Origin of the sequence: Pseudomonas profundi, from assembly GCF_008638305.1 — a bacterium.
In the GTDB taxonomy this organism is placed as follows: Bacteria; Pseudomonadota; Gammaproteobacteria; order Pseudomonadales; family Pseudomonadaceae; genus Halopseudomonas; species Halopseudomonas profundi.
Window position 1 is genome coordinate 226,786 of sequence record NZ_VTPZ01000002.1, and the last position, 57,671, is coordinate 284,456.

At 57.6% G+C, this 57,671-nt stretch carries 45 protein-coding genes and 1 riboswitch (1 of these 46 running past the window's edge); of the genes, 32 read left to right on the forward strand and 13 right to left on the reverse strand.

Going from position 1 to position 57,671, the window contains the following annotated elements; genetic code table 11:
* On the forward strand, positions 1-88 hold the final stretch of the coding sequence (glyA, locus tag FZE95_RS04075) for a serine hydroxymethyltransferase (protein ID WP_150299550.1). Its footprint begins 1,169 nt before the window's first position; only the last 88 of its 1,257 coding nucleotides appear in the window; the start codon falls outside the window, past its left edge; it ends in the stop codon at positions 86-88.
* Positions 89-214: 126 nt separating this feature from the next.
* Complete coding sequence (locus tag FZE95_RS04080) at positions 215-985, forward strand: substrate-binding periplasmic protein (protein ID WP_150299551.1); 771 nt, start codon at positions 215-217, stop codon at positions 983-985.
* Between the two features lie 30 nt (positions 986-1,015).
* On the opposite strand, the gene FZE95_RS04085 is transcribed toward FZE95_RS04080, so the two are convergent.
* Positions 1,016-2,935 (reverse strand): acyltransferase family protein, encoded by a 1,920-nt coding sequence (locus tag FZE95_RS04085; RefSeq protein WP_223824956.1) that lies wholly within the window; start codon positions 2,933-2,935, stop codon positions 1,016-1,018.
* 136 nt (positions 2,936-3,071) lie between these two features.
* On the opposite strand from FZE95_RS04085, the gene FZE95_RS04090 reads away from it, so the two are divergent.
* Both FZE95_RS04090 and FZE95_RS04095 read left to right on the forward strand, forming a co-directional pair.
* Positions 3,072-4,433 carry a YjgN family protein gene (locus FZE95_RS04090; protein ID WP_150299553.1) on the forward strand — a complete coding sequence of 454 codons (1,362 nt, stop codon included), beginning with the start codon at positions 3,072-3,074 and terminating at the stop codon, positions 4,431-4,433.
* Positions 4,434-4,702: 269 nt separating this feature from the next.
* Positions 4,703-5,764 carry a M48 family metallopeptidase gene (locus tag FZE95_RS04095; RefSeq protein ID WP_163984130.1) on the forward strand — a complete coding sequence of 354 codons (1,062 nt, stop codon included), beginning with the start codon at positions 4,703-4,705 and terminating at the stop codon, positions 5,762-5,764.
* On the opposite strand, the gene mqo is transcribed toward FZE95_RS04095, so the two are convergent.
* Positions 5,740-7,242, reverse strand: coding sequence for a malate dehydrogenase (quinone) (gene mqo / locus FZE95_RS04100; RefSeq protein ID WP_150299555.1), 1,503 nt, complete (start codon positions 7,240-7,242; stop codon positions 5,740-5,742). The two genes, FZE95_RS04095 and mqo, sit on opposite strands and share 25 nt — an antisense overlap.
* Before the next feature lie 201 nt (positions 7,243-7,443).
* On the opposite strand from mqo, the gene thiO reads away from it, so the two are divergent.
* Entirely contained in the window at positions 7,444-8,547 is a 1,104-nt protein-coding gene (gene thiO / locus FZE95_RS04105; RefSeq protein WP_150299556.1) for a glycine oxidase ThiO, read from the forward strand.
* Positions 8,548-8,550: 3 nt separating this feature from the next.
* On the opposite strand, the gene FZE95_RS04110 is transcribed toward thiO, so the two are convergent.
* From FZE95_RS04110 to FZE95_RS04125, 4 genes are all read right to left on the reverse strand, one after another.
* On the reverse strand, positions 8,551-9,897 hold the full coding sequence (locus FZE95_RS04110; protein ID WP_150299557.1) for a sigma-54-dependent transcriptional regulator: 1,347 nt from the start codon (positions 9,895-9,897) through the stop codon (positions 8,551-8,553).
* 52 nt (positions 9,898-9,949) lie between these two features.
* On the reverse strand, positions 9,950-11,524 hold the full coding sequence (locus FZE95_RS04115) for a sensor histidine kinase (protein WP_150299558.1): 1,575 nt from the start codon (positions 11,522-11,524) through the stop codon (positions 9,950-9,952).
* A 48-nt stretch (positions 11,525-11,572) separates the two neighbouring features.
* Positions 11,573-11,809, reverse strand: a complete 237-nt coding sequence (locus FZE95_RS04120; protein WP_150299559.1) for a PP0621 family protein — start codon at positions 11,807-11,809, stop codon at positions 11,573-11,575.
* A gap of 219 nt (positions 11,810-12,028) precedes the next feature.
* On the reverse strand, positions 12,029-13,024 hold the full coding sequence (locus tag FZE95_RS04125; RefSeq protein WP_150299560.1) for an outer membrane protein assembly factor BamD: 996 nt from the start codon (positions 13,022-13,024) through the stop codon (positions 12,029-12,031).
* A 197-nt stretch (positions 13,025-13,221) separates the two neighbouring features.
* Between FZE95_RS04125 and rluD the strand changes: the two genes are divergently transcribed.
* The 4 genes from rluD (at position 13,222) to FZE95_RS04145 (ending at position 18,507) form a co-directional block, all read left to right on the forward strand.
* Complete coding sequence (gene rluD, locus FZE95_RS04130) at positions 13,222-14,181, forward strand: 23S rRNA pseudouridine(1911/1915/1917) synthase RluD (RefSeq protein ID WP_150299561.1); 960 nt, start codon at positions 13,222-13,224, stop codon at positions 14,179-14,181.
* The gene (pgeF, locus tag FZE95_RS04135) at positions 14,182-14,907 is read left to right on the forward strand and encodes a peptidoglycan editing factor PgeF (RefSeq protein ID WP_150299562.1); all 726 of its coding nucleotides are present in this window, start codon (positions 14,182-14,184) and stop codon (positions 14,905-14,907) included.
* 137 nt (positions 14,908-15,044) lie between these two features.
* Positions 15,045-17,612, forward strand: a complete 2,568-nt coding sequence (gene clpB, locus FZE95_RS04140) for an ATP-dependent chaperone ClpB (RefSeq protein WP_150299563.1) — start codon at positions 15,045-15,047, stop codon at positions 17,610-17,612.
* A gap of 262 nt (positions 17,613-17,874) precedes the next feature.
* Entirely contained in the window at positions 17,875-18,507 is a 633-nt protein-coding gene (locus FZE95_RS04145; protein ID WP_150299564.1) for an REP-associated tyrosine transposase, read from the forward strand.
* A 170-nt stretch (positions 18,508-18,677) separates the two neighbouring features.
* On the opposite strand, the gene aceF is transcribed toward FZE95_RS04145, so the two are convergent.
* Together aceF and aceE are read right to left on the reverse strand one after the other, a co-directional pair.
* Positions 18,678-20,384: a dihydrolipoyllysine-residue acetyltransferase gene (gene aceF / locus FZE95_RS04150; RefSeq protein ID WP_150299565.1), complete on the reverse strand. Its 1,707-nt coding sequence runs from the start codon at positions 20,382-20,384 to the stop codon at positions 18,678-18,680.
* A gap of 11 nt (positions 20,385-20,395) precedes the next feature.
* Positions 20,396-23,053, reverse strand: coding sequence for a pyruvate dehydrogenase (acetyl-transferring), homodimeric type (aceE, locus tag FZE95_RS04155; RefSeq protein WP_150299566.1), 2,658 nt, complete (start codon positions 23,051-23,053; stop codon positions 20,396-20,398).
* A 233-nt stretch (positions 23,054-23,286) separates the two neighbouring features.
* On the opposite strand from aceE, the gene glnE reads away from it, so the two are divergent.
* The 15 genes from glnE to FZE95_RS04230 all read left to right on the forward strand — a co-directional run bounded on the left by glnE (position 23,287) and on the right by FZE95_RS04230 (position 40,800).
* Complete coding sequence (glnE, locus tag FZE95_RS04160; RefSeq protein WP_150299567.1) at positions 23,287-26,229, forward strand: bifunctional [glutamate--ammonia ligase]-adenylyl-L-tyrosine phosphorylase/[glutamate--ammonia-ligase] adenylyltransferase; 2,943 nt, start codon at positions 23,287-23,289, stop codon at positions 26,227-26,229.
* 90 nt (positions 26,230-26,319) lie between these two features.
* Entirely contained in the window at positions 26,320-27,249 is a 930-nt protein-coding gene (locus FZE95_RS04165) for a branched-chain amino acid transaminase (protein WP_150299751.1), read from the forward strand.
* A 79-nt stretch (positions 27,250-27,328) separates the two neighbouring features.
* On the forward strand, positions 27,329-28,375 hold the full coding sequence (waaF, locus tag FZE95_RS04170; RefSeq protein WP_150299568.1) for a lipopolysaccharide heptosyltransferase II: 1,047 nt from the start codon (positions 27,329-27,331) through the stop codon (positions 28,373-28,375).
* A gap of 3 nt (positions 28,376-28,378) precedes the next feature.
* Positions 28,379-29,440, forward strand: a complete 1,062-nt coding sequence (waaC, locus tag FZE95_RS04175; RefSeq protein WP_150299569.1) for a lipopolysaccharide heptosyltransferase I — start codon at positions 28,379-28,381, stop codon at positions 29,438-29,440.
* The gene (locus tag FZE95_RS04180; protein ID WP_150299570.1) at positions 29,440-30,561 is read left to right on the forward strand and encodes a glycosyltransferase family 4 protein; all 1,122 of its coding nucleotides are present in this window, start codon (positions 29,440-29,442) and stop codon (positions 30,559-30,561) included. Before waaC ends, FZE95_RS04180 begins: the two co-directional genes overlap by 1 nt.
* A complete protein-coding gene (gene rfaP, locus FZE95_RS04185) occupies positions 30,558-31,373 on the forward strand; it encodes a lipopolysaccharide core heptose(I) kinase RfaP (protein ID WP_150299571.1) in 816 nt (271 codons plus the stop codon). The genes FZE95_RS04180 and rfaP overlap by 4 nt, the downstream gene beginning before the upstream one ends.
* Complete coding sequence (locus FZE95_RS04190; protein WP_150299572.1) at positions 31,370-32,116, forward strand: lipopolysaccharide kinase InaA family protein; 747 nt, start codon at positions 31,370-31,372, stop codon at positions 32,114-32,116. Before rfaP ends, FZE95_RS04190 begins: the two co-directional genes overlap by 4 nt.
* Positions 32,113-32,877 carry a lipopolysaccharide kinase InaA family protein gene (locus FZE95_RS04195; protein ID WP_150299573.1) on the forward strand — a complete coding sequence of 255 codons (765 nt, stop codon included), beginning with the start codon at positions 32,113-32,115 and terminating at the stop codon, positions 32,875-32,877. Before FZE95_RS04190 ends, FZE95_RS04195 begins: the two co-directional genes overlap by 4 nt.
* Before the next feature lie 7 nt (positions 32,878-32,884).
* Positions 32,885-34,324 carry a lipopolysaccharide kinase InaA family protein gene (locus FZE95_RS04200; RefSeq protein WP_150299574.1) on the forward strand — a complete coding sequence of 480 codons (1,440 nt, stop codon included), beginning with the start codon at positions 32,885-32,887 and terminating at the stop codon, positions 34,322-34,324.
* 133 nt (positions 34,325-34,457) lie between these two features.
* Entirely contained in the window at positions 34,458-35,585 is a 1,128-nt protein-coding gene (locus FZE95_RS04205) for a glycosyltransferase (RefSeq protein ID WP_150299575.1), read from the forward strand.
* 253 nt (positions 35,586-35,838) lie between these two features.
* A complete protein-coding gene (locus FZE95_RS04210) occupies positions 35,839-36,999 on the forward strand; it encodes a glycosyltransferase (protein WP_150299576.1) in 1,161 nt (386 codons plus the stop codon).
* Positions 36,996-37,907: a DUF6625 family protein gene (locus FZE95_RS04215; RefSeq protein WP_150299577.1), complete on the forward strand. Its 912-nt coding sequence runs from the start codon at positions 36,996-36,998 to the stop codon at positions 37,905-37,907. The genes FZE95_RS04210 and FZE95_RS04215 overlap by 4 nt, the downstream gene beginning before the upstream one ends.
* Positions 37,898-38,803, forward strand: coding sequence for a glycosyltransferase family 2 protein (locus FZE95_RS04220; RefSeq protein ID WP_150299578.1), 906 nt, complete (start codon positions 37,898-37,900; stop codon positions 38,801-38,803). The genes FZE95_RS04215 and FZE95_RS04220 overlap by 10 nt, the downstream gene beginning before the upstream one ends.
* On the forward strand, positions 38,800-40,032 hold the full coding sequence (locus FZE95_RS04225; RefSeq protein ID WP_150299579.1) for an O-antigen ligase family protein: 1,233 nt from the start codon (positions 38,800-38,802) through the stop codon (positions 40,030-40,032). The genes FZE95_RS04220 and FZE95_RS04225 overlap by 4 nt, the downstream gene beginning before the upstream one ends.
* Before the next feature lie 174 nt (positions 40,033-40,206).
* Positions 40,207-40,800, forward strand: coding sequence for a hypothetical protein (locus FZE95_RS04230; protein ID WP_150299580.1), 594 nt, complete (start codon positions 40,207-40,209; stop codon positions 40,798-40,800).
* Between the two features lie 359 nt (positions 40,801-41,159).
* Here FZE95_RS04230 and FZE95_RS04235 read toward each other — a convergent pair whose 3' ends face one another.
* Positions 41,160-41,756 carry a protein kinase family protein gene (locus FZE95_RS04235; protein ID WP_150299581.1) on the reverse strand — a complete coding sequence of 199 codons (597 nt, stop codon included), beginning with the start codon at positions 41,754-41,756 and terminating at the stop codon, positions 41,160-41,162.
* Positions 41,757-41,888: 132 nt separating this feature from the next.
* Between FZE95_RS04235 and msbA the strand changes: the two genes are divergently transcribed.
* Entirely contained in the window at positions 41,889-43,673 is a 1,785-nt protein-coding gene (gene msbA / locus FZE95_RS04240; RefSeq protein WP_150299582.1) for a lipid A export permease/ATP-binding protein MsbA, read from the forward strand.
* 33 nt (positions 43,674-43,706) lie between these two features.
* Positions 43,707-45,137, forward strand: a complete 1,431-nt coding sequence (gene hldE, locus FZE95_RS04245; RefSeq protein ID WP_150299583.1) for a bifunctional D-glycero-beta-D-manno-heptose-7-phosphate kinase/D-glycero-beta-D-manno-heptose 1-phosphate adenylyltransferase HldE — start codon at positions 43,707-43,709, stop codon at positions 45,135-45,137.
* Between the two features lie 11 nt (positions 45,138-45,148).
* Here hldE and FZE95_RS04250 read toward each other — a convergent pair whose 3' ends face one another.
* From FZE95_RS04250 to FZE95_RS04260, 3 genes are read right to left on the reverse strand one after another with little or no spacing between them, the layout of a single operon-like run.
* Positions 45,149-46,024, reverse strand: a complete 876-nt coding sequence (locus FZE95_RS04250; RefSeq protein ID WP_150299584.1) for a metal ABC transporter ATPase — start codon at positions 46,022-46,024, stop codon at positions 45,149-45,151.
* A 14-nt stretch (positions 46,025-46,038) separates the two neighbouring features.
* Positions 46,039-46,851, reverse strand: coding sequence for an aldo/keto reductase (locus tag FZE95_RS04255; RefSeq protein WP_150299585.1), 813 nt, complete (start codon positions 46,849-46,851; stop codon positions 46,039-46,041).
* Positions 46,848-48,023, reverse strand: coding sequence for an FAD-dependent oxidoreductase (locus tag FZE95_RS04260; RefSeq protein WP_150299586.1), 1,176 nt, complete (start codon positions 48,021-48,023; stop codon positions 46,848-46,850). Before FZE95_RS04260 ends, FZE95_RS04255 begins: the two co-directional genes overlap by 4 nt.
* Before the next feature lie 100 nt (positions 48,024-48,123).
* Between FZE95_RS04260 and waaA the strand changes: the two genes are divergently transcribed.
* Positions 48,124-49,389 (forward strand): lipid IV(A) 3-deoxy-D-manno-octulosonic acid transferase, encoded by a 1,266-nt coding sequence (gene waaA / locus FZE95_RS04265; RefSeq protein ID WP_150299587.1) that lies wholly within the window; start codon positions 48,124-48,126, stop codon positions 49,387-49,389.
* A 165-nt stretch (positions 49,390-49,554) separates the two neighbouring features.
* Here the strand turns inward: waaA and FZE95_RS04270 are convergent, their stop codons facing one another.
* On the reverse strand, positions 49,555-51,000 hold the full coding sequence (locus FZE95_RS04270) for a TolC family outer membrane protein (RefSeq protein WP_150299588.1): 1,446 nt from the start codon (positions 50,998-51,000) through the stop codon (positions 49,555-49,557).
* A 182-nt stretch (positions 51,001-51,182) separates the two neighbouring features.
* Positions 51,183-51,283: riboswitch (TPP riboswitch) on the forward strand.
* Between the two features lie 83 nt (positions 51,284-51,366).
* Between FZE95_RS04270 and thiC the strand changes: the two genes are divergently transcribed.
* From thiC to parE, 5 genes are all read left to right on the forward strand, one after another.
* Positions 51,367-53,250: a phosphomethylpyrimidine synthase ThiC gene (gene thiC / locus FZE95_RS04275; protein ID WP_150299589.1), complete on the forward strand. Its 1,884-nt coding sequence runs from the start codon at positions 51,367-51,369 to the stop codon at positions 53,248-53,250.
* Between the two features lie 84 nt (positions 53,251-53,334).
* Positions 53,335-53,952, forward strand: coding sequence for an NUDIX domain-containing protein (locus FZE95_RS04280; RefSeq protein ID WP_223824958.1), 618 nt, complete (start codon positions 53,335-53,337; stop codon positions 53,950-53,952).
* Positions 53,952-54,404: a DUF1249 domain-containing protein gene (locus FZE95_RS04285; RefSeq protein ID WP_150299591.1), complete on the forward strand. Its 453-nt coding sequence runs from the start codon at positions 53,952-53,954 to the stop codon at positions 54,402-54,404. Before FZE95_RS04280 ends, FZE95_RS04285 begins: the two co-directional genes overlap by 1 nt.
* Before the next feature lie 89 nt (positions 54,405-54,493).
* Positions 54,494-55,306 carry a 3',5'-cyclic-AMP phosphodiesterase gene (cpdA, locus tag FZE95_RS04290; RefSeq protein ID WP_150299592.1) on the forward strand — a complete coding sequence of 271 codons (813 nt, stop codon included), beginning with the start codon at positions 54,494-54,496 and terminating at the stop codon, positions 55,304-55,306.
* Positions 55,307-55,771: 465 nt separating this feature from the next.
* The gene (parE, locus tag FZE95_RS04300) at positions 55,772-57,667 is read left to right on the forward strand and encodes a DNA topoisomerase IV subunit B (protein WP_150299594.1); all 1,896 of its coding nucleotides are present in this window, start codon (positions 55,772-55,774) and stop codon (positions 57,665-57,667) included.
* The last annotated feature ends 4 nt before the right edge of the window (positions 57,668-57,671 follow it).

Here is a 57,671-nt window from a genome sequence, read left to right on the forward strand (position 1 = left end):
TGATGCAATGGGCGATGAGTCGGTGATTGATCGCGTTCGTGAACAGGTTAAGGACATTTGCAAGCGCCTGCCGGTGTATACCGACTGAGCCCAAGCGCTGCGGTATAAACCCCTGCCAGGCACTGCCTGACAGGGGTTTTTTATGCGTGACGGCTGAGGTATTCATTGTCATCATGACACTTGGCCATTAGTGAGACGAAGAGAGATAAAGCTGATGAAAGGGATGATCGGCGGCATGGCGGTGCTTATGGCGTGCTGGATAGGCAGCGCGGGCGCGGATGAAATGGTTTCAGACCCGCCTGAAGTGCAGCCCAGACCGATGGTGGAAGTCGCCTTGATGGATTTTCCGGGCTACGCGGAGCTCAATGCAGACGGTGAAATCGTAGGCAAAACGGTGCGGCTTACAGCACGACTGTTAGAGCAGGCGGGGTATCCGTATCACATGCGTATCCTACCGGCGGCGCGTATCTGGCGAGGTCTCAAGGATGGTAGCGTCGATATATGGCCCGGTACCCTCACGCGCTCCGGTGGGGAGTACTTCACGCTACAGACGGATCGCTCGTTGGGGCTGGTAGGCATCCACCTGTATTACCGGCCCGGCGAACCGGCCCCGGTCTGGCCGGAGGGGCTGCATGGTAAACGTCTCATTCTGATGATGAACCACCTCTACACTCGGGACCTGCTGGGTGTCATTGAAGATCCCGCTTTGGAAGTAGCTATACATCGCGCCAGTTCGCATGCCGGGTCGGTAAAAATGCTTCTACGTGGCCGCGGCGACTATCTGCTTCACTATCGATCCCAGGTGGGTCCGGTGGTGGCACAGATGGGTATTGATCCGCTGCCATCGCTGCGGATTGTTGAACTACCCATGCGATTCGTTCTGTCTCAACGCTCAGGCTTCGCCGAGCAGCTCAAGGCTGATCTGGACCGGGCCTATGACGAACTGGCGAAGCAGGGGGCCGAGCTCAACGTTACGCGACAATAAATCGGGCAAATACGCCTGGGTTTGGGCAGGCTAGGGCTTCTCCAGCAGGGGGTTGCCGAACAGCTCAATATAGCGTTCGCCAAGTCGGGTCGACCCGACGTGATTCAGATGGTGCTCGTCCCGGTACAAAGGAATGCCACCCAGCACGGTTTCGCAACGTTGATCGTTGCAGATGGCTTTCTTCGGATCGATCCAGGTCACGTCTGGAAACTGGTCCTGCACGGCTTGCTTGAAGCTTTCGAAACGGGCCTGCCTCTGGCGGACCTGCGTCGCATCTATCGAGCAATCGTCCATGTTCTTCAACAGACATTCGGCATACGCACTGGATGGCAGCTCCGGGACGTCTTCAAGCATGATCACACGGTGCCCCTGAGCGTGCAGCCAGGCCACGGTATCCAGAAAATATCGCTGGTACGATCCGTTCTGCAGGTAGGAATTCCACCAGGCATTGACGAATACTGTCATGGGTCGCCGTTGCAGGTAGTCCGCCAGTGCGCTGTTGCGCTGGATCTTTTCCGGGTCGGCGAAGGCATCGATGGAATGTTCCGGAATCACAAAGGGCGTTGATGCACCCGTTACCACCAGCAGCGCGTGCCGGTCTTCGACAATCTGCTCGACAAAACCCAGCAAGGCGAGGGCGTGGGAATCGCCGATCAGTATGGCGTCGGGCTCGTCGTTTGCGGCTTCACGGCCGACTATGCAGGCCTCGCTTGTATCGAAATCAGCGGGATCGCCCTTGAAGCAGGGCTTATACAGGTCTCCAGCGTTATTCTGGGCGATGATGTTATACAGCTCGCGCCGCTCTTCCGGGATGCGGAAACTCAGGTCGTCGGCGAGGCGGATAGTCGTCTGGATAGCCCAGACCACCAGCACCGGCACAAAGACGAAGAGGACAAAGGATTTTCTGAAGCTCCATGGACGGTGGCGGTAGCGATTCTCTACATAGCGGAAGCTCAGCCACGACAGCACCAGCACGGTAGCCATCAGCAGCAAGCGATTACTCCAGGTCAGCTCGATCAGCTGATAATGCATCAGCGCCACCGGCGGCCAATGCCACAGGTACAGCGAATAGGATATCCCGCCCAGGAACACCATGATGGGCAGGCTCAGCAGCCGCGCAGTCAGGGTGCCGCTCTGATGCAGCCCTGCGTATATCACCAGGGCGGTGCCCAGGGTCGGCCACAATGCGTTATACCCCGGGAAGTGATCCTGCGAGGTAAGCAACAGGGCCGTGGCACAGATCATGGCGACGCCGAGCGCGGCGAGTATTTCGGCGCTGCGCTGTTTCAAAGTCGGCAGCTGGTGGCCGAACAGGGCTACACCGGTGCCGAGCATGAACTCGAAGAGACGGGCAGGTAGCAGATAGAACGCCGCAGACGGGTAGGCGTTGGCGAGATACACCGACAGTCCAAGTGCGGCGATCAGCGTCATACAGAATGGCCAGAGACCGTTGCGATCCTTGCCGAAACGGTAGGTCAGATACAGGACGGGTGGCCAGATCAGGTAGAACTGTTCCTCCACTGCCAGAGACCACGTATGCAGCAGCGACAACGAACGGGTTTCCGGAGCGAAGTACTGGGTCAGCTCGTGAAAATAGTAGACGTTGCTTAGCCCTGCCAGCGACGACAGCCAGCTTTTTGCAAAGATGTAATAGGCATCACCGATGTAATAAGGCGAGATCATTACAAAGGTGACGCTGGATACCAGCAGGAACAGCGGCAGCAGCCGGCGAATACGTCGGGCGTAGAAATCGCTGAACCGGAACGAGCCTTTCTTCAGGGCGCGTTGCAACAACTGGGTGATGACAAAACCGGATATGACGAAGAACACGTCCACGCCGATAAAGCCGCCTGCGATCCCCGGAACCTGATAGTGGTAAAGAATGACCAGAATCACGGCCAGCGCACGCAGCCCTTCGATGTCAGTGCGGTAAGTGGGGGTGGTCTTCAAGAAGAACTTCCTGAGATAATCGCAAAGCGCGAAATTATAGGCGCTGCAAGGGTAATCAGAAAGATTGATTGTGTAGCGCCGCTTTGCGGTCACAACAGGACTGAAATGGATTTTCATCAAGCCAACGGATGGTTATATGTCTACAGAACGCTTCAAGGTATGTTCTAACGGTCGCCTGGTAGAGGGGCAGGGCGAGGATCAACTGCGGTCGAATCTGCACAAGGCCGGTTTTCGGCCCGAGCAGATCGAAACACTGCTGGCCGGCAAACCGGCCACCATCAAAAAGGGGCTCGATAGGGAACAAGCGCAGCTTTATCAACGCCGGTTAGAAGCCGCCGGCCTGCTGGTGGACATCCTCCCCGAAGCGACGCCTGCTGGCGAGCCAGCACAGGCTGAGCCGACTGCGCAGTCGGGGCTATCACTGGTATCAATCGAAGAGCCGGTCAGCGAGCGTCCCGAAACCGATGGACCGACCCACCGCGAGCCCCCGGTTCCCGAGCTCAAGCCTGCTACCCCGCGGCGCAGCGAGCCGGTGGTATTTACTGGCCAGGGTAGCGAATTCTTCGGTATCTGGATCGTCAATCTGTTCCTGATGGTACTGACCCTGGGTTTCTACGCCCCCTGGGCCAAGGTACGCGCACTTCAGTATTTCTACGGCCACACTCAAATCGATGGCAGCAGCTTTCAGTACCTTGCCGATCCATGGGTGATTTTTCGCGGACGATTGATTGCGCTGGTTGCGGTAATCGTCTGGGTTGTAATTTCCGAGTTGTCGCTGATCGGCTCCTTGATCTTGCCATTGTTGTTTCTTCCGGCGCTGCCTTGGGTGGTGATGCGTTCGTTGCAGTTTCATGCGGTGAACAGCGCGTACCGCAATATTCGTTTTGACTTCAAGGGCAGCTACGGTGGCGCCTGCATGGCCTTGCTGGTGTGGCCGATCTTTGCCCTGTTGACGCTGATGATCGCCGCACCCTATAGCCTGTTCAAATCCCACAGCTATGTCGTCAACAACAGCCTGTTTGGCACCATGCCGTTCCGCTTGAAATTGCAAGGCACCGACTATTACGTGTTCTTCCTGCGCATTATCGCCGTCGGGGTGGGCTGCGCGCTGTTGGCAACAGTGCTCGGCAAGCTGGCGCACCCAATGCTAGCCATCCCCATCGGAGTGATCGGCTATCTGGCACTGTTCGGTTACCTCATGGCGGGCCTGACCAATATGGTAATGAATGCCACCGTACTCGGTATGCACGGTTTCGAATCACAGCTGGGTAAGCGTCGGATGGTCTGGATATTCGTCACCAACAGTCTGTTGATCATGCTCACCCTCGGATTCTTCACGCCCTGGGCCAAAGTGCGCATGGCCGCGTACCGCGCCAGTTGCACGGCGGTTGAGATCCATGGCGACCTGGATGGATTCATCGCTGGGGAGGAGCGACGCGCGAGTGCGATAGGTCAGGAAGTTGGGGAGGCTTTCGATGTCGGCATCTCCATCATCTGAACGGGGAAAGGGTCTGTTGACGTTTCATCGCGGTCGCGACGGAGGCCCGTTTGGTGCAGAACAAGGCGCGAGGAGTGAAATTTGGTTGTTCCAAATGAGCGACGAGTAACGCAGTGCTGCGCTAAACGGGTCCCGTCCCTTCGGGTTGCGCGGCAAATGACGCCATGCGGCGTTGCGGGACTTGGCAAGGGAACAACCATTACCTGCGTCCCGCGCCTTGCGGATCGCCGCCCGGCCTTGCGCCATTTGACACAGCAACGCGGCTCGCGATGAAACGTCAACAGACCCTAACCGGCACCTACCTTGACGGGCGGACGAGCAAGAGCCGCCCCGCAAGCGTGAGGCTGGAGAACAACCAGCTGCACCTGCGCTTCAAGGATGGCGATTATCTCTTTGACAGCAATGATCTCCGGCTCGGTATGCGGGTCGGCAGTGCGGGTTACTACCTGTATTTGCCGCGCGGCGCGGTATTCGAAACCGCCGACCAGAATGCGCTGGCGGAGCTGGCCAATGCGGCGGGCATCAAAGGCTCGCAGGGTTGGTTGCAACGTCTGGAAGCCAGCTACCGGCTGATCGCAGTCAGCGCTTTGGTCGTCATCCTCTGCGTTGCCGGCAGTCTCGTTTACGGCGTGCCCTGGTTGTCCCGGCAGATCGCGGAGCGAGTGCCGGTCGCGCTGGAAAACCGCCTGGGTACTGAGTCGCTGGCTGCGCTGGATGGCATGTGGTTGGCGCCTAGCGAACTGGCGCCCGCGAGGCAGCAGCAGGTACATGACGCGTTTGCGCCCTACCTGGCGCGGCTGACTGAAAGTCACCCGCAGCACAGCCTGCAGTTGCTATTACGCTCCAGCGATGACCTGGGCGCGAATGCGCTGGCACTGCCTGGCGGCACCATCGTGTTCACTGACGAGCTGATCCGCTTGGCTGAAGACGACTGCGAGCTGATAGCAATCATGGCGCACGAGGCGGGCCATATTCTTCATCGCGATACCATGCGTGGCATTGTGCAGAGTTCGCTGGCGCTGTGGCTGGTCATGTCGATTACCGGGGACCTGTCTGCTGCGTCGGACCTGGCCACCAGTGTGCCGGCCGTTCTGGCGAATCTGGGTTATTCGCGGAACATGGAAAGCGAGGCGGATGATTTTGCGCTGGAGTTCATGCTGGCCAATCAGCTGTCGCCGACCTGTTTTGCCAGCATCATGCAGCGACTCGACAGCAACTCTTCGGAGGGGGGCGGTCAGTCAGACGGGTTGTCAGGATTCCTTTCAACCCATCCGCCAACGCCGGAACGTATAAAGCGCTTTCTGGATCAGACCGCCGCTGTGGAAGGCTGACGCAGTTGCAGTACGTTCAGGGTCCGGTCGCGAACGCGCTTGAGCAACTCGGCGTCTTCGACCAGTGATTGCCCGTAGGAGGGAACCAGTTCCTTCATGCGGGCTTGCCATTCCGGGCTTTCCAGACGGTCGCTGAAACAGCGGCGCAACACGTCGATCATGGCCTGAACGGCAGTCGATGCCCCCGGCGACGCGCCAAGCAGAGCGGCCAGAGTACCATCCTTCGCAGCGACGATTTCTGTACCGAATTCCAGCTTGCCGTGGCCCTTTGCATCCTTCTTGATGATCTGCACGCGCATGCCGGCATTCTGCAACCGCCAGTCTTGCTCGCGCGCGAGCGGGAAGAAATTGCGTAGCGATTCTACCCGGTCCTTGTGGGACTGGAATGATTCTGCAATCAGGTAGCGGGTCAGATCCATATTGTCGCGGCCCACAGCCATCATCGGTGCGACGTTATAGGTCTTGACCGAGGAGAACAGGTCGAACACCGAACCTTTCTTCAGGAACTTGGTGGTGAACCCGGCGAAAGGCCCGAACAGCAACGCAGGCTGGCCGTTGATGATACGCGTGTCCAGGTGCGGGACGGACATCGGTGGCGCGCCGACCGGAGCCTTGCCATAGACCTTGGAGTGATGACGCTGCACGATTTCCGGCTTGGTACAGACCAGCCATTGACCGCTGACCGGGAAACCGCCGTAACCCTGGCTCTCGTCGATATGGGATTTCTGCAGCAGGGGCAGTGAGCCGCCACCGGCACCCAGGAAAACGAACTTGGCGTTGATCGAGAGTTCCTCTCCGGTTTTCTCGTCTTCCACGTCGACGCGCCAGTGCCCGCGCTTGCTTTTGCGCAGTGCATTGACCGAATGGTTCAGTCGCAGCTCGAATCCTGCTTGCTCGCGAAGGTGAGCGATCATGCTGCGGGTCAGTGAGCCAAAATCGACGTCCGCGCCATATTCGACCCGCGTACCAGCGACTTTCTCCCCAGCTTTGCGCTGTTCCATCACCAGCGGCATCCAGCTTGCCAGTTGCTCTGGGGACTCGCTGAACTGCATGTCCGCAAACAGATGATGGGCGCTCAGCAGTTGCTGGCGCTTGCGAAGGAAGGCTACGTCTTTCTCGCCCCAGACGAAGCTCTGGTGTGCGGTCGGATTGATGAACTTGCGCGGCGCCGGGAGAATGCCCTGTTCGACCAGATGCGACCAGAACTGCAGGGTCACTTCGAAGGACGCGTTGATATTCAGCGCCCGGTCTATGGTTATGTTGCCGTCCGGTCCTTCGGGCGTGTAGTTCAGCTCACAGTAACCGGCGTGACCGGTTCCAGCGTTATTCCAGCCATCCGTGCTTTCGTGAGCAACGTGGTCCAGGCGTTCGACCAGGGTAATGGTCATATCCGGGTCCAGCTGTTTGAGCAACATTCCTAGCGTAGCGCTCATGACACCACCACCGACCAGCAATACATCTACGTTTTTTGCTGTCATTAACATGTCGCCTCTTACCTTGAAAATCCGGGCCAATGATACCGGTTTATCACAGGCGGTGACATACGAAATGCCTTGACACAAGACCAAGGTAGGGCGGATGTCACTTGACCGTGATCATGGTCCGCCCGCCATCGGTAGTTTATGCTGCGCTCCTTTATGGCGGGAGTCAGCCTGCCGATTTCATGACGGGGAAAGGCAATGCAGGACGTGGTAATCATCGGCGGTGGTGTGATGGGATGCTTGTCAGCTCTGAATCTGATCAATGCCGGACTGTCAGTAACATTGATCGAGCGCGGCAGTACCGGCCGTGAAGCTTCCTGGGCCGGCGGTGGCATCGTGTCGCCGCTTTATCCGTGGCGCTATAGCGAAGCTATCAGCGCACTGGCGCAGTGGTCGCAACATTACTACCCCGAGCTTGGCACGAAGCTGGCTACCGAGACCGGAATTGATCCTGAAGTGACGACCTGTGGCCTGATGTGGCTCGACCACGAAGAGCAGGAACAGGCGCTGGCTTGGGCCGCCCAGCAGCACAGCCCGCTGCAGCTGATGGAGTCGGCTTTCGTTTATGAGCAGGTTCCGCAACTTGCTTCAGGCTTTCAAGGTGCCTTGTGGCATGGGGGGCTGGCCAACGTTCGTAACCCGCGACTGATGACTGGGCTGAAGGCCTGGTTGACGCAACAGCCTGCGTTCACTTTGTTGGAAAATACCGAAGTGACTGGCTTGATCGAGGTTAACGGGCGGGTAACCGGCGTACGCCACGTGGCGGGAGAACACAAGGCCGGTGCGGTCGTGCTTGCCGCAGGTGCCTGGACTGGTGACTGGCTGGGGGGCGTCGGTCTGGATCTGCCGGTGACTCCGGTCAAGGGTGAGATGCTGCTATACAAGCGCGAGCCGGGTTGGCTGTCCACCATGGTGTTGTATCAGGGGCGCTATGCGATACCCCGGCGCGACGGGCATATCCTGGTTGGCAGTACGCTCGAACACGCCGGTTATGACAAGCAGGCAACTTATCAGGCCTTTTCATCGCTGCGCGAATCAGCGATCCGCATGCTTCCCGAGCTGGCTGATGAACAGCCGGTTGGCCATTGGGCAGGGCTGCGTCCGGGCTCACCTGAAGGTGTGCCCTATATTGGTGAAGTGTCGGAGCGTCCGGGTTTATGGATAAATGCCGGGCATTATCGCAACGGTCTGGTGCTGGCCCCGGCCTCCTGCCGGTTGCTCGCGGACCTGATGACCGGCACCCGCCCCGCAATCGATCCGTCACCTTATTCGCTGGAAGACCGACTCAGCGCAGCGAGCTGAGGGTCAATCCTCAAGGCCAAGCTTTTTCAGGCGGTAGCGCAGTGAACGGAAGGTCAGTCCAAGGCGTTTTGCCGCAGCGGTCTTGTTCCAGCGTGTTTCCTCGAGCGCCTGCATGATGGCCTGGCGCTCGATGTCATCGAGGAAGTCTTCAAGCGAATCGATCTGGTTCAGTGCCGGCTGTTGGTCTGATGGGGTATTCGGGATCCCGGACAAATGAATATCGCCCACATCGATGATGTCGTCCTCACATAACGTGAAGGCGCGCTCGAGAATGTTCTCCAGCTCGCGGACGTTCCCGGGGAAGCGATAATTGCAGAGCATTTCCTTGCACTCTGCAGTCAGTCTCGGGATTGGCATATCGGCTCGTTTCGCCAGCCCGACGAGGACGTGTTCGGCAAGCTGGGGAATGTCGTCACGTCGTTCGCGTAGCGGGGGCACGCTGAGCTCGATTACATTGATGCGATAAAACAGATCCTGGCGGAATCGCCCCTCGGCCACCTCCGCTGCCAGATCCTTGTGCGTTGCGCAGAGCAGGCGCACGTCTACCGGCTCTTCCTGCTGGGTCCCCACCGGCCGTACGGCTTTTTCCTGAATCGCACGCAGCAGTTTGACTTGCATGGCGATTGGCAGGTCGGCGACTTCGTCAAGAAACAGCGTGCCGCCTTTGGCCGCCTGGAAAAGGCCTGGCTTGTCGGCGACGGCGCCACTGAAGCTGCCTTTGCGATGGCCGAAGAATTCGCTCTCCATCAACTCGGATGGGATGGCGCCGCAGTTCACAGGAATAAAGGGTTGTGCAGCGCGTGGCCCCAGCGCATGAATGCGACGTGCGACCAATTCCTTGCCGCTGCCTGACTCACCGCTGATATACAGCGGCGCCTGACTGCGTGCCAGTTTGGCGATCTGCTTGCGCAGCTTCAGAATGGGTGGCGATGAACCGAGTATAGGATCGGCGGGTGCGTTATTTGCTGCGCTTGTCACGGGTTCGCGCAGGCGCAGGGCGCTGGTAACCAGATCCCGTAGGCGCTTGAGGTCAACCGGTTTGGTCAGGAAATCGAAGGCACCGGCTTTCAGTGCTGTGATAGCAGTGTCCAGGCTGCCGTAGGCAGTGATCATGGCGACGGGCGTATCGGGCGCGTGCTGCTGAATGTAACGCACCACAGACATGCCATCGCCATCCGGCAGACGCATATCCGTCAAACAGAGATCGAAGCTGTGCTCGGCCAGCAGGTCAAGCGCCTGGGTGAGGGTGGTCGCGCTCCGGGTACGCACCTCCATCCGCTTGAGCGTCATGTCGAGCAGTTCGAGGATATCCGGCTCATCGTCAATGATCAGTACCAACGGATTGTTCATGCGATCCATGCACTCCATGCGTTGTTGTTAAAAACCATCTGACGTCCAGTCATCATATCAGCCGTTTTGGATGTGCGAAGGTGATGCGCATACAACTTCCCCGTGGCTCGAGTCGTTCATATTCCAGTCTGGCCTGGTTGCTCTCACAGAGTTCACGCGAGATATACAGCCCCAGACCGGTGCCCGATGCTTCCGTAGTGTAGAAAGGTTCGAATACGTGCTGTACATGCTCGTCATCGATTCCTGGTCCGTGATCCAGAACCTCAAGCACCGGCAGCTCGGTGTCGCGGTTTTGATACAGCTTGAGCCAGATGGTGCGCTGGCTCCCTGCGGTGCCGCTGTAGCGCAGGGCGTTCTGGCAGAGGTTGTTCAACACCTGGTTGAGCTGGTTGGGATCGATACGGGTCAGTAGCTCTTGCTCCTCTGCTTCGAACTCCACCGTATCAGTCGCCAGCGTGACGTGCTTGAAATCCTCAATGAATTGCTCGGTCCAGAGTCGCAGGTCCACCAGCTGGGGTTCGCTGGGGCGACGGCGGGATAACTCGAGCACCGTTTCGATGACTTTGTTCATGCGCTTGGAATGCTGCTGAATGATGTCGCTCAGCCGCTGGTCCTGCTCGTTGACCTGGCTTGACTCGCGCAGCAACTGCGCGGCGTGGCTGATCGCGCCCAGCGGGTTGCGTATTTCATGGGCGATGCTGGCGGTAAGGCGTCCCAGGGAGGCCAGTTTGAGCTGCTGGGCTTGTTGGGCGACCTGAGTGTTGTCATCCAGGAAAACCAGCACGGTTTCGTCACTTTCCTGAGCCAGCGGTTTGAAGTTGGCCATGATTTCCACACCGCCGCGATGGTTGCGAAAAGGCAGGGTGCGAATCGAAGGGTAATTGCGCCATTGCTGAAGCCGCTGCGCCAGGTCAGGCGCCAGCTGTTCCAGCTCCATTTCGCGGATGATGGGTTTGCCAAGCATCTGCGCCGACGCTTCGTTGGCCTGGAGAACCTTCTGCTGCGGACCGACCACGATGATGCCGGTGCGCATGCGCTGAATGATCAACTGATTGAGTTTTTCCAGCGAGGCGAGACTGACGGCCTGTTGCTGGGCCAACGATTCCGATTGCTGCAGCTGGCGGCTGAGCCGCTGCACAAACAGCGCCACGGCAAAAAAGATGCAGCCCAGAACCCCGACCTGCAGATAACTCTGACTGGCAGCCGGATGCGACAGGCTGAGGAAAAACGTAAGGTAGATCACCACCAGGCTGGCGAGGGAGGCGAGCAACAAGCCGATTCGGCCGTGCAGGAGAATATTGCCGGTGGCCACCGGGATGATCAGCAGGTTGCCAAAACCGCTACTTACCCCGCCTGCTGCGTAGAACAGAATGCCGAGCATGAAGATGTCGAGGACCGCCAGTACGAAAAGATACCTCTCGCGGCGGCCTTCGTGCAGCATCAAGGCAATCAGCACGTTGACGAACAGATAGACCCAGCTGGCAGTTTCGTAGAGGCTCGGGTTGTCCAGATCGAGCAGGCCGTCACGAAGCGCGGCGTTGGTGAGAATCGCCAGGCAGAAGCCCAGGATCACGCGGTAGATGTTATAGATCCGCAGGATCCAGGGCCGTTGCGACTCAGGCATCATAGTGTCTGTTCCGATACCTTCAAGTCGAGCTGGCGTGCTTGGCCAGACCTAGCCATTGTGGTCGGCTTCCAGGTGATTCTTGCAGCAGTACCAGCGGTCTCCCTCGTGCAACGCCTGTGTCTCGGGCAGGTACACCTTGCAGCGTGAGCAGCGCACCATCAGGGTTGGGGTGTCAGGTGTGGCGGCAGAACGCGCCTTGTTCGCCTGCTGTGCTTTCAAGCGCCGCCAGAAGGTCAGCGCAACGTACGCGAGCACCAGCAGAATTACTAATTTGATCAGCCCCATTCCCGGTCCTGTCAGTGGAAATAACAAGCGGCCAGTGTATCGCAAGCGGTCATCAGACCATAGGTTCCTGAAATTGACCGCAGAGAGAGAAGTGCGTCAGGCGATTGCACTGGACGCGTCGAACATCAGTCTGGGCTACGTGCAGCTGCGAGAGGGCAGGGCGGGGCGGGGAGCAATCAAGCAGAAACGGCGCGCCTTGTGCGGACGCGCCGATTTATGTCAGTCAAACAGACCGAAGGTGATGCGGCTCCAGAATGAGCGCTTCTCGTCCTGTTCTTCTACCGGGGCGCGGATATCGCGGGGCAGCGAGGCCAGGGCTTCCTGATACTGTTGCTGCATTTCACGCTCGGCCTGCGTGGTTCCGGACTGAGACGGCGGCGTCAGCAGCTTGTCGAGAACGCCGACAGTAGCCGATTCAATCCAGCCGGAATCAGGCTGCGCGGGCTCGACGTGGTGCACAAATTCGCCGTCTTCCAGACTTGGATGTTCCGGGTAATTGGTCCGCAGCGTGAGCAGCGCCCTGTCTGCGAGCTCGGTCAGCGCCAGGCGGCGATAGGCTTCTACCATGATTGCCAGTCCGTCAGCGACTGATGGGGTCTGCTGAAAGTTTTCGACAACATAGCGGCCACGGTTGGCAGCGGCAACAAAGGCCTCGCGCTTGAGATAGTAGTGACCGACGTGGATGTCGTAGGCCGCCAGCAGGTTGCGCAGATAGACCATGCGACGGCGAGCGTCCTCAGCATAGCGGCTGTTGGGATAACGGCTGACCAGCTGGGCGAATTCATTGAATGAATCGCGCGCGGCGCCTGGATCACGACGGGTCATGTCCAGTGGCAGGAAGCGCTCGAACATGCCCCGGTCGCGGTCGAAGGACGCCATGCCACGCATGTAGTAGGCATAGTCGACATCAGGGTGCTGCGGATGCAGACGGATGAAACGGTCGGCGGCAGTCTTGGTCGCGTCCGGCTCCAGATTCTTGTAGTACGCGTAAATCAGCTCGAGCTGCGCTTGCTGTGCGTAACGGCCAAACGGGTAGCGTGATTCCAGGGCCCGGAGCTTCTCGATCGCTGGCCCGTAGTTGTTGGCATCCAGATCCTGCTGGACCATGGCGTAGAGTTCCGACTCGCTGAGAGCCTCGTCAAGCGTTTTGTTGTTTGACGAACAGGCGGCTATCAAAGCGAACAAGCCGACCAGCACGAGGTGTTTCATTGACATATTTGAGATCCGGATGGACGAGCGCAAGCTGTTGCCTGAACAGGCGTCCTGTTATAGTTGGTCATTGTTTGCCAGCACCCCGGACAGCCGGTGCGTGCCAGGAAAAGAAGCCGTATTTAACCACAGCGCTGAGCCGAAAACCAAAGGGGATTACATCTCCGCCTTTCGGCACTCCAGCGCGTTCCAGTGAGTCCTTAATGTCCGATCGTATTCGCTTGTCCGCTCAGGTTGCTGCTGAAAATGGCGGGCAACGCCTCGACCAGGTGGCCGCACAGTTGTTTTCAGATTATTCCAGGTCTCGTCTGCAAGGCTGGATCAAGGACGGCAGCCTGACCGTCGATGGTCGTACACTGCGCCCGCGCGACACCCTGTATGGCGGTGAGAAGCTGGAACTCGAAGCCGAGCTTGAGGATCAGGGTGACTGGAAAGCCGAAGCCATCGATCTTGAAATCGTCTATGAAGACCATGCCATCCTGGTCATCAACAAGCCCGCCGGCCTGGTTGTGCATCCTGCGGCAGGTCACCAGGACGGCACTCTGCTCAACGCCTTGTTGCATCATGCTCCTGAGTTGGCCAAGGTGCCGCGCGCCGGCATTGTGCACCGCCTGGACAAGGACACTACCGGTTTGATGGTGGTGGCCAAAACGCTCGAAGCCCAGACCGATCTGGTCCTGCAGCTCCAGGCCCGTAGCGTCACCCGTGAATATGAATGCGTGGTGGTCGGGGTCATGACCGCCGGCGGCAAGGTCGATGAGCCCATCGCCCGGCACGGTACCAATCGCCAGAAGATGGCAGTAATGGCAGGCGGCAAACAGGCAGTCAGCCATTACCGGGTAATCAGCCGGTTCCGTGCGCACACCCATGTGAAGGTCAAGCTCGAGACCGGTAGGACGCACCAGATACGCGTGCACATGAGTCACTTGCGTTTTCCACTCATCGGCGACCAGACGTACGGCGGTCGCTTGCGTATCCCGCCGGGAGCCTCGCCTGAACTGATCAGCATGCTGCGCGAATTCCCACGCCAGGCATTGCATGCCCGGCGCCTTGAGCTGGTGCATCCGGATGATGGCCGCACGATGAGATGGGAGGCGCCTTTGCCTGCCGACATGGTTGAGCTGCTCAGCTTGCTCCGTGAAGACGGCGAGATGGAGGACTGAATGCAGTCCTGGTTGCAGGCCGAATGGCCCGCACCGAAACGGGTGCGCACCTGCATCACCACCCGTGAGGGCGGCGTCAGTCTGCCGCCCTGGGACAGTTTCAATCTTGGCGATCACGTCGGCGATGACCCCGAACATGTCGCGGCAAACCGTGCGCGGCTGGCTGCCGAGCTGGATTGCGAGCCGGTGTGGCTGGAGCAGACGCACAGCCGGCTGACCATTAAAGCCCAGCCCGGCACCGTTCAGAATGCCGATGCCAGCTGGACCGACCAGCCGGGCATCGCCTGCACCATCATGACAGCCGATTGTCTGCCCGTATTGTTCTGTGACCGGGCCGGTTCGCGCGTGGCTGCAGCCCACGCTGGCTGGCGCGGACTGGTAGGCGGTGTACTGGAGTCAACGATTCAGGCCCTGCAAACACCGCCTGATCAGTTACTGGTTTGGCTTGGCCCTGCGATAGGGCCGGCTTCATTCGAGGTGGGAGCGGAAGTGAGGGATGTATTTGTTTCAGATATTTCCGCTGCCGCCGCCGCGTTCGCCCCTTCCCGCAACGCTGGACGTTTCATGGCGGACATCTATCACCTCGCGCGGTTACGTCTGCAAGCGGCGGGCGTGACAGCGATCTATGGCGGTGGTCTCTGTACCCTGAATGACCCGCTGCGTTTCTATTCCTATCGTCGCGACGGCCAGACTGGCCGCTTTGCATCGCTGATCTGGCTGGGCTGATCGGGCAGGACAATGCGACAAAATTTTGACCCTGATCAATGCCTGCAGCCTTGAAAGGCTGACAATCGTCCCTATCTATACTCCAATCAAATTGGTTTAACCGGCAAACGCTCGGTTCAATAGACAGGACATACAAGATGCGTATTGATCGCTTTACCAGCAAACTGCAGATGGCCCTGGCTGACGCGCAATCGTTGGCTGTAGGGCGTGATCACAATCAGATTGACCCATTGCACCTGTTACTCGCCATGCTTGAGCAACAGCAGGGCTCTATTGCGCCACTGTTGCGCCAGGTCGGCTTTGACGTGAACAAGCTGCGCAGCGACCTGGGCGCCGCGTTGGATAAGCTGCCTACTATCAGCAATCCCACCGGTGACATCAATCTGTCCCAGGAACTTGCGCGCCTGTTCAACCAGGCCGACCGCCTGGCGCAGAAGAAGGGCGACCAGTTCATTTCCAGTGAACTGGTGCTGCTTGCTGCGATGGAACCCAACACCGCGCTGGGCAAGATCCTCACCAGCCAGGGCGTGTCCAAACAGGCTCTGGAGAATGCCATTGAGCATCTGCGCGGTGGCGACTCAGTGAATGACCCCAATGCTGAAGAATCGCGCCAGGCGCTGGATAAATACACCGTGGATATGACCAAGCGCGCCGAGGAAGGCAAGCTCGATCCGGTGATCGGCCGCGATGATGAAATCCGCCGTACCGTGCAGGTTCTCCAACGTCGAACCAAGAACAACCCGGTACTGATCGGTGAGCCCGGTGTCGGCAAGACCGCTATTGTCGAGGGGCTGGCGCAGCGCATCATCAATGGCGAAGTGCCTGATGGCCTGAAGGACAAGCGCCTATTGTCGCTGGATATGGGCTCACTGATTGCTGGCGCGAAATTCCGCGGTGAGTTCGAGGAACGCCTCAAGGCCGTGCTCAGCGAACTGGGCAAGCAGGAAGGGCGGGTCATCCTGTTCATCGATGAGCTGCATACCATGGTCGGCGCTGGCAAGGCTGAAGGTTCGATGGATGCGGGCAATATGCTCAAACCTGCGTTGGCGCGAGGCGAGCTGCACTGTGTCGGTGCCACCACGCTGGACGAGTATCGTAAGTACATCGAGAAGGATGCTGCGCTTGAGCGTCGCTTCCAGAAGGTGTTGGTGGATGAACCCAGCGAGGAAGACACCATCGCCATCCTGCGCGGCCTGAAAGAGCGCTACGAAGTGCATCACAAGGTTGCGATTACCGATGGGGCAATCATCGCCGCAGCCAAGTTGAGCCACCGCTACATCACCGATCGGCAATTGCCGGACAAGGCCATCGACCTGATCGACGAGGCTGCCAGCCGCATCCGCATGGAGATCGACTCCAAGCCCGAGGCGCTCGATCGCCTCGAACGTCGCCTGATTCAGCTCAAGGTGGAACGCGAGGCGCTGAAGAAAGAGGACGACGAAGCGGCGCTGAAGCGATTGGAGAAGCTCAAGGAAGAAATCGTCAAGGTCGAACGGGAATATTCCGACCTGGAAGAGATCTGGAAGGCGGAAAAAGCGGACGTGCAGGGCACCGCGCAGATCCAGGAGAAGATCGAGCAGGCCAAGCAGGAGCTGGAAAATGCCCGGCGTAGAGGCGATCTGAACAAGATGGCCGAGCTGCAGTACGGCATCATTCCGGATCTTGAACGCAGCCAGCAGATGGCTGACCAGCATGGCAAGACCGAGAACCAGCTGCTGCGCAACAAGGTCACCGACGAGGAGATTGCCGAGGTCGTATCCAAGTGGACCGGTATTCCGGTGAGCAAGATGCTCGAAGGCGAGCGCGACAAGCTGCTGCGTATGGAAGATGCGTTGCACAAACGGGTGATCGGTCAGCATGAAGCGGTGGTCGCGGTCTCCAACGCCGTGCGCCGCTCTCGCGCAGGCCTGGCAGACCCGAACCGGCCGAGCGGCTCCTTCATGTTCCTCGGGCCGACTGGTGTGGGTAAAACCGAGCTATGCAAGGCGCTGGCGGAGTTTCTGTTCGATACCGAAGACGCCATGGTGCGCATCGACATGTCCGAGTTCATGGAGAAGCACTCCGTAGCTCGTCTGATCGGTGCACCTCCGGGCTATGTCGGTTATGAAGAAGGCGGTTATCTGACCGAAGCCGTGCGGCGCAAGCCTTACTCGGTCATCCTGCTGGATGAGGTGGAAAAGGCGCACCCGGATGTGTTCAACGTGTTGCTGCAGGTACTGGAAGATGGTCGCCTGACCGATAGCCAGGGCCGCACCGTCGACTTCCGCAACACTGTGATCGTCATGACCTCGAACCTGGGCTCAGCGCAGATCCAGGAGCTGGTCGGTGACCACGAGGCGCAACAGGCGGCAGTGATGGATGCTATCGGGCAGCACTTCCGTCCGGAGTTCATCAACCGGATCGATGAAGTGGTGGTGTTCGAGCCGCTCGGAAGGGACCAGATCGCCGGCATCGCCACCATCCAGATGAGCCGTCTGAGCCAACGGCTGGCCGAGCGCGAGCTGCAGCTGGAGCTGACCGATGAAGCATTGGAAAAACTCATCGCTGTCGGCTACGACCCGGTCTACGGCGCCCGGCCGCTCAAGCGCGCAATCCAGCGCTGGATCGAAAATCCGCTGGCGCAACGCATCCTGGCTGGGGATTTCGAGCCGGGTACGGTGATCAAGGCGAAGGTTGAGAACGAGGAGTTTGTGTTCACGGGGTGATGCGCAATGCTGCCTCCAGCGGCCGGGTTCCATCCCGGCCGCTGGAGTTGCCGCAAGTCGCGTTGTCGAGATGGAACTCGACATTCCTTAATTCCTGCGCTGGTTGTCGAAAGAGTTCCACTCCGGCCGATGGATTTCGCGGGACAGATTGAATCGAGGGGCTCGGTACTTTGTTCTGAACTCTAGTTTTGCGAGCTGCTTCCTTCTCCGAATTTACGTGATTGTTACTATCGGTCTCCGTGCTAAGCAAGGATTGCCGCATATGACCGCCCGCAGCGACGACCATCGGGGTTGGTATACGTCTCGCAAGCTTCCTCACTTCGATTCACCCGATGTTATTCAGTTTATAACTTTCAGACTCGCCGACAGTCTCCCTGCAGCTGTGCTCAAATCATTGAAGAGCGAGTTAAAACGGCTTCCCGAAGTTGAACATTCTTATGCGGCTCGGGCGCAGATAGAATTGCATCTGGACCGTGGCCATGGATGTTGCGTACTGACTCACCCATCGATGGCAGCAACGCTGCGACAGGCTTTGCAGTTCTATGCCGGCAAGCGTTATCAGCTCATTGCGTGGTGCATCATGCCTAATCATGTTCACGTTCTGATCAAGCCAACGTATTCGCTGCCTCGGATCGTTCAAGGCTGGAAGACATATACAGCCCGCTGGGCTCTCCAGAATGCCACAACATTGCACTTGCAACTCCCAGATCGCGGTTTCTGGATGCGTGGATACTGGGATCGTTACGTCCGCACCCAGGCGCATCTCGAAGCCTCGGTGCACTATATTCATCACAATCCGGTGAAAGCGAAACTATGTGATTACGCTGAGGAGTGGGCGTGGTCGAGCGCAGGTGCGGCAAGAAATGATGCTGCGACAAGTCTCGGTGTGTGGTGATCAGGCGATCTATGGAGGGCCGGGTTCCATCCCGGCCGCGGGGTTGCCGCCGCGCGTACGTTGTCGAGATGGAACTCGATTCCATCGTCCCGTGTTTGATCGAGGGCGGGTTCATCCCGCCAAGATTGTCGGATGACATCTTGGCAGGATGCAGTTCTACATCCTGCCTATTACAACAACATTGACCGTATATCTCCCAGCAGTTCACCCAACCGCTTGGTGAACTGCGCGGCGGCTGCGCCGTTGATGGCGCGGTGGTCGTAGGATAGTGATAGAGGCAGCATCAGCCGGGGCTGGAAGGTGCTGCCGTCCCAGACCGGTTGGGTGGCTGCACGGCTCACACCGAGGATGGCGACTTCTGGCGCGTTCACGATTGGGGTGAAGTAGGTGCCGCCGATATGGCCAAGGCTGGAGATGGTGAAGCACGCGCCCTGCATGCCATCGGCACCGAGCTTCTTGGTCCGCGCCTTTTCAGCCAGCTCCGCCGCTTCGGCGGCCAGTTGCAGCAGGCTCTTCTTGTCCACATCACGGATGACCGGAACCATCAGGCCGTCCGGTGTATCCACCGCGAAACCGATGTGCACGTACTGCTTGTGCGCCAGCTGTTTGCCGCCGGGCATCAACGATACGTTGAAGTTCGGCTGTTCGCGAAGCAGATGCGCACAGGCTTTGAGCAGGAACGGCAGGATTGTCAGCTTGACGCCGGCCTTTTCCGCTGCGGTCTTTTGATCCTTGCGGAAGGTTTCGAGCTCGCTGATATCCGCCTGATCGAACTGCGTAACGTGGGGCACGTTGAGCCAGCTGCGGTGGATATTGGTCGCGCCAATCTGCTGCAGGCGTGTCATATCCTTGATTTCAACCTCGCCGAAACGGCTGAAGTCGATGTCCGGTACCGGCGGGATGCCCGCTCCGCCAACCGAGCCCTGGCTAGCACCCCCTTGCTTGCCCTGTTTCAAGATGCCTTGCACGTGGGTCTGGACATCTTCCTTGAGGATACGGTCGTGGGGGCCGCTGCCACTGACGTCTGTCAGATCGACACCAAACTCACGCGCCAGCTTGCGCACGGCCGGGCCGGCGTGGACCTTGGTGCCCTCGCGGCTAGGCCGTCCGACTGGAGGCGGAACGGCTTTGTCCTTCTCTGCGTTGGCTGCCGGCGCTTTCGGCTCGGCCTGGCTCTTCTGGTCTTTCCCCTGCGCATCGGCTTTTGGCGAGGCTTGCTTGCTATCGGCAGATGCGGCCGTACCAGGCGCGCTGTCAGATTCGCCTTTCACCCGCATATGCAGGATCAGGTCGCCGGTCTGCACGTCCTGATCCAGCTTGGCTTCGATGGATTCAATCACGCCGGCGAAGGGCGCCGGGATTTCCATGCTGGCCTTGTCTGATTCCAGGACCAGCAAGGATTGTTCGGCCTCCACGGAGTCGCCCGGGCTGACCATGATCTCGATGATCTTGGCCTTGCCATCGCCAATATCGGGCACCTGTACTTCCTTGACTGATTCGCTGGGCGGGGCGGCGGATTTGTCTACGACTTCCTGCCCGGTTTCCTTCTCAGGCGCAGCCGCTTCTTCCGCTTCGTCGACCGGCTGACCGTCACTGGTATCTTGCGAATCGTCGGGCTGGGTCTCTGCCTGGTCTGATTCAGCCTCGGCTGACTCCAGCTCAATCAGGTCGTCACCTTCCTTCAGCTGGTCGCCCAGTTTCACCTTTATGGACTTCACCACGCCGCCCTTTGGCGACGGGACTTCCATGCTGGCCTTGTCGGACTCCAGAGTGATCAGGCTCTGCTCCGGTTCAATCGTGTCGCCTTCCTTGACCAGAATTTCGATGACTTCACCTTCGGCATCGCCGATGCCTGGTACTTTGATGACTTCACTCATGGCATCGCTCCTCAGCAGTCCAGTGGGTTGGTCTTGTCGGAATCGATACCCAGGGACTTGAGCGCCTCGCCCAGTACCTTGCGTTCCAGTGCGCCGGACTCCACCAGCGCGGTGAGCGCGCTGTAGGCGACCCAGTTGCGGTCCACCTCGAAGAAATAGCGCAGCTTGCGCCGGGTGTCGCTGCGACCAAAGCCGTCCGTGCCGAGCACCTTGAATGGACCCGGCACCCATTGGCGGATCTGCTCTGCGTAGAGCTTCATGTAATCGGTGGCCGCAATGATCGGTCCCTTGCGGCCGGCCAGATTCTGTTCGACAAAGCTGGTACGCGGTTCCTGGTCAGGGTGGAGGCGGTTCCAGCGCTCCACGTCCAGGCCGTCACGGCGCAGCTCGTTGAAGCTGGTGGCGCTCCAGATATCGGCGCTGACGCCGTATTGCTCCTGCAGAATCTTCGCTGCTTCGCGTACTTCACGCAGAATAGTGCCGCTGCCCATCAGCTGGACGTGTAGCTCGCCCGGTTGCTTGGCTTCCTCCAGCAGGTACATGCCACGCATGATCCCTTCCTGGATGTGCTCGCCTTCGGGCAGCGCTGGCTGCGTATAGGCCTCGTTCATGACCGTGAGGTAGTAGTAGACGTTCTCCTGCTCCTCCATCATTCGCCGTGCACCCTCGCGAATGATCACCGCCAGCTCGTAGCCATAGCTCGGATCGTAGCTGCGGCAGTTGGGTACGGTTGAAGCCAGGATGTGGCTGTGGCCATCTTCGTGCTGCAGGCCCTCGCCGTTGAGCGTGGTACGCCCGGCGGTGCCCCCAATGAGGAAGCCCTTGGTGCGGCTGTCGCCCGCAGCCCAGGCCAGATCACCGATGCGCTGGAAGCCGAACATCGAGTAAAAGATGTAGAACGGCAGCATCGGCTGGTTATAGGTGCTATAGGCGGTACCTGCCGCAATCCAGCTCGACATCGCGCCGGCTTCGGTGATGCCTTCCTCAAGGATCTGACCCTGCTTGTCCTCGCGGTAGAACATCACCTGATTCTTGTCGACAGGCTCGTACAGCTGACCGACCGAGGAGTAGATCCCCAGCTGGCGGAACATGCCCTCCATACCGAAGGTGCGTGCTTCATCCGGCACGATGGGGACGATACGTTGCCCCAGCTCCTTGTCTTTCACCAGTTGCGACAGCACGCGGACGAAGGCCATGGTGGTGGAGATCTCGCGGTCACCGCTGCCGTCAAGTATTGACTTGAGCGTTTCCAGAGGCGGCACCGGCACCTTGAAGCTTTCCGCCCGGCGCGTGGGCATGTAGCCGCCGAGCGCTTCGCGGCGCGAATGCAGGTATTTGTACTCGGCGCTGCCTTCTTCCGGCTTGTAAAAGGGCAGTTTCTCGAGATCTTCGTCGTTGACCGGAATATCGAAGCGATCGCGGAAGGTCTTGAGACTTTCAACATCGACTTTTTTGGTGTTGTGCGCGGTATTCTGCCCCTGGCCAGCGCCGGTACCGTAGCCCTTGATGGTCTTGGCTAGAATGACGCTCGGTTGGCCAGTGTGGTTGACCGCAGCGTGATACGCGGCATACACCTTGTAGGGATCATGACCGCCACGGTTGAGTTTCCACACCTGGTCATCCGAAAGGTCCTTGACCATTTCCTCCAGCTCCGGACGCGCGCCGAAGAAGTGCTCGCGGACATAGGCCCCGTCGTTGGCCTTGTAGTTCTGATAATCGCCATCGACTGCTTCATCCATACGCTGTTGCAGCAGGCCGTCTTCATCCTTGGCAAACAGCGGATCCCACAAACGCCCCCAGATAACCTTGATCACGTTCCAGTCGGCGCCGCGGAAGTTGCCCTCCAGCTCCTGGATGATCTTGCCGTTGCCACGCACCGGGCCGTCCAGACGCTGCAAGTTGCAGTTGACCACGAAGATCAGGTTGTCGAGCTTTTCACGGCCAGCCAGGGAGATCGCGCCCAGGGATTCGGGCTCGTCGGTCTCGCCGTCACCGAGGAAACACCAGACCTTCTGCTTGCCCGGCTCGATGAATCCGCGGTGCTCCAAGTACTTCATGAAGCGCGCCTGATAGATCGCCTGAATCGGCCCGAGACCCATGGATACCGTGGGGAATTGCCAGAAATCGGGCATCAACCAGGGGTGCGGATAGGAAGACAATCCATTGCCGTCTACTTCCTGACGGAAATTGTCAAGCTGGTCCTCGCTGATGCGGCCCTCGAGATAGGCGCGTGCGTAGACGCCTGGCGACGCGTGGCCTTGGAAAAACACCAGGTCGCCGCCGTGTTCATCGGTCGGGGCCTTGAAGAAATAGTTGAAACCAATGTCGTAGAGCGTGGCGCTGGAGGCGAAAGTGGAAATATGGCCGCCGAGATCGGGATCCTGCTGGTTGGTCCGCATGACCATTGCAAGCGCGTTCCAGCGCACCATCGAACGGATGCGCCGTTCCATGAACAGGTCGCCGGGCATACGCGCTTCGTGGGTAACCGGGATGGTGTTGCGGTAGGGCGTAGTGATCGAATAGGGCAGCAGCGTGCCGCTGCGGGTAGCCAATTCTTCCATGCGCGTAATCAGGTAGTGCGCGCGGTCTTCGCCTTCGGCATCCAGAACGGATTCCAGCGAGTCAAGCCATTCCTGGGTTTCGAGGGGATCGATGTCTTGCGGCTTCATATTGTCTCCAGACCTTGTGGGCCCAATCAGCCGTATGAGCGGTTGGCCCCTTGCCGGCTGATGCGGTGTTGGTGTTGTGTTTGTAGTTTTACTACAAAAACGGGAGCCATTCCAGCTCGCAGAGAATATTTTTGTAGTGAAACTACAGGCGGTGCGGCTCCAATTCAATGGGGACTTTTCCCTCTGGGCTGCACGTGTCAAGCTGCCTGAATAGTCTTCGTACAGGATAGACCATGCCTTCTTTCTTACCGCGTCCGCTACCTGCGTCGTTGCAGCCAATGGTCGATCATCATCTGCAACAATGGCGCACGGCGCTGCAACACGAAGCGCTCGAAGAGCGCCTCGGTGAGCTGGGCGAGGACTTTGAATCCGCCTTGCCGACGGTGTTGGCCGGCAGTGACTTTGTGGCTGAGCAGCTGCGACGTGACCCGCAGATAGCCTGGCGCCTGACAGAGGCGGGGTTGCTGAGCCGCGATTTGCGAGCCGGTGAAATGTCCGAGCTATTGATAGAAGCGCTGGCCTCGGTGGGGAGCGAAGACGAACTGGGCCAGGCGCTGCGCAAATTCCGCCAGCAGCATCAGGTGCGTATCATCTGGCGCGACCTGACGCGGCAGGCGGCGACCATGCGCACGACGCGTGAACTGTCCGATATGGCAGATGCCTGCATCGAGCAAGCCTATCAATGGTTGTATAAACAGGCCTGCGAAACCCTCGGCACGCCTACTGCCCCGACGGGAGAACCGCAACATATGGTTGTGCTGGGGATGGGCAAGCTGGGCGCACAGGAGCTCAATCTATCCTCCGATATTGATCTGATATTTGCCTACCCCGACGCAGGAGAGACCCGCGGTGGCCGCCGTAGCTTATCCAACCAAGAATTTTTCATTCGCGTCGGTCAGCGGCTGATCCGTGCGCTGGATACTATTACCGTTGATGGATTTGTGTTCCGCGTAGACATGCGCCTGCGCCCCTATGGCGATAGCGGCGCGCTGGTGTTCAGTTTTGATGCCCTGGAGCAGTACTACCAGAGCCAGGGCCGCGACTGGGAACGCTACGCAATGATCAAGGCACGCGTCGTGGCGGGTGATCAACAGGCGGGCGCCGAACTCCTGTCAATGCTCAAGCCATTTGTGTTCCGGCGCTATCTTGATTTTGCTGCGATCGAGGCGTTGCGTAACTTGAAGCTAATGATCCAGCGGGAGGTCAAGCGCAAAGGGCTGCAGGATAACGTCAAGCTCGGCTCGGGAGGCATCAGGGAGGTCGAGTTTATTGGTCAGGCATACCAGTTGATCCATGGCGGTCGTGATCGCGCCCTGCAACAAAAGCCCATCCTGGCGGTGCTCGAGGTGCTGGCGGAAAACGATTACATGCCAGACCCGGCTATTGATGAGCTCAAGCGTGCCTATCTGTTCTTGCGCGATGCTGAACATGCGTTGCAGGCGCTGGACGACCGGCAGACCCAAATGCTGCCCACTGATCAGGAATCGCGAACGCGCGTGGCTTTTGTAATGGGCTTCGAAGACTGGGACAGTTTCCGTGCCACGCTGGATACGCACCGGCAACGAGTGGAAACGCATTTCGCCTATGTCATTGCCGATCCGGATGATGAAACCGACGATGAAGCCCCGTTGCACGCCGAGTGGCTGCCGTTGTGGGAGGGCGCTCTTGAGTCAGAGCAGGCACTCGAACAGCTGGGCGAAGGTGGCTTTCGCCAGCCCGATCAGGCCTGGCGACTACTGCAGGGCCTGTTGAATTCTGGCCGTGTCAGAGGAATGCAGCGTGTCGGTCGTGACCGTCTGGATGTGTTCATGCCGCGCCTGTTAGGTATGGCGGCTGAGCAGGACAATCCCGATCTCGCGCTGGAACGGGTGATGCCCCTGGTCGAAGCGGTAGCACGACGCTCGGCCTATCTGCTGTTGCTGACCGAAAACCCCGGCGCGCTGCACGAGTTATTGGTGTTATGCAGCGCCAGCCCCTGGATCGCTGAACAGATAACCCGTTACCCGGTTGTGCTGGACGAGCTGCTGAACGCGGGTCGCCTGTATCGCCCGCCGGAAACCGAAGAGTTGGTTGACGAACTGCGTCAACAGCTGACCCGCATTCCCGAGGACGATCTTGAGCAGCAGATGGAAGTGCTACGGTATTTCAAGCGCGCGCATGTCCTGCGAGTGGCCGCATCCGAGTTGGCAGGTACCTTGCCCTTGATGAAGGTCAGCGATTATCTGACCTGGATTGCCGAGGCGATTTTGCAACAGGTGTTGCGTCTTGCCTGGCGCGAACTCACCCAGCGCCATGGCGCACCGAAGCGTCGCGACGGCTCAGACTGCGAGCTGGATTTCGTGATAGTCGGCTACGGCAAGGTGGGCGGGATCGAGCTGGGACACGGTTCGGATCTGGATCTGGTATTCATCCATGACGGCGACACCGAGGCGGAAACTGACGGAGCCAAGCCGATCGAAGGCAGCCGCTTTTTTACCCGTCTGGGCCAGCGCATCATTCATATCCTCAACGCGCAAACCACCTCCGGCGCGCTTTACGATGTCGATATGCGTTTGCGACCTTCGGGCGAATCCGGATTATTGGTCAGCTCCCTCGAGTCCTTCTCCCGCTACCAGCGCGAGGGTGCCTGGACCTGGGAGCATCAGGCGCTGGTGCGGGCCAGAGTGTTGGCAGGATGCAAGCGTCTGAATCACCGGTTCCAGAATCTGCGTGCAGAGGTGCTCGGTCGGGAGCGCGATGAAGCCAGCCTGCGAAAAGAGGTGCTGGCGATGCGTGCCAGGATGCGCGACAACCTGGCCACCCGCACCACCAACGCGGGATTCGCTCCGGCTGCGTTTACCACCGAGGCTCAGTTTGATCTCAAGCAGGACGCCGGAGGTATCGTCGATATCGAATTTATGGTGCAATATGCGGTTCTGGCTTGGTCGTGCCGATACCCCGAGTTACTGCGCTATACCGATAACATCAGAATTCTAGACGGGCTGCGCGACGCCGGGTTGATAGCCGGTGACGACGTTCTACGTTTGCAGGAGGCTTACAAAGCCTACCGCGCAGCAGCCCATCGCCTGGCCCTGCAGAAACAGCCGGGCAAAGTGAGTGGCGACCAGTTTCATGATTTCCGACGCGGAGTCATCGCACTCTGGCAGCAATGGCTGCCGGACGACCGAGACGAATGACGGCTTGCAGCCGTGTACACGCGGGCACACCTGGCCAGACCAAGAACCGAATGAATATTAGACAAAGATCAATGAATGGAGCTGGCTGCTATGTCGATGGCCGATCGTGATGGTGTTATCTGGTTTGATGGTGAAATGCTGCCCTGGCGTGACGCTAACGTCCATGTGCTGACGCACTCGCTGCACTACGGTATGGCTGTATTCGAAGGTGTGCGCGCCTACAATACGCCGGACGGAACCGCAATTTTCCGTCTGGATGCGCATACCGACCGCCTGTTCGATTCCGCCCACATCATGGGCATGAAAATTCCCTACACCAAAGAGCAGATCAACGATGCGATCTGTGCCACGGTGCGTGACAACAAGCTTGAAACGGCCTATATCCGCCCGCTGGTATTCTACGGCTCCGAAGGCATGGGTATTCGCGCTGATAACCTGAAGGTGCACGTGACCATTGCAGCCTGGCATTGGGGCGCCTACATGGGTGAGGCGGCGTTGGAGCAGGGTATCAAGATCCGCACTAGCTCCTTTACCCGTCATCACGTCAATATCACCATGACTCGCGCCAAATCCAGCGGTGCCTACATGAACTCCATGCTGGCGCTGCAGGAAGCTGTTTCCGGCGGTGCTGAAGAAGCCCTGTTGCTGGATCCGGAAGGCTATGTCGCAGAGGGTTCCGGCGAGAACATCTTCATCGTCAAGGGCGGCGTTATCTATACACCGGAAGTCACGGCCTGCCTGAACGGCATCACCCGTAGCACGGTGTTGACACTGGCCGGGGAAATGAACATCCCGGTTGTAGAAAAGCGCATCACCCGTGATGAAGTCTATATCGCCGATGAAGCATTCTTTACCGGTACGGCGGCTGAGGTCACCCCGATCCGCGAGCTGGATAACCGTCAGATCGGCGAAGGCCGTCGCGGTCCCATCACCGGCAAGCTGCAGAAGGCTTACTTCGACCTGGTCAACGGTCAGAGCGGCGCCCACGCCGAATGGCGTACGTTGGTGCACAAGCTTTGAGCCGGAAGCTGGAAGAAAGAAGGAGCCGCATTGCTCGGATTGTTCTGGCTTCCAGCTCCAAGCTTCAGGCTTCAAGCTTATGAGAATATTGGTTATCGGTCCCAGCTGGGTCGGCGACATGGTGATGGCGCAGACGCTGTTTGCCTGCCTCAAGCTGCGCCACGGCCCCGATTGCGAGATAGATGTGCTGGCTCCCGAGTGGAGCCGGCCGATTCTCGAGCGCATGCCGGAAGTACGCAATGCGCTGAGCTTTCCGCTGGGGCATGGGGTGCTGGACCTCAAGACCCGTCGCACGATCGGCAAGGGCCTGGCCGGTCAGTATGACCAGGCGATCCTGCTGCCCAATTCCCTGAAATCTGCCCTGGTGTCTTTTTTTGCCGGCATTCCCAAGCGCACCGGATGGCGCGGCGAAATGCGCTACGGCTTGCTCAACGATATCCGCAAGCTGGACAAGGATCGTTATCCGCTGATGATCGAGCGGTTCATGGCGCTGGCCTTTGAGCGGGATCATGAGCTCAGCAAGCCCTATCCGCGTCCGACCCTGCAAATCGATCCTGCCACGCGCGATGCCGCGCTGGCGCGTTTCGGGCTGGAGCTCGACCGTCCCGTGCTGGTGTTGTGCCCGGGCGCCGAGTTCGGCGAGTCCAAGCGCTGGCCCGTTGAGCATTACGCCAGTGTTGCTGATCAGAAGGTTCGCCAGGGTTGGCAGGTGTGGTTATTTGGTTCGAAGAACGATCACCCCGTAGCGGAGGATATCCGCTTGCGATTGATTCCGGGACTGCGCGAGGAAGCGACCAATCTGGCTGGCGAAACCAGCCTGGCTGACGCGATAGACCTGATGTCCTGTGCGTCTGCGGTTGTCAGCAATGATTCGGGACTTATGCATGTCGCGGCGGCGCTGGATCGGCCGCTGGTCGCTGTCTATGGCTCCACCTCGCCGGGCTTTACCCCGCCGCTTGCTTCGCATGTCGAGTCGGTGCGCCTGGGGTTGGATTGCAGTCCGTGTTTTGATCGCGCTTGTCGGTTCGGGCACTACAACTGCCTGCGTGATCTGAAGCCGGCGCTGGTGGTCGATGCTTTGGACCGCCTGGTCGGTGATCCGCTGGCCGACCCGCTGGATGTGTAATTAATGCGTGTACTGCTGATCAAGACGTCGTCCATGGGCGATGTCATCCATACGCTGCCGGCCTTGACTGACGCGCAGCGGGCCATCCCGGGTGTTACTTTTGACTGGGTTGTCGAAGAAGGCTTCGCAGAAATCCCCGCCTGGCATCCGGCGGTCGCTGAAATCATTCCGGTGGCCATCAGGCGCTGGCGCAAAAGTCCGTTGCAAACATTGCGCAGCGGTGAATGGTCACGCTTCAAGGCACGACTGCGTACCACTCCGTATGATCTGGTAATCGATGCCCAGGGCTTGCTGAAAAGCGCCTTGCTAACGCGTTACGTCAAGGCACCGGTCGTCGGCCTGAACAAGGCTTCCGCACGGGAACCGCTGGCCAGCCGTTTTTATACTGACGCTATGGATGTGCCCTGGGGGCAGCATGCAGTGGAGCGGGTGCGCCAGCTGTTCGCAGCGGCGCTGGGCTACAGCGTGCCTGAGCAGACCGGAGATTACGGCCTCGATCGTCGGAGTCTGGCCGGAAACAAGTCTGACCTGCGCTATGTGATGTTTCTGCATGGCACTACCTGGGACAGCAAGCACTGGCCGGAGAGCTACTGGCGCCAGTTGGCTGAGTGGGCGGTGTCGATGGGTATCCAGGTCCGTTTGCCCTGGGGCAACGATGTGGAGAAAGCACGTGCGGAGTTCATAGCCTCTGATTTGTCAGGCGTCGACGTACTGCCTCGCATGTCGCTGGCGGGCATGGCGAGCATGCTCGCCGGCACTTCTGCCTGCGTCGCGGTCGATACAGGACTGGGTCATCTGGCAGCAGCGCTCGATGTGCCTACGCTTTCGCTCTTCGGTCCGACTAACCCCGGTTTTACCGGCGCTTACGGCGCGTCACAGCGTCACCTGGCCGCTGATTACCCGGCCTGTGTGCCCTGTATGCAGAAGCAATGCACCTACAAGCCCACCGCTGAAGAAGCCCGCCAGTTTGATCTGCAGCGCGAACAGCCCTTCTGCTTTACCCGGCTGAATCCGCAGCGCATTCAGGCCGAACTGCTAACACTGCTGAAACAGGGCGCGAACTGATGCAGTTGGCTTTTGTTCTTTATAAGTACTTCCCCTACGGCGGACTGCAACGTGACTTCATGCGTATCGCGCAGGTTTGTCAGGCCCGTGGGCATGCGGTGCGGGTATATGTTCTGTCGTGGGATGGCGAGGTGCCTGAAGGTTTTGATGTGCAGCTGGTGCCGGTCAAGGCATGGACCAACCATCGTCGCAACGAGCGTTTTGCTGCCTGGGTGCGGGCAGATCTGGCCCGGCGGCCAGTGGATCGGGTGATCGGGTTCAACAAGATGCCCGGGCTGGATGTGTACTATGCCGCTGATCCCTGCTATGAGCACAAGGCGAGGACGCAACGCGGCCCGTTGTACCGGCTGGGTGCACGATACAAGCATTACTCGGCATTCGAAAAAGCGGTATTTTCTCCTGCCACGCGTGCCGAGATATTGATGATCTCCGAGGTGCAGCAGCCGCTGTTCATGCAGCACTATCGCACCCCGGCGGAGCGGTTTCATCTGCTGCCACCGGGTATCGCACCGGATCGCCGGGCGCCTGCCAATGCAGCGCAGATCCGTAGCGCGTTTCGTCGCGAGTTCGAACTTGGCGATACTGAATTGCTGATCGTGCAGATCGGCTCGGGCTTCAAGACCAAAGGCCTGGACCGCTCGATACGCGCGTTGGCGTCGCTACCTGCTGCCCTGCGAGCGCGGACGCGCCTGATGGTGGTCGGGCAGGACGACGCACGCCGCTTTCGTGCGCAGGCCAAGGCGGACGGAGTGGCCAATCGCGTAGAATTCCTTCAGGGTCGTGATGATGTCCCGCGTTTTTTGCTGGGGGCTGATTTGCTGATTCATCCGGCCTATAACGAGAACACCGGCACTGTCTTGCTTGAAGCGTTGGTCGCCGGTCTGCCAGTGCTGACAACCGACGTGTGCGGCTATGCGCATTACATCGAAGAGGCCGACTGTGGCCTGGTGGTGCCGAGCCCGTTCAGCCAGGATCGATTGAACAGTATGCTGGCGCGCATGTTGGAAGATGACGAGGCACGAGGTCGCTGGCATAACCAGGCTCTGGAGTTTGCCGATCAGGCAGATTTGTATAGCCTGCCGGAGAAAGCCGCCGATGTGATTCTGGGAGACATGGATTGAAGCTGATACTGGCCGAACCCTTCAAAACGCTCTGGAGCGGGCGCGATGCCTTCGTTGAAGTTGAAAAGCTTCAGGGTGAAGTGTTCCGCGAGCTGGAGGCCCGGCGTACCTTGCGCACCGTGGTCGATGGCCGAGGCTATTTCGTCAAGATTCATCGGGGTGTCGGTTGGCGGGAGATCTTCAAGAACTGGCTAACCCTGAAAGCACCGGTATTGGGCGCAGGTCAAGAATGGCATGCGATTCAGGCACTGACGGCTGCGGGCGTTCCAACCATGACTGCCGTGGCCTTTGGTGAACGTGGGGCCAACCCGGCGGACCAGCATTCCTTCATTATCACCGAAGAGCTGGCACCGACCATCAGCCTCGAGGATTTTGCTCACAGCTGGCGCAGCAATCCGCCTGACCCGGCCCTCAAGCACGCCTTGATCAACGAAGTGGCAGCGATGACGCGACGGATGCACGAAGCGGGAGTCAACCATCGTGACTGTTACATCTGCCATTTCCTGTTGCACACCGATACTGAGCCGACGGCAAACAATCTGCGGTTGTCATTGATTGATCTGCACCGGGCGCAGATTCGTCCAAGGGTTCCGCGGCGCTGGCGGGACAAGGATCTGGCCGGCCTGTATTTTTCTGCGTTGAATATCGGGCTGACGGAGCGCGACAAGTTGCGCTTTCTGCGAGTGTATTTTGACCGGCCGCTGCGTCAGATTCTTACGGAAGAAGCTGTACTGCTGAGCATGCTGGAGCGCAAGGCGGCGCGGCTGCAGACGCGATTCGAGCGCAAATACGCCCCGGGCAGTGATGCATGACCGGCTGGACGCTCAATCCTGAATACGCAACCGGCGTCAGTGGCCGACTGTTCGCTGATCTGGACACGGTTTTCGCCCTGGAAGGGGAGTTGATAACGACAGACCCTATCAGTACGGTTCATCGGGTCTGGGTCGGTAACCGATACTATTACGTAAAGCGTTATACGGGCGCGGGCAAGAATCTGCGGCGCTACATCGGACGACCGCGGATCCAGGCGGAGTGGGAAAACCTTCTGCATTTTCATGCCTGGGGCATTCCCTCAGCTACTGTGGTTGGCTTCGGACTGGAACGGCGGGAGGGCGCTTTTCATCGGGGCGCGCTCATAACCCAGGATCTGCAGGGCACATCGGACATGGCGAATATTGCCAAGAACGGTGATCCTCGTTTTTTATGCAAGCGATGGGTTGCTCACGTGTCCAGGCAAATCGCCCATGCGACGCGCATGATGCATGACCAAAACTTTGCGCATAACGATCTGAAATGGCGCAATATTCTGGTCGATGAGAAGCCCTTTCCAGACGTGTACATGATCGATTGCCCCGGTGGGAATTTCTGGGTGGGGCCCATGTTGAAATATCGAATCATCAAGGATCTGGCCTGTCTCGACAAACTGGGTAAGCGCGTGCTGAGCAGAACGCAGCGGCTGCGTTTTTACCTGGACTATATCGAGAAGCCGAGACTGTCTCCGGCGGACAAGAAGCAGGCTCGGGCAGTATTGAATTTCTTCAAGGGGCGAGAATGAGCGAGTCGCCATTCATTGCAGTCAATGCTCGCGAGGTGCTGGCGCGGCATGGCCTTGATAATTTCGAAGGGCTATGGAGTAGCAGATGCAACGCCAGCAGTAAGAGGGTAATGCGCCGCGGCGGCTGGAATACCGTGGTGCGGCTTGAGCTGGAAGACATCAACGGCCATCTGCAGACCTTTTATCTCAAGCGCCAGGAAAACCAGCTGGTTCGCAGCCGATTGCACCCCCTGGGTGAGCCAATCTATGCCCGCGAATTCCGTTTCATCCAGCGCTTCGCCCATCTCGGCATCCCGTCACTTGAAACCGCATTTTTCGCCCAGCGTCGCGTGGAGGGTAAACACCAGGCCATTCTGCTGACCCGTGCATTGGATGAGTACCGCTCACTGGATATCTGGTTCGAACGCTGGCCTGAGCTGGAATGGCAGGGCAGACAAGACCTGATCATGGCGGCTGCGGCGCTGGTGCGCGCGTTACACAACGCCGGCAAAATGCATAACAGCCTGTATCCCAAGCAGATCTTTCTCAAGCTGGACGGGGATGGCGCTGGCGCACGGCTGATCGATCTGGAAGAGACCCGTAGAGCCTGGTTCGGCGAGCGGGACCGTGTGAGAGACTTGAGCAGCCTTCATCGGCGTACCCAGGTTGCCAGCAACAGCCAGCAACTGCGTTTCTTTCTGGCATACATGGGCCGGTCGCGTCTGGATGTTGAAGCGCGCCAGCTGTTGATACGCATACTCAGTCGTCGCTCGCCGGAATAATCAAACGATGAATATCACCGAGCAGTTACGTCGCGCCAAACGCAACCCGCCAGCACCGTTCAGCGTGCCACTTGCGGACGGAGGCGAACTGACCCTCCAGCGCTGGCTGCGGATTTTGCCGGGCAAGCGGCTGGTGGCGCAGGGCGAGTTGGCAGGCAGGACAGTCCTGGCGAAGCTATTTGTCGCACCGGCTGCACAGCGGCATTGCGTTCGGGAGCTGGAAGGCATCAAGGCGGTACTTGGCGCGGGAATCGCCACTCCAGCCATCATCAGCCAGGGTCCACTTCCGGGTGGTGGTCACTATTTACTCACCGATTTCCTCGAAGAGGCAGAAAGCCTGGAAGCGCAGTGGGAAGCGCTGAGCCATGAGCCCGCAGGCAGTGAATCTGCAATGCGTTTGCTGCGCCTGGCTTTGACAGGCATCGCGACAATGCACGCCAAAGGCCTGGTTCAGCGCGATCTGCATCTGGGTAATTTTCTCCTGCACAAGGGTGTGCTGCAGGTCATCGACGGCGATGCGGTGGAGGTTCTCGACCAGTGCCAGCCGATAACCGCCCAGCAGGCTGAAGAAAACCTGGCGGTATTCTTCGCGCAGCTGAAACCCGACTGGGACGAGTGGGTGGAGCAGTTGCTGCTCGCCTATCTCAAAGCCAACCCCCACCACGCTATTCACCCCGACAACCTGGCAAAGCTGATAAGCGCCAAGCGCCAACTGCGCCTGGAGCACTACCTCGATAAGTCACTGCGTGATTGCACAGAGTTTGCGGTGAAGCGAGGGTGGGGGCGGTTTGCGGTCGTCCAGCGCAACCATGCTGCCGAGCTGGGAGGTCTGCTTGAATCGCCAGACGAATGCTTCCGCCGTCATCCATTGCTCAAGGATGGCGGCAGCAGCACAGTCGTCCTGGCTTCAACCGTTGTCCGAAAGGTTGTAGTTAAACGCTACAACATCAAAGGTGTGGCGCACTGGCTTAAGCGCTTTTGGCGGCCAAGCAGGGCATGGCACAGCTGGCTCTCAGCACATCGGCTTCGATTTCTCGGCATTGCCACGCCGGCTCCTTTGGCGATGGTGGAACAACGTATCGGTCCGCTCCGCAGCACTGCCTGGTTAGTTACCGAATACTGCGCTGGCGTTAATCTACTGGAACACTTCGGGAAAGAGGGCGACAGGACGCCAACGGCACAAGAGGCTGTAGCTCTGCTCCGATTGTTCGGTCAGCTTTTTCATGCGCGTATCAGTCATGGCGATTGCAAAGCGACAAATCTCTTGTGGCGCTTGAACGAGATCGTTCTGATTGATCTGGACGGGATGCGATTCTACGAAGCTGAGAGTCCGGCCTGGCTCAGAGCGTGGGAGGAGGACCGAGCGCGTTTCCTGCGCAACTGGCCTGCAGGAAGTCCGCTGCGGATGTGGCTTGATTCGCAACTTCCGCGCCCGGTCGCTGGTTGAAATCACTTTTCGCTATTGGTGTGAACCAAAAAGGTCGATTGGGTACTAATGACTCTAGGATTTAAGGCATAGTCTGCTCATGGTGTTCGCCATGGTTTCTGACTCGCAAGCCGAACAAGATCATGGAGAAATCATGAACAATCGACCACAACAGCGCCATATCCTGCAAATTTGCCATGGATACGGGGGCCCCTTTCTGGACTATGCTCGACAATACGCGAGCTTGTTTGCGGACACGCCTTATAAAGTAACGACAATATTTCTTTCGGGTGAACCGAGTGATGAGGTCGTTGCGGCATGTCAGTCTGACGAGGTTATCTTTCTCGAGTACAGGTCCAAGGCGTTAAGAGGATTCAAGCTGCGTGCGATTCGCGAAATCCGCCGCATAGTCAAGACCAAAGATTTCTCACTATGCATCGCACACAGGTCCAAACCAGCATATATAGCCTGTCTCGCCACTCGGTTGCCCATCATCTGGGTACACCATGCTTATGGTGCCTACGATCGACTCGACCGGAGGTTATTCGCCCAGGCTTACCGCAAGCGTATCCAGGCACTGGCCGTCTCGGATTCGGTCCGCGACACGATCAGGGCACGCCTTCCGAACTGGCCAAATGAGCGCATTCAGACGCTCTACTATCACATCGATATTCCTGCGGTACAGGCTCAACAGTTTGATCGTGCGGAAGCCAGACAGCAGCTCAAACTTCCACAGAACGCCTGGATCGTCGGCAATGTAGGAAGGCTGCATCCAGACAAGGATCAAGCGACGCTTATTAAAGGGTTTGCAGCGGCTTTGACTGACCTGCCAAAGAACAGTTGTCTGGCAATTCTCGGCCGGGGACGGCTAGAGAAAGAGCTGAAATCGTTGGCTATACAGCTGAATATCTCCAAGCGTGTTTTCTTCGTGGGTGAAGTCCCCGACGCAAGGCGGTATTTCAAGGCGTTCGACGTTTTTGTGTTGAGCTCCGACCACGAGCCATTCGGCATGGTACTGCTTGAAGCCATGGCAGCTGGCGTTCCGGTAGTCTCCAGTGACTGTGGTGGTGCCAGGGAAGTGGTAGACGGCGCAGGACAGTTGTTTCGGCAGGGCGATGGGCTAGCGTTATCGGGTTGCCTGGTAAAAGCCTCGGAGACTGGCGACTCGGCCGTCGAGGAACAGCGGCAGGCCATGCGCAAAAAGCTGACCAATGAGTTTTCGGATGCTGCGGGCAGGAAGCGGTTTTGGGGGTTGTCGATGGTTGGGTCCTCTGCGCACTAGATATGACTAGGGGTCTGGCAGCATCCCTATGGCTGTTCCATCCGGATTGCTAAGCAGGATATACTCGCCCTTTTTTCAAGGGCAACGTTGTGATTTCGAGCATTGTGCGACTGGTCGGCGCCCTTAGTTTTTTCCTAGCTAATTCACGTTACGATGAGTCTTTTCTGGGCAGCAACGGTCCTGGAGGCTCATGGTCGACTCCTTGCGTCCGGCAGGTGGCGTCAGTGAAGTCATACCAGCAACGGAGGCTTGCATGATCGCCGGCGATTCGGGGGATAGTTATGACTCAGTTGCTGACCGAAAGCCACGGTGGGTTTTGCAATTGTGTCATGGGTATGACGGGCCCTTTATGGATTGTGCGAGGCAGTATGCTGCCTTGTTCAAGGGCACCGAATACAAGGTCTGTACGGTATATTTGACCGGCTCTGCTAGCGACGATGTCCGGCGAGGTTCCGCTTCCGATGAGGTGGTGTTCCTGAACTATTCTAGTCGGCAACTCAGAGGACTTAAGCTGGGCGCAATCAACGCCGTCAGAAAATTGGTGGCAGCCAATGAGTACGAGCTATGTATAGCTCATCGCTTCAAGCCAACGTACGTTGCGCTTTTGGGTACATCATTGCCTGTGATAGGTATCCAGCACGCCTTCGGGGTATACCGAAGAAGATCGCGGCAATTATTGGCTAATGTGTTCGGGCGGCGACTACTTCTACTTTGTGTCTCTGATGCGGTTCGCGATGACGTTATGGATAGCCTCGGTACAAAAGATTTCAGCCGGGTTGAAACGCTCTATAACCGGATCGACATTGCTGCAGTCCGTGCTCAGCTGCTTTCTCGCGAGGCCGCAAGGCGTCATCTAGATCTGCCTGACTCGGCCTGGGTTATCGCCAATGTTGGGCGCCTCCATCCTGATAAAGATCAGGCGACTCTGATACGTGGTTTTGCCAAGGCGCGTTCGGAGCTTCCTGATAATGCTCTCTTGGTGATCATCGGCACTGGTAAGCTCGAAGCTGATCTTAGAAGCCTGGCCGAAGATCTCTGCGTAGAAGAGGCGGTCTTGTTATTAGGGCAAGTCCCCAATGCGCGTCGCTATTTCAAGGCATTCGACGTTTTTGCGCTCACCTCTGATCACGAGCCATTTGGGATGGTACTGCTTGAGGCCATGGCTGCTAATACCCCTATCATTTGTGCAGACAGTGGCGGCGCGCAGGAAGTGGTTGAGGGTTATGGGCAAATCTTTCCATTCGCCGACGCAACGAAGTTGAGTGAATGCTTGCTTAGGGAATATGAGTTGAACAAAGATTCTAATGTTTGCGCAGAAAGGAGCGGAGCTCTTCTGGTGTCTCATTTTTCAGACGATGCCGCCAAGCGACGATTCTCCTCCATAATCAACAAGCGCTTTTTGTTCAAGATATGAGTGATAACTCACTCTGTAGATCAGCTGGCGAGCCGAGCATCTGCTTCGTTATCCCCTATTTCGGGGAGTGGCCGTTTTGGTTTCCTTTTTTCCTGGAAAGCTGTCGTTATAATCCGACGATAAACTGGCTTTTTTTTACGGATTGCGGCAGTCCATTGGACTCGCCCGCCAACGTACAATTCGTGCACACTTCCTACGCTAGCTATTGCCAGTACGTTAGTGAACGCCTAGGTATAGAATTTCGCCCCGATAATCCATACAAGCTTTGCGATATAAAGCCCGCCTTAGGACACATCCACGAGGAGGCTATCGAAGGCTACGATTTCTGGGCCTTTGGCGATATAGACGTTATCTACGGGAATCTCAGGAAGTATTTCACTCCTGAGCGCTTGCAAACTAAGGATCTTTTTTCTACCCATGCAAGACGGGTTTCCGGACATTTGTGTATTGTCAGAAACAATCGTGTGATGCGCGAGGCCTATCGCCTTATACCAAAATGGCGGGAACGCTTCAGTGACACTGAGCATCAGGCGCTGGACGAAGGCGCATTTAGCAGGCTTTTCATCCGACATAAGAACTGGCCCGAGTCACTCCGCCTTTTCGCTGCACGTTTCAATAAGTGGTATGTGCGCAGCGAATTCATTGAAGCTCATAGCACTTTTACTATTCTAGAGAACGGCCGTCGGGAATTGCCCGATGCCTGGTGCTGGCTTGACGGGACGCTAACGAACAGCCTTATAAGAGGAAGAGAGTTTCCGTATCTTCACTTCCTTGCATGGAAAAAAAATGATTGGGCGCATAATTCAAAAGTGAAACTATTGGGCCCTGCTGGACTAATTGAAAACAAAAAGTGGCAGATTACTGCCGCCGGCTGGAGGCCTCTGGAAGAGGCGAAAGAATGCAGTTGAACCTTCCACCGTGCCCACTGGTATCCGTTCTTGTTCCGTGCTTCAACTACGCTCGTTATGTCGGTGACGCCATCGCAAGTATTTTGCAACAGGACTATCCGAATTTTGAGCTTGTCGTAGTAGATGACGGGTCAACCGATAATAGTTTTGAAGTCATAAATGAGGCGGTTCGTGTTTATGGAAAAGAAAGCCTCGTTCGCAACGTAGAGGTTATAAGCCAGGAAAACGCAGGGGTAAGTGCAGCATTAAATGCTGGCCTAGCGCGTGCCAATGGCGAGTTCATCGCGACATTTGATGCCGATGACTTGATGGTGCCGGGACGGCTGGGTTTGCAGGTTGCCTATCTAAAAAATAATCCTTCTGTAGGTTGTCTGGGAGGCAGAGCCGCCAGAATCGATGAAAAAGGGAATCTTCTAGCCAATAAAATTAAGGATAAGGGGGTTTCTTCATACGATTTTGAAGCGGCGCTGGCATGTGCGCTAGTTGTTGGTGGTAACTTGGCTATGTACAGGCGGGAGGCATTGACCCTTGTTGGAGGGTATGATCCTGACATAAAGGTCCAGGATTTTCAGATGACCTTGAAGGTCGCGCACGCAGGTTATCGTGTAGATGTGTTGCCCGACACAATAACTCTTTATCGTAAACATCATGGCAGCTTGTCATCTCAGTATAGATCAGAGCTTGAGTATGGGCTAAAACTAATAGAGTTATATAAGTCTTATCCTGGTTATGAATCGGCGAAGGCTCGGCTGTTGGTGAAAGCTATGCGATTCGCTGTGACTGACGACAAATCGTTTGCGTGGTCACTTCTGAGACAAATACCGTTTAAACAGTGGGATGTCAAAACGTTGAAACGAGTGAGGTATCTTCTGTTTAAGTCGGAGAAAAGGACTTGATTTTTAAAGAGGAAAGTTCGTCCCTGGGGGACCGTTTTAGAACATTTTCGCCATGGAGGCCTGAATTTGATCTTGACGGTATGTTGCGAGGTTGGTTGTCTCTGGGTGTGATTTGGTTCTTGGTAGGCGTGGCACTAGTGCCCTCCAGCAAGCCTTATAATCAACTCCTGATTCTGTTGTTCTGGCTTCCTGCCTTGATCATCAGCTTTCGTGAGCGAGAAGCTTTCCGCACAGTTTTTTCCGATGCGAAGCCGCTAATCGTTGGGCTTGTGCTACTTTTTGCGTGGTCCGGAATAAGCGTTCTGTGGGCGGAGAACGTCGATCCGTTCCGGGAGCTCAAGCGGTTGTTTTATGTAGTGCTCTTCCTCGCCGGGCTGGCATTTGTAGCGAGGGACAATATCAATCGATTGGCCGTGATATTGAGTGTGGCCGGAATAGGCTTGGCTGGTGCTGCACTGGTTTCACTTGTCTTGTTCTACGGCATAAGAGATATGCCTCTGACCAGCAGACTCGAGGGAGTAGGGTTGTTGGAGCATCCCATTATAGGAGGCTACCTGATAGCCATAGCTTTTCTCTGGTTGTTATCTTTACCTCCGACTTCTTTAGTCGCTAGAGTCGGGTGGATCGTTGGTCTTATTGTACTGCTTGCTTTTATCGTAATGACCCAAAGTCGGGGGTTGTGGGTCGCATTGTTGAGTGCACAGCTCGGATATGCAATATTGCGGGGCGGGGCCATCGTTTGGATAGGGGCGGTGGTTATGATAGTTTGCGCCGGTATCGGGTTTTGGCAGTTCGAATCAATCGTTCTGCAGAGAGGCATGTCGTACCGGCCGGATATCTTTGTAGAAAGCATCCGCATGATTCTCGCGCGTCCTGCCGGGGGGCTTGGTCTGGGAGGGGAGTACGACGTTCTTATCGGTGGGTTGATTATTCCTCACAGCCACAACCTTTTTCTTCATATAGGGCTTGAGCTCGGCCTGGTTGGACTCGCTATCTGGCTTTGGATATGGGGCTGCTGTGTGAAGGCTGGTTGGCAGCATAGGGAAACTCGTTGTGGATCCGCTCTACTGAAAATAATCTTGTTCTGCACTGTAGCGTTAATGTTTGATGGGAACAGTTTATGGACAGCCCCTCGTCCGGATTGGTTTTTTTCATGGTTTCCCATTGGGTTAGCCCTCGCTGTCTTCGTCTCGGTGCGAGGAGGGGCTGAAAAGGCATGGGAAAGCTAATATTTAAAAATCTCCATCCTGCCGTGCACTGAAAGAAAAGGGATAGCAACAGTGATCATAGGAAGACAGTTCCAGAGATATAGGAAGCGATTTTTTTCGCGTTTGCAGGCTCGGTCCAGATATTTGCTTTATAAAGCTATCTACAAAAACCCGGGCGACCCCAGGAAAGAGCTGTTGATTTCCATCGACGAAATCAAACTTTCCATAGATGATCGTAGATTATCTAGGCAGAACCCAGAGTACAAAAGAATATACAGAACAGTCAATACTGTCATTGATGGCGAGTTTTGGGAGCATGTCAAACCCCTTTCTCACGAAAGTTTGAAGTTGACGGGTTTTCGTGAGCGTTTCGTTAACGGGATGGAGTGGGAGGAGACCTCACTTTTCACAGATTATAATATGCAATTAATGAGGAAGGTAAAGGTACAAGGTTGCTATAGCTTGGATGAGCTAGTTGATTTGTATAAAAGGCAGCATGACACTCTCTACCATCGGCTGGTCGTGGAAGGAGTTAAATCCGCACGCGGCAATGTGAATATAACGCCGATATATGTTTATATTAACAAGGATGGCGAGTTTGTTTTCACGTCTGGAGGGAACCATAGACTGAACATGGCCAAGGTGATAGGGCTTAAAGCTATTCCTGTACGTGTTCGCGGGCGACACGTGGAGTGGCAGCGTATTCGTGACGAGCTCTATAATGTGGGAAGTGCTGAGTTTTTTAATAGATATCCACATTTTGAACGTCATCCGGATCTGGTGGATTAAATATCATGTCCGAAAGCGCAAGGTAGCTCATTAAATCTGGAACGGCTTTTCAAATGACATGTTGGCGACAAACCCATCCCTGGACATTTTCAAGCGAGAATTAGTCTGTTGGCCGCCTATTGGTATTGTTCACAAGGTTCAGGAGTCTGTTAGCGGAGACGCTTTGTGGGCGGTGCTGAGTCATTGGGCTTCGAGGCGCCGGGGGGGGGCAACCGGTTTTGTGCGATCGCAGCGTGCAAATGGACAAGTGAACGTGAAACTACTGTATTTTCTGATTACTTCGTAGGATTCTTGAATGATGCCCTGCTTATTATCGGTTGGGAAGATGAAGCTTCGCTGGTGATCGTACTTGCGAGTGATTATGCATTGCCGGCCGCGAATAAAGCTTTAACTCCCGAGCTCGCCATGGCCCAATCTTCTTCATATCGCATCAAGTGCCGATAATTTCTGGCGCGCATCTGCTGTGATAGAGGTCGGCCCAGGCAGCGCATGTCGGAAATGTCGATCAGTCCGAACTGGTCTTCAGGGGTTAGTACGATGTTTCCCATGTGTAACGAGCGGAAATATACCCCGAGCTCGTGCAGATGGGTTATGAACTCAGCCAGCCGCGCGAACAGCTCGGGCTGCCCTGGGGGCTGCGTCAGCTTGAGTAGCTGACGCAGGGTGAGTCCTGGAAGTGGTTCGTAGTGCACCACTGAGCGGTATGGGTTGTCCAGCCTATACAGCTGTAGTACCCGGGGACAGGGGACGTTCAGGCGTTGAAGCTCGGTCGCGTTGTCCGCGAAGCGTTTTGCTGGCGGATAGAAGGCTGTTTTGGAAAACCAGCTTTTGCGGCGAAAAAGCTTGAGAAACGTCCCGTCCGCCAAGCGCAGCACCTTTTCGCCGTACCGGTCCTTTTCTAGGACTTCTGCGTTTGCGCGCCAGCTTTCATACTGTGCCAAATCCAGTGGTTGCATGCTGCCTTCCCAAGATAAAAGAGCAGTTTACAGTATCGAGCCAGGGGACTCATCCGTCTCCTTTAGGGCGGGGCGGAGTGGTGGCCTGTGCTGTGATAAACTCCGGCCCTGACTCATTACTGCGAAGCGTCTATGTCGGATTCTCAGAACGAAAGCTTCACCCGCTCCAGCGTGAGGATTTATCTCCGTTTGCTGGGCTACGTCAAGCCATACTGGATCCCCTTTGCTGTCAGCATTCTGGGGTTCATGATCTTCGCTTCAAGCCAGCCGGCGATGGCGTGGATGTTGAAATATTTCGTTGATGGTCTCACTGCAGGATCCAGTGGTGAATTTCTCGGCTACCCCCTGATCTGGGGCTTTCCTCTGTTCATTGTTCTGGTCGCGCTCTATCAGGGCGTGGGCTCTTTTCTGGGTAATTACTACATCGCAAAGGTGTCCCTGGGTATCGTGCATGACCTGCGGACGGCCCTGTTCAATAATTTTTTGACCTTGCCCAACCGTTATTTTGACAACCATAACTCGGGGCACTTGGTGTCACGGGTGACATTCAACGTGACCATGGTTACCGGCGCGGCGACGGATGCCATCAAGGTTGTGTTCCGGGAAGGGCTGACGGTGATATTCCTGTTTGGTTATCTGCTGTGGATGAACTGGCAGCTCACGCTGGTGTTGATGGGGATTCTGCCGGTCATTGGCGTGATGGTGTCGAGCACCAGCAAGAAATTTCGCAAGCAGAGCAAAAAAATCCAGACGGCGATGGGTGACGTTACCCATGTGACGTCTGAGACCATTACCGGCTATAGAGTAGTGCGAAGTTTCGGTGGCGAGCAGTATGAAACCGAGCGATTTCACAAGGCCAGTGAAGCGAATCGTGAGCGAGGCCTGAAAATGACGCGCACGGGCGCGGTATTTACTCCCAGCCTGCAGTTGGTCACTTACGGTTCAATGGCGTTTGTTATGTTCCTGGTGCTGCTGCTGCGCGGCGATGCCACTGCTGGCGATCTGGTTGCCTACATCACGGCAGCCGGTATGCTTCCCAAACCTGTACGGCAGCTGTCCGAAGTCAGCGCCAATATCCAGAAGGGTATTGCGGCGGCGGAAAGTATCTTCGAGCAACTCGATGAAGAGCCGGAGGTTGATACGGGTACTTACGAGTCGGAGCGGGTCAGCGGTCAGGTTGAGGTGCAGGATCTGTTTTTCAGCTACCCGGAAACGGACAAGGCTGTATTGGAAGATATCAACTTCGCTGTTGAGCCCGGTCAGATGGTCGCGCTGGTTGGCCGTTCCGGCAGTGGTAAGTCGACCCTGATCAGTCTGATTCCACGTTTTTATCAGCATAGCCGTGGCCAGATTCTGATCGATGGGGTCGAGGTGTCCAAATACCGCTTGCGTAATCTGCGTCGGCATATCGCTCTGGTCACCCAGCACGTAACGTTGTTTAACGACACCATCGCCAACAACATTGCTTACGGCGATCTGGCTGGGGCGCCTCGTGAAGATATCGAGCGCGCTGCCCAAGCAGCCTATGCCAAGGAGTTTATCGACAAGCTGCCGAATGGTCTCGACACCATGGTTGGGGAAAACGGCGTGCTTTTGTCGGGTGGTCAGCGCCAGCGCCTGGCGATAGCTCGCGCACTGTTGAAGAACGCGCCTTTATTGATTCTGGACGAGGCGACCTCGGCACTGGATACGGAGTCTGAACGGCACATTCAGAGCGCGCTGGACCACGTGATCCAGGGGCGCACGACGCTCGTTATTGCACATAGGCTATCCACTATCGAGAAGGCCGATATCATCCTGGTGATGGATCAGGGCAAGATAGTCGAGCGCGGCAGCCATGCTGAACTGCTGGCCCAGAACGGCTATTATGCGCGGCTGCACAGCATGCAATTCCAGGACGACGCACCTCGCACTTAACACGGCCTCAGGCCTGACTGAACGGGAATTTTTATGAAGTTGACCATGCCACGTTTTGATTCCGCGCCGGTGCTGGTGGTAGGCGATGTGATGCTTGATCGATATTGGCATGGGCCAACCCACCGGATCTCGCCAGAGGCCCCGGTTCCGGTGGTCAAGGTTGATCAGATCGAGGACCGGCCTGGTGGTGCAGGTAACGTGGCGCTGAACATCGCAGCATTGGGTGCGCCCGCCTGGCTCGTCGGCGTGACCGGCGAAGATGAAGCGGCGGTGAGTCTCCGGCAGACCTTGAACGCAGCTGGAGTCTATTGTGATTTCCAGGCGCATGCGTCGAGCCCGACGATAACCAAGTTGCGCGTGCTGAGCCGTCATCAGCAATTGATTCGGCTGGATTTTGAAGAATCTTTTCCAACCGACGGCGCGGCAATTCTCGAGTCGGTCCGCGGGTTGCTCGACAAGGCCAAGGTCATGGTGCTGTCGGATTATGGCAAGGGTGCGCTGGTCAATCATCAAGAGTTGATTGCCCTCGCTCGCGCAAAGAACATTCCGGTATTGGCTGACCCCAAAGGGGCGGATTTTTCTATCTATCGGGGCGCGACGCTGATTACACCAAACCTGTCCGAGTTCGAGGCAGTCGTCGGCCATTGCGTCAGCGAGCAGGAGCTGGTGGACAAGGGCATGGCTCTGATCGAGCAGCTCGAGCTGGACGCCATGCTGGTAACCCGCAGCGAACAAGGCATGACGTTGTTGAGCAAGGGGCAGCCACCTCTGCATCTGCCCGCCCGGGCGCGTGAAGTCTTCGATGTGACAGGCGCGGGTGACACGGTTATCTCGACACTTGCCACGGCGTTGGCCGCTGGTGAGTCGTTGCCGCATGCGGTCGCGCTGTCCAACCTGGCCGCCGGCATTGTCATTGGCAAGTTGGGTACTGCAGCCATCAGCGCGCCTGAATTGCGCCGCGCGGTTCAGCGCGAGCAGGGCAGTGAGCGCGGCGTATTGGGTATCGAACAATTGCTGGTAGCAATCGAAGATGCCCGCGCGCATGGCGAACGGATCGTGTTCACCAATGGCTGCTTCGACATCATTCATGCCGGACACGTAGGCTACCTTGAGGAAGCCCGGAGCCTGGGCGACCGGCTGGTTGTGGCCATCAATGATGACGCCTCAGTCACCCGCCTCAAGGGGCCAGGCCGTCCCATCAATGCTGTGGATCGACGCATGGCCGTGTTGGCGGGGTTAGGCGCAGTCGATTGGGTGACGTGTTTCGCAGACGACACGCCGGAGGAGCTGCTGAAGCAGATCAAGCCAGATGTGTTGGTCAAAGGCGGCGATTACAGCGTAGATCAGGTCGTAGGCGCACCCATTGTCCAGGCGTATGGTGGAGACGTTCGTGTGCTGAATTTTGTCGAAAGCTGCTCTACCACCGCCATTGTTGAGCGTATACGCGAAAAATCTGATAGCTGAAGAGCTTTCAGCTACAGCCTGGCCAAACCCTCCGGCCAGGCTGAACGCTCCGCTTCAATCACCCAGCCAACTTGCTCGGCCATCGCTTCACTCAGCTGAAGCTGACCGGGTTTCTCAGCGACCAGAACGCCTTTCTTCAGCATGTAAATCTGACCTGGTAGCCTACCGTTCCTCAGTTCGCATAAATATAGATCGGGTAGCTCGTAATCCAGGTGGGCTCGCAGTTCGCCGCTTTGGCTGTCTAGCACCTCGTCTGCATGCAGAGCTGTAAGCTTGTCGCATCCCTCGGGTAGCGTCAGCCGCATCGAGTAAACCAGTTGCAATGAGTTGCTGGGCAGGTGGATATAGGCGCGTGGCCGTTCGAGCAGCGGCTGGTTGCCGCAACAAACGGGGCGCGTATGTCCGCGGTCAGGAGTGAGATCGAACGCGAGATTGGTATCGACTGGCAGGTCGCTCGCATAGGGTGTTGGCAGCCAGGTTTGCTGATAACGCCCCTGGAGCCAGCCGCGCGGACCTTCGAACAACAGCTCTTCGGCAATTTCAGTCATCGCCGTCAGTAGCGGCACCCTTAATTCGTGAGCGGGCACGTAGCCGGAAATGAGCTTGAGCACCTCATCACCATGGTCAGGCCGCTCCTGGCGAACCAGTAACTTGAAATTCCGCCCTTGCCATTCAAACGTCAGATCGACCGATACGCCGAGATTGGCGACTGTTATATCGAACTGGTGCGGGTCATCGATGGTTATCGGGACACGCAGCGCTTGCATCTGGGTAAAGCTTAGCGGACTGCCCACCGGCGTATACCGAAGCGTTTCAGGACTTGCTTGGACCCGAAGTGCCTGGGTTTTGAATACCACCGGGTTTTTTCGTGCGATGATCCGAGGCATCTGGCGTACCGGGGTTAGCGTTGGCTGCGGATTGAATCCAGTACGGTGGCTGCGGCCGCGACGTTCTGTTTCAGGTGCTCCGGGTTGATGGTGCCGATGATCGCAGCAGCAACAGCGGGATGTTCGAAAATCAGCCGTAACCCAGCGGTAACCGGGTCATCGCCCGCCAAACACAAATGGCCACTGGCCAGGGCCTTTTTAATCAGGATGCCCTTGCCATGCTTCTGAGCATAGTCGAGAACCGGGCGTTCGCTTTGTTCGTTGGCATTAAAGGTAACCATTGCACAGTCACCACGCTCCAGGGCCTTGATTCCGCCCTCGACTGTCTTGCCGGAGAAGCCGAACGCTCTGATTAACCCGTCACGCTGACAGGCTTCAAGTTCGGCGTAGATACCCTGGGATAACACATCGAGATCATTGCCATCCGAGTGCACGAGCACCAGATCAAGGTAGTCGGTTTTGAGCCGTTTGAGTGAGCGCTCTATGGAATGACGGGTATGTGCAGCGCTGAAATCAAAACTGGAAACGCCGTCAGTGAATTCTTCGCCGACTTTGGTGCAGACAATCCAATCCTGGCGTTGGCCTGCGAGCAGCGTGCCCAGGCGGACTTCACTGCTGCCATAGGCAGGCGCCGTATCGATCAGGTTGATACCAAGCTCGCGCGCCAGGGCGAGCAGATCGAGCGCCTGGGCGTCGCTGGGCAAGTCAAAGGCGCTGGGGTATTTGACCCCTTGATCGCGGCCGAACTTGACCGTACCCAGCCCCAAAGGGGACACCGTTATCCCTGTGCTGCCAAGCTGTCTGTGGTGGCTGTGCAAGGTATTCATGGAAAGCAGATATCCCACACCGGTGTGGCTACATGAGGTCGAGGAAGCTTGGCATCAGATTGTGGAATGGTCGGGCCAATCGCCTGGCGTTCGAGTTCGGCCAGCATCTGGTCACTCAGGTTGGGCGTTAGCGCCAATTTCGTGGGCCAGCACACCAGAACGTTATGCACCGCCTGCATATAGGCAGTATCCGGGCGCACCAGTCCGCTCTGTGCGGGCTCGGCACGATTGATTGGCAGGGTTGTCCAGCGCGTCTGACTCAGGTCGACCCAGGGCAGCAGGTCTGCCAGTTCGTTCCTGGCTTTGGCGATCAGCTCATCAGGCGCGAGGCCAACGCCCTGTTCAGCCAGCTCGCCGCCGAGGTACCAGCACCATTGCCCGTCGGCGCAGGGGTGTGTGGTTATGGTGACCCGCGGCTTTGGACTGCTGCCCAGACAGTGCGCATAGAGAGCCGGCAGGTTGGCTCCCTTGATCAGCACCATGTGTAGCGGACGTCGTTGCATGGCTGGCTGATCAACGCCCCAGCTGTTCAGCAAGCCTTCGTTGCCTTCTCCGGCGGTCAGTACATAACGCTGCGCTTTGATCAGGTGATCATGTATGGCGATGCCTTCAATGCTGCCCTCCGGCCTGCGTTCCACATGCGGTGAGGCGTCGACTACCAGACTGTCGCCTGATAGCTCTGCGAGACGGCGAATGGCATCGGGAACATCGAGCACCAGTTCGGCCAATCGATATACCTTGCCCTTGAAAGAAGGGTTATCGAATATCTCGGGGCGCTCGGCACCTTTGACCGTATCGACCCGGCCGCGTAGCGCCTTGCTGGCAAAAAAGCCCGCCATATTGCTGATGAGACTGCCCGGAGACCACAGGTAATGATGCGCGGATAGCAGCCTGACGCCAGTCAAATCCAGTTCCCCCGAGCCGTCCAGACAGGCTCGCCAGCGTTCAGGCATGCCGCCGATGGCTTCTGCGGCCAGGCTCAGTTTTCCGTGCAACGCGTACTTGGTGCCGCCATGAATGATGCCCTGCGACTTACTGCTTTGGCCGCCTCCCAGGGCGCCTCGCTCGATCAAAAGGGTGCTGTATCCGAGCTGCTGCAGCCGAGCATTCAACCATAAACCGGCGATGCCACCGCCGAGGATGCAGATGTCGGTTTCCAGGGTTGTGCTCATAAATTTCGCAGGTGTCCTAAAAAGGTTCCTAGTATAGACACTGCCGGTGCCTCGGGTCACATCTGCTACTCTATGCCGCATTTCGAATAGGGACATTGTCATGGTTCGCCTGATTTACAGTCTTGTTTTCACGCTGCTGTTGCCAGTCATACTGGGCCGGCTGCTATATCGAGCCTGGCGTGCGCCTGCCTATGCCCGGCGTTGGCATGAACGTTTTGCCCTGAAAGGTGATATCCGGCCCGGTGGTATCTGGGTTCATGCTGTTTCAGTCGGTGAATCGATCGCATCAGCTCCCATGGTCAAGGAATTGATGCAGCGTTATCCGGAATTACCGATGACCGTCACCTGCATGACGCCCACCGGCTCAGCACAGATTCGCAAGCTGTTCGGCGACACGGTAGGGCATACTTATCTACCGTACGACTTGCCATGGTTGCAGCGCCGCTTTATCAGGCGGCTTGCGCCTCGCGTCTGCATCATCATGGAGACCGAGTTGTGGCCGAACCTGGTTGCTGGCTGCAGGTCCGCCGGCGTGCCGGTGGTCCTTGCCAATGCGCGTTTGTCCGAGCGCTCAGCCCGTGGCTACCAACGGGTCATAGCGCTGGCTCGGCCGATGTTCGCATCGCTGGATTGGGTGGCGGTGCAAAGCCAGGTCGAAGCACGACGGTTCGCAGCGCTGGGCGTACCAGAGCAGGCAATGAGCGTTACCGGTAGCATCAAGTTTGATTTGGAACCCGATCCGGGCAAGCAGGCGCAGGCTGCGCAGTGGCGCGCTGATTGGAGCGGGCGGCCGGTGTGGATTGCAGCCAGCACCCATGCCGGAGAGGATGAACAGATCCTTGCAGCGCACCAAAGCATACTGCGCCAACATCCGCAGGCTCTGTTGATTCTGGTTCCGCGGCATCCCGAGCGCTTTGATAGCGTCGCGCGGCTGATTGGCGATTCGGGGTTACAGGCGGTACGGCGCAGCGCTGGAAGTATGCCGTCATTGCAGGATCAGGTGTTTCTGGGCGACACAATGGGTGAGTTGATGCAGTTTTTTGGGTGCGCAGATGTCGCCTTTGTCGGCGGATCGCTGGTACCCAATGGCGGGCACAACTACCTGGAACCCGCGGCGCTGGGTTTGCCGGTGTTATCCGGCCCACACCGGTTCAACTTCGCTGAGGTCAGTGATTTGTTGGAGAAGGCTGGAGCGCTGGCAATCGTGCAGAATGCGGAACAGCTAGCTGAACGGGTTTGCTGTTATCTGGCGGATCCTGCCGAGCGCAACAAGGCAGGTGGTGCAGGACAGAACGTGGTGTTGGAAAACCAGGGCGCCCTGGCCCGGCTACTCGACGGTATAGCAGGATTCATCGAGAAGCGGTAACAGACTGCTCGGCCATGGGCTGAGCTATTTAGCTCAAGCTTCAGCAATGGGCTGGGCTCGCTGAAAACCAAATCCCCCTAACCCCCCCCTTAAGGGGGAATGGTTCGTGATGCTATCTGCGCTGCTTATAGTTTGCAGCAATGTCGCGCCCAACCAATCAAGCAGTTAGAAGCTGCGGCGCATCCGCGACTGGTCGGAGGACTCGGGCGGCTGACCTCCCATTGACATGCGCTCGACTTCCTCATCAGTGAAAGGCGGGATGAAGTCGCGATTCGGGTCGTAGTCGGGGTTGAGCCAGCGAGACAGCTCTCTGAGATCCTGCGGGCTGAGGGTGCCGGCAGCCTGCTTCAGGTCCAGGTTGTCGATGATGTAGTTGTAACGCACGTCGTTGTAGTCACGTACCGCGCGGTACAGGTTGCGTTGTGCTTCCAGGACGTCGACGACATTACGCGTGCCGACTTCGTAGCCAGTCTGGGTCGCGTCCAGGGCAGCGTTGGCGGATATGATCGCCTGGCGCCGCGCTTCTACTTCCTCAACGCTGGACGTGACGGTGCGGAACAGGTTGCGTGTGCTCTCAACGACACGGCGCAGCTGCGCTTCACTCAGGCGTTCAGCCTGGGTCAGGCGATAGTTGGATTCCCGCACACGGGAGCTGGTGCCTCCGCCGGTGAATAGTGGCAGACTGAGCTCCACGCCTATCGACGTCGTATCTGTATCGGTGCTGCCGGTGCGCCCCGTCGTGCTGCTGGCCGAGGCGCGGCCGCCAAAATTACTGCTATGTCGAACAAAGGCATCCACAGTGGGCGCATAACCAGCGCGACTGCTGCGCAGGGTTTCTGCTGCGCTATCGATAGCCAGTCGCGAAGCCTGCAACTCCAGATTCTGCACCGCAGCGGTATCTACCCATTGCTGCAGGTTGCCAGGCGTTGGCGGCAGGATAGGTAGATCGTGACTGATGCCGATCAGCTCTTCATATTGATGGCCAGTGAGGCGCGTCAGGACCTGAAAGCTGATATCCAGATTGGTTTGTGCGCTGAGCCGGGCGGCGCGCGCAGTATCGAACCCGGCAAGCGCTTCGAGTACATCGGTGCGTGCAGATAGACCCACTTCAAATCGTTCCCGTGCCTGCTCCAGCTGACGCTCGAAGGCCGCTTCCTCGGACCGGGCTGATGCGAGATTGTCCGAGGCCCGCAGAACGTTGAAGTAGGCAACGGCTACCTCGAGAATCAGGTCCTGCTGCGTTGCGGAAAACTCCACCCGGGCCTGCTCGCTCAACGATTTTGCCGCCTGGTAATTGAACCAGCTTTCAGCGCGAAACAATGGCTGGGTCAGACTTGCTTGATAATAGTGGGTGGAATAACGGTCGCTGCCCACGCCCTCGATCTCGAGACGTTCGCGAGCCGTGCCGGCTGCTGCGCCGATGTTGGGCAACAACAGTGCTCGCGCCTGGGGTAGGGCTTCCTGACGGGCCAAGGTGTCCGCTTCGGCTGCAGCCAGATCGGCGCTGTTAGTTACAGCCTCCCGGTAGATAGTCAATAAATCCGTTTTGGCCAATGCCTGGCCGGATGATAGACCCACCATCAGAACAGCGACATAAAGGGGGCGGAGCATGCAGACTTCCTTCGCATGGATAGAATAATCCGCCAAGGCTAATGAGCGCATGGGCGCTGGTCAAGGACGAAGCGAGGCGGGGCAGATGCTGCGCCCACTGAACGCCACCCTTTCGCTAAATAAGGAAAGCAGTTAAACGTCCGATTCCTTGCAGCATTTCGCTCGCGACTCTATGCTGTCGGCTCATCTTGACGGGGTGCCTTCTGCGTTGCAGTTGGCTGAGATAACACCCGTTGAACCTGAACCGGTTAATACCGGCGTAGGAATCGAGATGCGGCATTCTGTTGCTTCGTGCTGGACGGCAATCGTCCGGATGAGCCTACCGCTCCGGTTCCCTGCGCGTTTTCAACGCAGTGGAGCACAATAATGAATAGCAAATTATCTGACAACGCCATCACCGATTCTGGAGTCGATGGCGCAGCCACCCGGCCTTTCCCGAACTCCCGCAAGATCTATGTCACCGGCTCACGCCCGGACATCCGCGTGCCCATGCGGGAAATCAGCCTGGCGGACACAGCGACCGAGCTGGGCGGGGAGAAAAATGCACCGGTATTGGTATATGACACCTCCGGCCCTTATAGCGACCCCGACGTGGCGATCGATCTGCGTTCCGGTCTGGCCGATGTGCGAGGCAACTGGATTGATGAGCGTGGCGATACCGAGGTATTGCCAGGCCTGACTTCCGAATTCGGGCAGGCGCGGCTGGCCGATCCGTCGCTGGACAGCATGCGCTTTGCCCATGTGCGTACCCCACGTCGCGCCAAGGCTGGGTGTAACGTCTCGCAAATGCACTATGCCCGTCGAGGCATCATCACCCCTGAAATGGAATACATCGCGATACGCGAGAACATGAAGCTGCAGGAAGCGCGTGATGCCGGTCTGCTTGATCAGCAGCATCCCGGGCAGAGTTTTGGCGCGGCGATTCCGAAGCAGATTACCGCTGAGTTCGTACGCGAAGAAGTCGCCCGGGGGCGCGCGGTGATCCCGGCCAATATCAACCACCCGGAACTGGAGCCGATGATCATCGGCCGCAACTTCCTGGTGAAGATCAACGGCAATATCGGCAACTCGGCGCTGGGTTCATCCATTGATGAAGAAGTGGAGAAGATGACCTGGGGCATCCGCTGGGGCTCGGATACGGTGATGGATCTGTCCACGGGCAAGAATATCCACGAAACCCGGGAATGGATCATCCGCAATTCGCCGGTGCCGATTGGCACCGTGCCGATCTATCAGGCCCTGGAAAAAGTGAACGGTGTGGCTGAGGATCTTACCTGGGAGATCTTCCGTGACACCCTGATCGAGCAGGCAGAGCAAGGTGTGGATTATTTCACCATCCATGCTGGCGTGCTGCTGCGTTATGTTCCCATGACGGCGAAGCGGGTTACCGGAATCGTCAGCCGTGGCGGGTCCATCATGGCCAAATGGTGCCTGGCGCACCATAAAGAGAGCTTCCTCTATACCCATTTCGAAGACATCTGCGAAATCATGAAGGCCTATGATGTGTCCTTCTCGCTGGGCGATGGTTTGCGGCCGGGTTCGATCGCCGATGCGAATGATGAAGCGCAGTTCGGTGAGCTCGAAACGCTTGGTGAACTGACCAGGCTGGCCTGGCAGCATGACGTGCAGGTGATGATCGAGGGACCCGGGCATGTGCCGATGCACCTGATCAAGGAAAATATGGATAAACAGCTCGAATGCTGTGACGAGGCGCCCTTCTATACACTCGGCCCGCTGACCACGGATATCGCCCCGGGCTACGATCACATCACCTCAGGCATTGGCGCGGCGATGATCGGCTGGTTCGGCTGCGCGATGCTGTGTTATGTGACACCCAAGGAGCATCTTGGTCTGCCCAACCGTGATGACGTGAAAACCGGCATCATCACTTACAAGATTGCAGCGCACGCAGCGGATCTGGCCAAGGGGCACCCCGGTGCGCAAATTCGCGATAACGCTCTGAGCAAGGCGCGTTTCGAATTTCGCTGGGAAGATCAGTTCAATCTCGGGCTTGATCCGGATACCGCCCGTCTGTATCACGATGAAACCCTGCCCAAGGACTCGGCCAAAGTGGCGCATTTCTGCTCCATGTGCGGCCCGAAATTCTGCTCCATGAAGATCACCCAGGAAGTCAGGGATTACGCGGCGGCGCAGCGTATAGAGGTGATCGATTCGGCGATGGAGGATGGCATGAAAGCCAAGTCGCAGGAGTTTCGCTCCACCGGCTCGCAGCTGTACCAGAAGGTCTGAAGTATTGCCGTACGGCCTGAAGGTATGCGAGTTTAGCTAGGGTCTGTTGACGCTGAATAAACCGCAACGCCTTTGGGGATGATATTGAAGACTTTTACCCGCGACGATGTCGAGATAGTCAGCCGAGAATCCGGTTTCGAGGGATTCTATCGGCTGGATATTCTGACTGTACGGCATCGTCTGTTTCGCGGCGGCTGGGGGCCAAATCTGCGCCGTGAGCTGTTCGTACGACACGATGCCGTCTGTGTGCTGCCTTATGACCCCTGGCTCGACTCGGTGGTATTGATCGAGCAGGTGCGTATCGGCGCGCTGGAGAAAACCGATCACCCCTGGCTGCTGGAGCTGGTGGCCGGGCTCATCGACAAGGACGAATCGCCCGAAGAAGTGGCTCATCGTGAAGCAAAGGAAGAAGCAGGCCTGGAGCTGCTCGATCTTGTGCCAATCACCCGCTATTTCCCGTCACCGGGGGGCAGCGACGAAAAGGTTTATCTGTACTGCGCGACGGTAGATAGTCGGGGTGCCGGTGGCATTCATGGTCTGGAAGAAGAGGGCGAGGACATCCGCGTCAGTGTCTGGCCCCGTGCTCAGGCGCTTGCCGCCGTTGAGGACGGACGAATTGATAACGCCGCGAGCATCATCGGACTACAATGGCTCGAACTACATGCTGAACGCCTTCAACAAGCAGCGGGGACGCAGCCTTGATGGTCGCCCTGAGATCGCGCTACCACATTGATCTTTCCCAGTTGCAGGCAATCTGCGAAGAGAATTATCTGCGCCTGAACAAGCTGATGCCGGCGATGGCCGTGCAGGATGAGCAGCGGATTGTGATCGATGCCGGCGATGGCCCCGATCAGGCTCTGGTCATGCGCGTACTTGAACGCTGTCGCTACACAACCATGTTGCAACTGGTGTATGAGCGCAGTCACGACTGGCTTGCTCCGCCGCGCATGGAGATCCGCCTTTACCACGACGCGAGCATGGCTGAGGTAGTGGCTGCGTATAATCGCCGCCGCTTCATGGGCGTGTATCCCTATCCCAACGAGCAAATGCTCCAGCCGGACGAAAAATCCCAGCTTAACCGCTTCCTCGGCGAATGGTTGGGTCATTGCCAGCGCTTCGGCCAGAGCGCGCAGCCGGTGGCGCTGGACCGCTGAGAACAGTTCGGCTGTGAACCAGTCACTGGATTAGTTGCCTGGGAATTGTCATCATTTCCCTTGGGAAAGGGATCAGGAGCAGGCCGTCGATGCCGCCAGTCATTACAACCGAAGCTGGATACGTCAGTATCGTTCAGCTTACGGACAGTCATTTGTTTGCCGACCATAGCGCCAGGCTGCTTGGTCTCGATACGTTCGCCAGCCTCAATGCGGTTATTGATCAAGTGCTTGATGAAGTCGATCAGATGGATCTTGTACTCGCTACTGGCGATATCACTCAGGACGGCTCTGAAGGCGGATATCAGCGGTTCATGGATGCTGTCAAAGGCTTGCCCGCCGAATGTCGCTGGCTGCCGGGGAACCATGATGACGCGCAGTTAATGCGTACTCTCGGTGATGAGTCCGGATTCAACGCCGAATGGGTTGATCTTTCCAGTTGGCGCATCGTGCTGCTGGATTCAAGTATTCCCGGGGCTGTGCCAGGCCACCTTGACGAGCAACAACTGGATAGACTTGATCGCGCCCTGGCCACCGCAGGCGGGCGTCACCTGCTGGTGAGTCTCCACCACCACCCAGTGGATATCCAGAGTGACTGGATGAACCCCCTGGGGTTGCAGAACGCCGACCGGCTGCTGCAATGCATTGATGACAGCGGCAGTGTTCGGGCCCTGTTGTGGGGCCATATTCACCAGCATCTGGACTTGATGCGTGGGAATGTCCGCTTGCTCGCCACGCCGTCGACATGCATCCAGTTTGACGCACACAGCGCAGATTTCGCTACTGATACGCAGTCGCCCGGATACCGCTGGCTGCGGCTGTATGATGATGGCTCAATCGAGACACAGGTGTCGCGCTTGCCTGACGGCCTCTTCGTAGCCGATCCGGGCGCGAGTGGTTACTGATTCACCTTCCGATAGCGCCGTTCGGCTAGTGCTTAAGTGCCCGCCGGCCCGCTAGGGTCTGTTGCCGTTTCATCGCGGCCGCGACGGAGGCCCGTTTGGTGCAGAACAAGGCGCGAGGAGTGAAGTTTGGTTGTTCCAAATGAGCGACGAGTAACGCAGTGCTGCGGCAAACGGGCCCCGTCCCTTCGGGTTGCGCGTCAAATGACGCCATGCGGCGTTGCAGGACTTGGCAAGGGAACAACCATTACCTGCGTCCCGCGCCTTGCCTGGCGCCATTTGACACAGCAACGCGGCTCGCGATGAAACGGCAACAGACCCTAGGGTAACAGGCATTGGCACGTCGTCCCCCGGGCGGATACTATGCATGCAGTTTCCAATCGATGCCGCCCGGTCATTGTCGCCTGTGCCTGTTCGATACAGGCGGTCGCCGGGCCTGCATACTTGTCAAGGATAGCCAGACCGTCTATGTCGCAATCGACTTATAACGCCGACGCACTTGAAGTACTCAGCGGCCTTGATCCGGTACGACGTCGACCGGGCATGTACACCGACACCACGCGCCCAAACCACCTCGCCCAGGAAGTTATCGATAACAGCGTTGACGAGGCGCTCGCCGGCCATGCGCGGACCATCAGCGTCATTCTGTATGAAGACAATGCACTCGAAGTGACCGATGACGGTCGAGGCATGCCGGTAGACATGCACGCGGAAGAGGGCGTATCCGGGGTTGAGCTGATCCTGACGCGTCTGCATGCCGGCGGGAAGTTCTCCAGCAAGAATTATCAGTTCTCCGGCGGTCTGCACGGGGTGGGAATATCGGTGGTCAATGCGCTCTCGCTGCGGGTTGAGGCGCGGGTGAAACGGGATGGCCAGGAATATGCGATCGCCTTCGAAAATGGCGAAAAGGTCAGCGAGCTTGAAGTAGTCGGCAGCGTCGGCAAGCGCAATACCGGTACCTCGGTCAAGTTCTGGGCCAATCCTGGCTATTTCGATACGCCGAAGTACAGCATCAGTCGGCTGAAACACTTGCTCAAGGCCAAGGCGGTTCTCTGTCCGGGCCTGAAGGTGGATTTCGACGATCATCAGTCCAGGGAGCAGACTTCCTGGTACTACGAAGATGGGCTGCGCGATTATCTGGTCGATTCCTGTCTCCAGTGGCCGCGATTGCCGGAGGAGCCTTTCACCGGCAATTTATCCTCGCGTCAGGAGGCGGTGGAATGGGCCATGTTCTGGCTACCTGAAGGCGGCGAACTGGTACAGGAAAGCTACGTCAACCTGATCCCCACGGCCCAGGGCGGGACCCACGTCAACGGGCTGCGCACCGGAGTACTCGAGGCGGTCCGGGAGTTCTGCGAATTCCGCAATCTGCTGCCGCGGGGCGTCAAGCTGGCGCCCGAGGACGTGTGGGAGCGGGTCAGTTACGTGCTGTCCCTGAAGATGGGTGATCCGCAATTCTCCGGGCAGACCAAGGAGCGGCTGTCGTCCCGTGAGTCGGCCGCTTTTGTGTCAGGTGTGATCAAGGATGCCTTCAGCCTGTGGCTGAACCAGCATGCCGATATTGGCCAGCAGTTGGCCGAAATGGCCATCAATCACGCCAGCCGACGCTTAAAGGCTGGCAAGAAGATCGAGCGCAAGCGGATTACCCAGGGCCCGGCGTTACCGGGCAAACTGGCTGATTGTGCGGGACAGGATCCCCGCCGGGCCGAGCTGTTCCTGGTAGAGGGCGACTCGGCCGGTGGCAGCGCCAAGCAGGCGCGTGACAAGGAATTTCAGGCGGTGATGCCGCTACGAGGCAAGATCCTGAATACCTGGGAGGTCGATCCCGGTCAGGTGCTGGGTTCGCAGGAAGTACATGACATCGCGGTGGCGATCGGCGTTGATCCGGGCTCGCCGGATCTGGCGCAACTGCGCTATGGCAAGATTTGCATCCTGGCCGACGCGGACTCCGATGGTCTGCATATCGCCACCTTGTTGTGCGCCTTGTTCGTCAAACACTTCCAGCCCCTGGTCGAAGCCGGTCATGTTTTTGTGGCGATGCCGCCACTGTACCGGGTGGATGTCGGCAAAGAGCTTTTCTACGCCCTCGATGATGCGGAAAAGCAGGGCATCCTCGACCGAATCGAGGCAGAAGGTAAGCGCGGCAAGATCCAGGTCACGCGCTTCAAGGGGCTCGGCGAAATGAACCCCCTGCAGCTGCGTGAAACCACCATGGCGCCGGATACGCGTCGGCTGGTCCAGTTAACCATCGACGATATGCCGCAGACCGAAGCGCTGATGGACATGCTTCTGGCCAAGAAGCGCTCACCGGATCGCAAGAGCTGGCTCGAGAGCAAAGGGAATCTGGCCGAGGTGCTGCTTTGATTCG

Coding starts and splice junctions, on each gene's coding strand:
- FZE95_RS04200 (WP_150299574.1), top strand. CDS start 32,885: ATGAATATCACCGAGCAGTTACGTCGCGCCAAACGCAACCCGCCAGCA.
- aceF (WP_150299565.1), bottom strand. CDS start 20,384: ATGAGTGAAGTCATCAAAGTACCAGGCATCGGCGATGCCGAAGGTGAA.
- FZE95_RS04270 (WP_150299588.1), bottom strand. CDS start 51,000: ATGCTCCGCCCCCTTTATGTCGCTGTTCTGATGGTGGGTCTATCATCC.
- rluD (WP_150299561.1), top strand. CDS start 13,222: ATGTCCGATCGTATTCGCTTGTCCGCTCAGGTTGCTGCTGAAAATGGC.
- msbA (WP_150299582.1), top strand. CDS start 41,889: ATGTCGGATTCTCAGAACGAAAGCTTCACCCGCTCCAGCGTGAGGATT.
- FZE95_RS04205 (WP_150299575.1), top strand. CDS start 34,458: ATGAACAATCGACCACAACAGCGCCATATCCTGCAAATTTGCCATGGA.
- FZE95_RS04195 (WP_150299573.1), top strand. CDS start 32,113: ATGAGCGAGTCGCCATTCATTGCAGTCAATGCTCGCGAGGTGCTGGCG.
- cpdA (WP_150299592.1), top strand. CDS start 54,494: ATGCCGCCAGTCATTACAACCGAAGCTGGATACGTCAGTATCGTTCAG.
- FZE95_RS04250 (WP_150299584.1), bottom strand. CDS start 46,024: ATGCCTCGGATCATCGCACGAAAAAACCCGGTGGTATTCAAAACCCAG.
- FZE95_RS04255 (WP_150299585.1), bottom strand. CDS start 46,851: ATGAATACCTTGCACAGCCACCACAGACAGCTTGGCAGCACAGGGATA.
- thiO (WP_150299556.1), top strand. CDS start 7,444: ATGCAGGACGTGGTAATCATCGGCGGTGGTGTGATGGGATGCTTGTCA.
- aceE (WP_150299566.1), bottom strand. CDS start 23,053: ATGAAGCCGCAAGACATCGATCCCCTCGAAACCCAGGAATGGCTTGAC.
- hldE (WP_150299583.1), top strand. CDS start 43,707: ATGAAGTTGACCATGCCACGTTTTGATTCCGCGCCGGTGCTGGTGGTA.
- clpB (WP_150299563.1), top strand. CDS start 15,045: ATGCGTATTGATCGCTTTACCAGCAAACTGCAGATGGCCCTGGCTGAC.
- FZE95_RS04080 (WP_150299551.1), top strand. CDS start 215: ATGAAAGGGATGATCGGCGGCATGGCGGTGCTTATGGCGTGCTGGATA.
- FZE95_RS04145 (WP_150299564.1), top strand. CDS start 17,875: ATGACCGCCCGCAGCGACGACCATCGGGGTTGGTATACGTCTCGCAAG.
- FZE95_RS04235 (WP_150299581.1), bottom strand. CDS start 41,756: ATGCAACCACTGGATTTGGCACAGTATGAAAGCTGGCGCGCAAACGCA.
- waaA (WP_150299587.1), top strand. CDS start 48,124: ATGGTTCGCCTGATTTACAGTCTTGTTTTCACGCTGCTGTTGCCAGTC.
- FZE95_RS04110 (WP_150299557.1), bottom strand. CDS start 9,897: ATGAACAATCCGTTGGTACTGATCATTGACGATGAGCCGGATATCCTC.
- FZE95_RS04285 (WP_150299591.1), top strand. CDS start 53,952: ATGGTCGCCCTGAGATCGCGCTACCACATTGATCTTTCCCAGTTGCAG.
- FZE95_RS04260 (WP_150299586.1), bottom strand. CDS start 48,023: ATGAGCACAACCCTGGAAACCGACATCTGCATCCTCGGCGGTGGCATC.
- pgeF (WP_150299562.1), top strand. CDS start 14,182: ATGCAGTCCTGGTTGCAGGCCGAATGGCCCGCACCGAAACGGGTGCGC.
- FZE95_RS04180 (WP_150299570.1), top strand. CDS start 29,440: ATGCAGTTGGCTTTTGTTCTTTATAAGTACTTCCCCTACGGCGGACTG.
- FZE95_RS04220 (WP_150299578.1), top strand. CDS start 37,898: ATGCAGTTGAACCTTCCACCGTGCCCACTGGTATCCGTTCTTGTTCCG.
- FZE95_RS04190 (WP_150299572.1), top strand. CDS start 31,370: ATGACCGGCTGGACGCTCAATCCTGAATACGCAACCGGCGTCAGTGGC.
- FZE95_RS04120 (WP_150299559.1), bottom strand. CDS start 11,809: ATGGGGCTGATCAAATTAGTAATTCTGCTGGTGCTCGCGTACGTTGCG.
- waaC (WP_150299569.1), top strand. CDS start 28,379: ATGCGTGTACTGCTGATCAAGACGTCGTCCATGGGCGATGTCATCCAT.
- parE (WP_150299594.1), top strand. CDS start 55,772: ATGTCGCAATCGACTTATAACGCCGACGCACTTGAAGTACTCAGCGGC.
- FZE95_RS04095 (WP_163984130.1), top strand. CDS start 4,703: ATGAAACGTCAACAGACCCTAACCGGCACCTACCTTGACGGGCGGACG.
- glnE (WP_150299567.1), top strand. CDS start 23,287: ATGCCTTCTTTCTTACCGCGTCCGCTACCTGCGTCGTTGCAGCCAATG.
- FZE95_RS04125 (WP_150299560.1), bottom strand. CDS start 13,024: ATGTCAATGAAACACCTCGTGCTGGTCGGCTTGTTCGCTTTGATAGCC.
- FZE95_RS04210 (WP_150299576.1), top strand. CDS start 35,839: ATGATCGCCGGCGATTCGGGGGATAGTTATGACTCAGTTGCTGACCGA.
- FZE95_RS04115 (WP_150299558.1), bottom strand. CDS start 11,524: ATGATGCCTGAGTCGCAACGGCCCTGGATCCTGCGGATCTATAACATC.
- FZE95_RS04090 (WP_150299553.1), top strand. CDS start 3,072: ATGTCTACAGAACGCTTCAAGGTATGTTCTAACGGTCGCCTGGTAGAG.
- mqo (WP_150299555.1), bottom strand. CDS start 7,242: ATGACAGCAAAAAACGTAGATGTATTGCTGGTCGGTGGTGGTGTCATG.
- thiC (WP_150299589.1), top strand. CDS start 51,367: ATGAATAGCAAATTATCTGACAACGCCATCACCGATTCTGGAGTCGAT.
- waaF (WP_150299568.1), top strand. CDS start 27,329: ATGAGAATATTGGTTATCGGTCCCAGCTGGGTCGGCGACATGGTGATG.
- FZE95_RS04165 (WP_150299751.1), top strand. CDS start 26,320: ATGTCGATGGCCGATCGTGATGGTGTTATCTGGTTTGATGGTGAAATG.
- FZE95_RS04215 (WP_150299577.1), top strand. CDS start 36,996: ATGAGTGATAACTCACTCTGTAGATCAGCTGGCGAGCCGAGCATCTGC.